At 42.1% G+C, this 57,671-nt stretch carries 44 protein-coding genes (2 of these 44 running past the window's edge); 32 read left to right on the top strand and 12 right to left on the bottom strand.

All coding sequences use genetic code 11. The features are described 5' to 3' along the window. Positions 1–772, bottom strand: the start of a protein-coding gene (locus tag MHN79_RS06515) for an alanine/glycine:cation symporter family protein (RefSeq protein WP_239172187.1). The gene continues 869 nt to the left of window position 1, outside the view; 772 of the gene's 1,641 nt are visible here — the first part of the coding sequence; its start codon is at positions 770–772; the stop codon falls past the left edge of the window. 169 nt (positions 773–941) lie between these two features. Between MHN79_RS06515 and MHN79_RS06510 the strand changes: the two genes are divergently transcribed. Then, entirely contained in the window at positions 942–2,390 is a 1,449-nt protein-coding gene (locus MHN79_RS06510) for a PLP-dependent aminotransferase family protein (protein WP_239172186.1), read from the top strand. Here the strand turns inward: MHN79_RS06510 and MHN79_RS06505 are convergent. Further along, complete coding sequence (locus tag MHN79_RS06505; RefSeq protein ID WP_239172185.1) at positions 2,374–3,759, bottom strand: aminotransferase; 1,386 nt, start codon at positions 3,757–3,759, stop codon at positions 2,374–2,376. The two genes, MHN79_RS06510 and MHN79_RS06505, sit on opposite strands and share 17 nt — an antisense overlap. A 214-nt stretch (positions 3,760–3,973) precedes the next feature. Here MHN79_RS06505 and MHN79_RS06500 point away from each other — a divergent pair, with 214 nt between their 5' ends. The 3 genes from MHN79_RS06500 to MHN79_RS06490 all read left to right on the top strand — a co-directional run bounded on the left by MHN79_RS06500 (position 3,974) and on the right by MHN79_RS06490 (position 7,452). After that, positions 3,974–4,786 carry a sulfite exporter TauE/SafE family protein gene (locus MHN79_RS06500; RefSeq protein WP_239172184.1) on the top strand — a complete coding sequence of 271 codons (813 nt, stop codon included), beginning with the start codon at positions 3,974–3,976 and terminating at the stop codon, positions 4,784–4,786. Positions 4,787–4,803: 17 nt separating this feature from the next. Further along, positions 4,804–6,174, top strand: a complete 1,371-nt coding sequence (locus MHN79_RS06495; RefSeq protein ID WP_239172183.1) for an aldehyde dehydrogenase family protein — start codon at positions 4,804–4,806, stop codon at positions 6,172–6,174. A 600-nt stretch (positions 6,175–6,774) separates the two neighbouring features. Continuing rightward, positions 6,775–7,452, top strand: a complete 678-nt coding sequence (locus MHN79_RS06490) for a hypothetical protein (RefSeq protein ID WP_239172182.1) — start codon at positions 6,775–6,777, stop codon at positions 7,450–7,452. Positions 7,453–7,518: 66 nt separating this feature from the next. On the opposite strand, the gene MHN79_RS06485 is transcribed toward MHN79_RS06490, so the two are convergent. Next, entirely contained in the window at positions 7,519–8,181 is a 663-nt protein-coding gene (locus MHN79_RS06485; RefSeq protein WP_239172216.1) for a DUF4360 domain-containing protein, read from the bottom strand. A gap of 232 nt (positions 8,182–8,413) precedes the next feature. Continuing rightward, the gene (locus tag MHN79_RS06480) at positions 8,414–9,697 is read right to left on the bottom strand and encodes a sphingomyelin phosphodiesterase (RefSeq protein WP_239172181.1); all 1,284 of its coding nucleotides are present in this window, start codon (positions 9,695–9,697) and stop codon (positions 8,414–8,416) included. Between the two features lie 585 nt (positions 9,698–10,282). Here MHN79_RS06480 and MHN79_RS06475 point away from each other — a divergent pair. Continuing rightward, positions 10,283–12,097 carry a ricin-type beta-trefoil lectin domain protein gene (locus MHN79_RS06475; RefSeq protein ID WP_239172180.1) on the top strand — a complete coding sequence of 605 codons (1,815 nt, stop codon included), beginning with the start codon at positions 10,283–10,285 and terminating at the stop codon, positions 12,095–12,097. A gap of 54 nt (positions 12,098–12,151) precedes the next feature. On the opposite strand, the gene MHN79_RS06470 is transcribed toward MHN79_RS06475, so the two are convergent. Continuing rightward, the gene (locus tag MHN79_RS06470; RefSeq protein WP_239172179.1) at positions 12,152–14,203 is read right to left on the bottom strand and encodes a M4 family metallopeptidase; all 2,052 of its coding nucleotides are present in this window, start codon (positions 14,201–14,203) and stop codon (positions 12,152–12,154) included. 425 nt (positions 14,204–14,628) lie between these two features. Between MHN79_RS06470 and MHN79_RS06465 the strand changes: the two genes are divergently transcribed. Genes MHN79_RS06465 through MHN79_RS06445 form a run of 5 tightly spaced genes read left to right on the top strand, consistent with a single transcriptional unit; the run spans position 14,629 to position 20,248 of the window. Beyond that, positions 14,629–15,762 carry an efflux RND transporter periplasmic adaptor subunit gene (locus MHN79_RS06465; protein WP_239172178.1) on the top strand — a complete coding sequence of 378 codons (1,134 nt, stop codon included), beginning with the start codon at positions 14,629–14,631 and terminating at the stop codon, positions 15,760–15,762. Continuing rightward, positions 15,755–17,023 carry a TolC family protein gene (locus tag MHN79_RS06460; RefSeq protein WP_239172177.1) on the top strand — a complete coding sequence of 423 codons (1,269 nt, stop codon included), beginning with the start codon at positions 15,755–15,757 and terminating at the stop codon, positions 17,021–17,023. Before MHN79_RS06465 ends, MHN79_RS06460 begins: the two co-directional genes overlap by 8 nt. After that, positions 17,023–18,237: an ABC transporter permease gene (locus MHN79_RS06455; RefSeq protein ID WP_239172176.1), complete on the top strand. Its 1,215-nt coding sequence runs from the start codon at positions 17,023–17,025 to the stop codon at positions 18,235–18,237. Before MHN79_RS06460 ends, MHN79_RS06455 begins: the two co-directional genes overlap by 1 nt. A gap of 3 nt (positions 18,238–18,240) precedes the next feature. Continuing rightward, positions 18,241–19,524, top strand: coding sequence for an ABC transporter permease (locus MHN79_RS06450; protein WP_239172175.1), 1,284 nt, complete (start codon positions 18,241–18,243; stop codon positions 19,522–19,524). Between the two features lie 19 nt (positions 19,525–19,543). Beyond that, positions 19,544–20,248: an ABC transporter ATP-binding protein gene (locus MHN79_RS06445; protein WP_239172215.1), complete on the top strand. Its 705-nt coding sequence runs from the start codon at positions 19,544–19,546 to the stop codon at positions 20,246–20,248. Positions 20,249–20,304: 56 nt separating this feature from the next. Here the strand turns inward: MHN79_RS06445 and MHN79_RS06440 are convergent, their stop codons facing one another. Beyond that, positions 20,305–21,330 (bottom strand): lytic polysaccharide monooxygenase, encoded by a 1,026-nt coding sequence (locus MHN79_RS06440; protein ID WP_239172174.1) that lies wholly within the window; start codon positions 21,328–21,330, stop codon positions 20,305–20,307. Positions 21,331–21,642: 312 nt separating this feature from the next. Between MHN79_RS06440 and MHN79_RS06435 the strand changes: the two genes are divergently transcribed. The 12 genes from MHN79_RS06435 (at position 21,643) to MHN79_RS06380 (ending at position 39,110) form a co-directional block, all read left to right on the top strand. Continuing rightward, complete coding sequence (locus MHN79_RS06435) at positions 21,643–23,526, top strand: methyl-accepting chemotaxis protein (RefSeq protein ID WP_239172173.1); 1,884 nt, start codon at positions 21,643–21,645, stop codon at positions 23,524–23,526. Positions 23,527–23,704: 178 nt separating this feature from the next. Next, positions 23,705–25,141: a serine protease gene (locus MHN79_RS06430; RefSeq protein WP_239172172.1), complete on the top strand. Its 1,437-nt coding sequence runs from the start codon at positions 23,705–23,707 to the stop codon at positions 25,139–25,141. Positions 25,142–25,299: 158 nt separating this feature from the next. Further along, complete coding sequence (locus MHN79_RS06425) at positions 25,300–26,814, top strand: M20/M25/M40 family metallo-hydrolase (protein WP_239172171.1); 1,515 nt, start codon at positions 25,300–25,302, stop codon at positions 26,812–26,814. A gap of 317 nt (positions 26,815–27,131) precedes the next feature. Then, entirely contained in the window at positions 27,132–29,027 is a 1,896-nt protein-coding gene (locus MHN79_RS06420; RefSeq protein WP_239172170.1) for a methyl-accepting chemotaxis protein, read from the top strand. A gap of 249 nt (positions 29,028–29,276) precedes the next feature. After that, positions 29,277–30,947: a pyridoxal-dependent decarboxylase gene (locus MHN79_RS06415; RefSeq protein WP_239172169.1), complete on the top strand. Its 1,671-nt coding sequence runs from the start codon at positions 29,277–29,279 to the stop codon at positions 30,945–30,947. An 83-nt stretch (positions 30,948–31,030) separates the two neighbouring features. Then, positions 31,031–31,966, top strand: a complete 936-nt coding sequence (locus MHN79_RS06410) for an ABC transporter substrate-binding protein (RefSeq protein WP_239172168.1) — start codon at positions 31,031–31,033, stop codon at positions 31,964–31,966. 511 nt (positions 31,967–32,477) lie between these two features. Further along, positions 32,478–34,103: an ABC transporter substrate-binding protein gene (locus MHN79_RS06405; RefSeq protein WP_239172167.1), complete on the top strand. Its 1,626-nt coding sequence runs from the start codon at positions 32,478–32,480 to the stop codon at positions 34,101–34,103. A gap of 86 nt (positions 34,104–34,189) precedes the next feature. Next, positions 34,190–35,110, top strand: coding sequence for an oligopeptide ABC transporter permease OppB (gene oppB, locus MHN79_RS06400; protein ID WP_152430748.1), 921 nt, complete (start codon positions 34,190–34,192; stop codon positions 35,108–35,110). Between the two features lie 16 nt (positions 35,111–35,126). After that, complete coding sequence (gene oppC / locus MHN79_RS06395; RefSeq protein ID WP_239172166.1) at positions 35,127–36,029, top strand: oligopeptide ABC transporter permease OppC; 903 nt, start codon at positions 35,127–35,129, stop codon at positions 36,027–36,029. Between the two features lie 47 nt (positions 36,030–36,076). Beyond that, complete coding sequence (locus MHN79_RS06390; RefSeq protein WP_239172214.1) at positions 36,077–37,048, top strand: ABC transporter ATP-binding protein; 972 nt, start codon at positions 36,077–36,079, stop codon at positions 37,046–37,048. Next, positions 37,045–38,037: a murein tripeptide/oligopeptide ABC transporter ATP binding protein OppF gene (gene oppF, locus MHN79_RS06385; RefSeq protein ID WP_275436125.1), complete on the top strand. Its 993-nt coding sequence runs from the start codon at positions 37,045–37,047 to the stop codon at positions 38,035–38,037. Before MHN79_RS06390 ends, oppF begins: the two co-directional genes overlap by 4 nt. A gap of 128 nt (positions 38,038–38,165) precedes the next feature. Next, positions 38,166–39,110: a glutathione S-transferase family protein gene (locus tag MHN79_RS06380; protein WP_239172165.1), complete on the top strand. Its 945-nt coding sequence runs from the start codon at positions 38,166–38,168 to the stop codon at positions 39,108–39,110. A 68-nt stretch (positions 39,111–39,178) separates the two neighbouring features. Here the strand turns inward: MHN79_RS06380 and pta are convergent, their stop codons facing one another. Both pta and MHN79_RS06370 read right to left on the bottom strand, forming a co-directional pair. Then, positions 39,179–41,323: a phosphate acetyltransferase gene (pta, locus tag MHN79_RS06375; RefSeq protein WP_160931330.1), complete on the bottom strand. Its 2,145-nt coding sequence runs from the start codon at positions 41,321–41,323 to the stop codon at positions 39,179–39,181. A 113-nt stretch (positions 41,324–41,436) separates the two neighbouring features. Then, the gene (locus MHN79_RS06370; protein WP_239172164.1) at positions 41,437–42,633 is read right to left on the bottom strand and encodes an acetate kinase; all 1,197 of its coding nucleotides are present in this window, start codon (positions 42,631–42,633) and stop codon (positions 41,437–41,439) included. Positions 42,634–42,979: 346 nt separating this feature from the next. Between MHN79_RS06370 and yfbV the strand changes: the two genes are divergently transcribed. Then, positions 42,980–43,432 carry a terminus macrodomain insulation protein YfbV gene (gene yfbV, locus MHN79_RS06365; RefSeq protein WP_114784428.1) on the top strand — a complete coding sequence of 151 codons (453 nt, stop codon included), beginning with the start codon at positions 42,980–42,982 and terminating at the stop codon, positions 43,430–43,432. A 78-nt stretch (positions 43,433–43,510) separates the two neighbouring features. Here yfbV and ald read toward each other — a convergent pair whose 3' ends face one another. Further along, positions 43,511–44,635: an alanine dehydrogenase gene (ald, locus tag MHN79_RS06360; RefSeq protein WP_160931326.1), complete on the bottom strand. Its 1,125-nt coding sequence runs from the start codon at positions 44,633–44,635 to the stop codon at positions 43,511–43,513. A 174-nt stretch (positions 44,636–44,809) separates the two neighbouring features. Between ald and lrp the strand changes: the two genes are divergently transcribed. Together lrp and MHN79_RS06350 are read left to right on the top strand one after the other, a co-directional pair. Next, the gene (lrp, locus tag MHN79_RS06355) at positions 44,810–45,304 is read left to right on the top strand and encodes a leucine-responsive transcriptional regulator Lrp (protein WP_114784432.1); all 495 of its coding nucleotides are present in this window, start codon (positions 44,810–44,812) and stop codon (positions 45,302–45,304) included. Positions 45,305–45,495: 191 nt separating this feature from the next. Then, on the top strand, positions 45,496–48,321 hold the full coding sequence (locus MHN79_RS06350; RefSeq protein WP_239172163.1) for a DNA translocase FtsK 4TM domain-containing protein: 2,826 nt from the start codon (positions 45,496–45,498) through the stop codon (positions 48,319–48,321). 81 nt (positions 48,322–48,402) lie between these two features. Here the strand turns inward: MHN79_RS06350 and dsbB are convergent, their stop codons facing one another. Next, a complete protein-coding gene (gene dsbB, locus MHN79_RS06345) occupies positions 48,403–48,921 on the bottom strand; it encodes a disulfide bond formation protein DsbB (protein ID WP_239172162.1) in 519 nt (172 codons plus the stop codon). A 120-nt stretch (positions 48,922–49,041) separates the two neighbouring features. Next, positions 49,042–50,631, bottom strand: a complete 1,590-nt coding sequence (gene nhaB / locus MHN79_RS06340) for a Na(+)/H(+) antiporter NhaB (RefSeq protein WP_239172161.1) — start codon at positions 50,629–50,631, stop codon at positions 49,042–49,044. Positions 50,632–51,321: 690 nt separating this feature from the next. On the opposite strand from nhaB, the gene fadR reads away from it, so the two are divergent. Beyond that, the gene (fadR, locus tag MHN79_RS06335; protein WP_239172160.1) at positions 51,322–52,161 is read left to right on the top strand and encodes a fatty acid metabolism transcriptional regulator FadR; all 840 of its coding nucleotides are present in this window, start codon (positions 51,322–51,324) and stop codon (positions 52,159–52,161) included. A 50-nt stretch (positions 52,162–52,211) separates the two neighbouring features. Here the strand turns inward: fadR and MHN79_RS06330 are convergent, their stop codons facing one another. Beyond that, on the bottom strand, positions 52,212–53,381 hold the full coding sequence (locus MHN79_RS06330) for a DUF1887 family protein (protein ID WP_239172159.1): 1,170 nt from the start codon (positions 53,379–53,381) through the stop codon (positions 52,212–52,214). Between the two features lie 403 nt (positions 53,382–53,784). On the opposite strand from MHN79_RS06330, the gene hinT reads away from it, so the two are divergent. The 6 genes from hinT to ycfP form a co-directional block, all read left to right on the top strand. Then, complete coding sequence (gene hinT / locus MHN79_RS06325) at positions 53,785–54,135, top strand: purine nucleoside phosphoramidase (RefSeq protein WP_239172158.1); 351 nt, start codon at positions 53,785–53,787, stop codon at positions 54,133–54,135. A 102-nt stretch (positions 54,136–54,237) separates the two neighbouring features. Next, positions 54,238–55,632 carry a hypothetical protein gene (locus MHN79_RS06320; protein WP_239172157.1) on the top strand — a complete coding sequence of 465 codons (1,395 nt, stop codon included), beginning with the start codon at positions 54,238–54,240 and terminating at the stop codon, positions 55,630–55,632. Beyond that, positions 55,629–56,018 (top strand): YcfL family protein, encoded by a 390-nt coding sequence (locus MHN79_RS06315; protein ID WP_239172156.1) that lies wholly within the window; start codon positions 55,629–55,631, stop codon positions 56,016–56,018. Before MHN79_RS06320 ends, MHN79_RS06315 begins: the two co-directional genes overlap by 4 nt. Before the next feature lie 69 nt (positions 56,019–56,087). Continuing rightward, entirely contained in the window at positions 56,088–56,678 is a 591-nt protein-coding gene (gene lpoB / locus MHN79_RS06310; protein WP_114784451.1) for a penicillin-binding protein activator LpoB, read from the top strand. Between the two features lie 17 nt (positions 56,679–56,695). Further along, positions 56,696–57,565: a phosphotransferase gene (locus MHN79_RS06305; RefSeq protein WP_239172155.1), complete on the top strand. Its 870-nt coding sequence runs from the start codon at positions 56,696–56,698 to the stop codon at positions 57,563–57,565. An 82-nt stretch (positions 57,566–57,647) separates the two neighbouring features. Then, positions 57,648–57,671, top strand: partial view of an alpha/beta hydrolase YcfP gene (gene ycfP / locus MHN79_RS06300; RefSeq protein ID WP_239172154.1) — the beginning only. The gene runs 522 nt beyond the window's last position; 24 of the gene's 546 nt are visible here — the first part of the coding sequence; it begins with the start codon at positions 57,648–57,650; its stop codon lies off the right edge, out of view.

Raw genomic sequence — 57,671 nt, 5'->3', positions numbered from 1 at the left:
CGACCAATACAGCCATAATCACGCCAAAGAGCCATCCTTTATCAGCAAAGAAGCTTTGGCTTTCCCCTGTTACAACTAAAAGCTGAGCATAGGCTTGATTAGATTGGAACATATTGCCAATTCCCAAGCATCCAATAACCAGAGCGAGTGCATAAAAACCGCCTAAACATTTACCCAACCTTGGGTAGTTGCGACTTTTTAAGTAGTGCTCAAGGTAATACATGGGACCACCGGAAATACTACCATCTGGATTCACTTTTCGATATTTAACACCCAAAGTGCATTCAACCAGCTTGGTCGACATGCTAAGAAAGCCAGCCATGATGAGCCAGAAGGTTGCACCTGGTCCACCTATGGTAATCGCAACGGCAACACCACCGATATTACCAATCCCTACAGTCCCTGATATCGCGGTAGCAACGGCTTGAAAGTGAGAAATTTCTCCGGTCGCTTTTGGATTGGTGTAGTCACCTCGAATTAAGCGAAATGCCGTCCCTAAACCGCGTAAATTAACAAAGTTTAAGTAAAAGGTGAAAAAAACAGCGGCCATGCTTAGCCATAAAACAATGATGGGCACGGAATAACCGAACAAGCTAATTTCGTAGAAAACAATCGAAGACAGTTGTTGTGCAATAGGAGAAATGAAGGAATTGACCTTCTGGTCGAAGTTAAGCGCTTGGTTTGGTTCTGTGGCGAAAGAGGGAAAAGATAAAGTGGATAGTATAAACCAAAGTAGTACCCGAAGGGGTGAATTAGGCGGATGTAGATGCATGGAATAAAGTCCTGCGTTATTAACGGCATAGGACTCATCATAGATAAAAGGTCGGATTACTCTTAGAGCCAGAAGTGTGTTAAAAATGGGGCCAACTAGTTAATAAATTGTTGATAATAATAACAAAATGAAGCATCTATTTTACATTAAGTTCGGCAAGGGTGCCAGTTTGCAAACCCAGATTAAGAACATGATCAGTACGAGTATCCTCGATGGTCACATTCGTTGCGGCGAACCGCTCCCCTCATGTCGAGAACTGGCAAAAACGCTAGGAGTTTCCCGCAATACTGTGGTTCTAGCTTATGAAAAGCTGATTGAGGAAGGGTATGTGATTGCCAAAGAGAGAAAGGGATTCTTTGTTCATTTTACCTATGACGAGAATCTAGTGGCAAGCCACTCTTCTTTACCCCCAAGGGAAGCATGTGTTAATTGGGATAACAAACTAAGACTTGTACCGTCTCGGCAACAACATTTGCATAAACCAGATGCTTGGCGGCAGTGTGAATACCCATTTATTTATGGGCAACCTGATCCTGAATTTTTTCCTGTTAGGGAGTGGCGGGAGTGTACCCAACGAGCAGCGCAGACTCTGCAAGCAAAAGAGTGGTTGCAAGACCGCATCGATGAAGATGACCCCTTATTAATCGATCAGCTTAGGACTCGCATTCTTGCGCGCCGAGGGGTTCGCTGTAACCAAAATGAGATCTTGCTTACAGTAGGTACTCAGCATTCACTTTACCTGTTGAGCCAATTGCTTGGAGGTCTTGGCACTTGCCTCGGACTAGAAACTCCTGGTTATCCCGATGTCCGCCACATTTTTGATCTTAACCAGACAAAACTTCGTGAGTTGGACGTAGACAAAGACGGATTGGTTGTGAACCAAAAGATCGATGATTGTGACTATGTATTTGTAACGCCTAGCCATCAATCACCCAGCACGGTCACCATGCCGTTAGAGCGTCGCCTTAAGCTTTTACAGAAAGCTGTTGACCATGACTTTGTGCTCATTGAAGATGATTATGAGAGCGAGCTTAACTTCTATTCAACGCCAACCCCGGCACTAAAGAGTTTAGATAACGAAGGCAGAGTGATTTATGTCGGTAGTTTGTCGAAAACACTAGCTCCGGGTTTGAGAGTTGGTTACTTGGTTGGACCAGAGCATCTAATACGAGAAGCACGTGCGTTGAGGCGATTAATGATGCGCCACACGCCGGCCAATAACCAACGCGCGTTGGCGCTTTTCCTAGCCGGTGGTTACCACGATACCTTGGTACATAGGCTGAAACTTAGATATGCTGAGCGTTATGAATTGCTGAAAACAGCATTGCAAGAGTTCATGCCTAGTGTTGAAATGGCACCATCATTGGGTGGAAGTGCGATATGGCTTAAAGGACCTCAAGGTTTAGATTGTGTCCGTTTACAAAGAGAAGCACTAAAACATGGCGTTTATATCGAGACTGGAATCCAACACTTCCATCAGCTCTCTAACGTCAAATATGAGGCAAGTCGATATTTCCGGTTGGGGTTTTCTCTGATAAAGACGGACCGCATCCAAGATGGGGTCCGCTTATTATCTCATGCTATTGAGCAAGTACTTTCGCCTACAAAGCTGGTGTAAGTAATTTCTCTTCGACTTCGGTCAGTGCCTTGTCGATTGCCTGTGCGATCAGATCTATTTCATATTGCTGAGTGACAAGCGCAGGACTTAAACACAGGGTGTTATTGAGTGTCTGGAACGAGCGGTTCGTTCTGCCAATAATAACGCCGTGTTTTACGCAATGAGCTGCTACTGCAACGCTTACACTCTCGTCAACAGGCTGCTTGGTTGCTTTGTCTTGCACAAGCTCAAGGCCAACAAAGAGTCCTTTGCCACGCACATCGCCAACAATGGGATGCTTTTTCTTCAACTCAAGCATCTTTTCTTTCAGGTATTCACCTTGTATACGTGCATTTTCAACCAAGTTCTCTCTTTCTATAATCTCTAGGTTAGCAAGCGCTGCGACAGGTCCTGCGGTGCAGCCTCCAAACGTAGAGATGTCGCGGAAGAAGTCCATACGATTGGTTGTATCTTGGTCATGGATCAGTTGATAAACGCGTTCTGTCGTCACTGTACATGAGATAGCGGCATAACCTGATGCCACACCTTTGGCCATAGTGACGATATCTGGTTGTATTCCGTAGTGTTGATAACCAAACCACTTACCAGTTCGTCCTAGGCCACATACTACTTCATCGATATGTAATAGAACATCATACTGGCGACATATTTCTTGTACACGTTGCCAATAGCCAGCTGGTGGCTCGATAACGCCGCCTCCTGCTGTTATAGGCTCAAGACAAATGGCACCAACTGTATCAGGCCCTTCTCTAAGTATTACTTTTTCAATTTCATTAGCTGCTTTAAGACCATAATCTTCCGTCTCGCCCCATTGAGAACGATACTCACAACAATGAGGGACACTGACAAATCCAGGGGTAAATGGACCGTATTGATCGCGTCTTTCTTCTTGACCTGTCGCGCTTAAGCAAGCGATGGTTGTGCCGTGGTAGTCACGCTCGCGATAAAGTATCTTGTGCTTTTTGCCACCATATTTTTTGGCTGCAATTTGTCTGACAAGCTTAAATGCTTTCTCGTTGGCCTCAGAACCAGAATTAGAGTAATAAACACGGCTAAGTCCAGGCATTTTCTCCAGAAGCTTTTCTGCAAAGCGCGTGGCAGGAAGGTTGCCGGCTGTTTGAGCAAAGTAGTTCATCGTCACTAGTTGGTCTCTAACCGCATTGGCGATTTCTTCGCGACCATAGCCAACATTGACACACCATACGCCCCCTGAGACTGCATCTAAGTATTGTTTACCGTGAACATCCCAGACATACATGCCTTGGCCTTTTTCGATCATCATAGGCGTAGCTTGGTGCGGTTTCATATGGTGCCAGACGTGTTCATTATTGCTGTCAACCAGTGATTGAATATCCATGTCGTTCATCATCAGCTCCTTAAGATTACTACTTTTTATAACGGCTTAACTCTGATGTTCGATGAATGAACCATTAGTTCAGGCTAACTCACCGCTTGCTTAGTTAAGGTGTTGTGTATGTAGATAAAGTTTACAGACCTATGAGATGAGGTGAATAGAGCCAGATTTAGACAGATTTTAAGTCCAGTACTGGTACCAAAAAAACTGGTTGTTGGCTCTACGAACAATGGTTTATGTCACCTACATTAATGGTTCTATTTATGACTGGGTAGTAAAACAAGCAATGGACGTTATTTCTCTGTCAACCACAACCTTAGCCTTATCTACCTTGGTGGTGGTTTTGGCTTCCGTGCTATCCAGCTTGACAGGGAGTGCTGGTGGAATTTTGATGTTCACTGGCATGAGTATATTCATTCCAGTAAGGCCATTAATTGCAATTCACGCATCCATTCAGATTGTGGGAAATGGAATTCGGGCTTGGCTACTGCGCCGTGACGTCTCCTTCAAAATGTGCATACCATTTTGTTTTGGTGCTTTGATAGGTGCTGCATTGACGACTCGGTTGCTTGTGGAGCTAGTCAGTGATTTATTTGCTTTATATCTTTTACTCTTGCTTATTGCCTATACACTGTTTAGACCTAAAAAATTGCCGATGTTGAAGATTAAGGATAAAAATTTTTTTTGGGTAGGACTGGCTGCAGGTAGTTTAGGAATTATTGCAGGTGCGGTTGATCCCTTGCTCACGGCATTTTTCATGCGTGATGACTTATCAAAGGAAAGTATTGTTGCCAACAAGTCTATCATGCAGCTTTTTGTCCACTTGACTAAAATACCTGCGTTTCTCTATCTGGGCTTTTCATTTTCCGATAATGCAGGTTTGATTATAATTTTTGCTGTGGCAGCTTTTTTAGCAACAAAGTTGGGAGTATTCTTGCTGACTAAAGTAAATACAGCCTTATTTTTACGTTTGATGTGGTGGGCACTGTTTATTTCTGGCGGGCAGTTAACCTATCAAATTATCACCTTACACCTTCAATAGAATAATAGGAATGACTTATGACGTTGGCTTATCAGGTAAAAAATCCTTATACACAAGAGAGTATTGGTGAATTTCACTTTAGTTCAAAAGAAGAAATTGGAAACTGTCTTGAAACTCTTAAGAAAGGGCGTGAAGTACAGTCTAATCTGAGGGCTTTTCAGCGTTCTGATATCTTGCGCAAACTAGCGGGTTTATTAGAAACACATGCTGAATCTTTAGCAGTGATGATAACTCAAGAAACCGGCAAAACGATTGCAGATAGCCGAGTCGAGTTAACACGTGCGATTAATACCACCATTGCTTGCAGTGAAGAAGCACGTCAAATCCAGGGGGAAGTGCTGGACTCAGATGCTTATGCACCTGCGAGAGGAAGAACGGGTGTCGTTCGTTACACCCCCATTGGAACCGTTTTATGTATTACACCTTTTAATTTCCCTATCAATATAGCAATGCACAAAATAGGTCCTGCTTTTGCTGCAGGAAATCGCATTATACTGAAGCCAGCACCGATTAATCATGGTTCAGCAGCAAAGTTGGTCGAACTTTGCTACGAAGCAGGTATTGCAGAAGAAGTGCTGCAACTTGTTGTGCCTGATATTGATCAAATGGCTGGCTTAGTGAGTCATCCTGATGTCAACGCGGTTAACTTTACTGGGGGACATCCGGCAGCTGAAGCTATCGCTGCGCATGCTGGCTACAAGAAAATGCTGTTTGAATTAGGAGGCAGTGATCCACTTATTGTCATGCCTGATGCAGATCTTAACGCAGCTGTTAATGCCGCTATTCAACAGCGTTTCGCTACTGCTGGCCAGCGTTGCACAGCTGCTAAACGTCTGTTTGTCCATCAAGATGTCTATAAAGAGTTCCGCGATATACTGGTTAAGGCCAGCAGTGAACTTGTTGTCGGTGATCCTTCTAAAGAAGAGACGTTTGTCGGGCCGCTAGTCAACGAACAATCCGCTATTCAAATAAAAGACGTGATTGATCAAAGTGTAAAAATGGGTGCTACTATTGCTCTTGGCGGACAAAGAGAAGGCAATATTGTATTTCCAACCATACTGGAGAATGTGCCAGATGATAGCCCAGTGATGTCAGAGGAAGTTTTTGGTCCGGTTATCCCATTGCGTGAGTTTGCGTCCATCGATGAAATTATTCCTGTCATTAATAGCAGCGATTATGGTCTTCAAGCAGGTGTCTTCACCCACGATTTGAGAACAATACATAGATTGTTCGATGAACTGGATGTGGGGACTCTAGCGACCAATGATGGCCCTGGCTTTAGAGCTGAACATTTTCCTTTTGGAGGCGTTAAGCACAGCGGTATCGGCCGAGAAGGTATAAAGTATGCAATAAGAGAAATGTCGGTCACTAAGACGCTAGTACTATAAACTCATCCCCTGTGGTGTGACAGTGCAGTTTGAAACTGTCGCACCATCTTTTTCTGTTCACACCAATTAGGATCTTGTTGCCTTTTCTAAGAGTCTTTCGTCCTTTGTACTATATTGTTTACTTTAAATTATAACCCTATATCTAAAAGTACCACCGTTATTACCGATCAATTTCACTCATCATATCTCTGTCAAGGTTTCATTTTCTCTTAATAAAACTTAAATGATATGTACATGTAAAATGATGTTATGGTTCTGGAAAATAACTCAATTGTTGATATAAAAGAAGATGTTATTAGAGAAAATGTTTAGAGATAAAATACTTTTATAAAGTTCCAATGATACTGTGATTATGACATGATTGTAACAAGAGGTTTCTTCCATATTTTTTTTCATTTAAATATAAAAATATAATTTTAACGTCGATTTTAGTATTTGGAGTTAACTTGTTTAAATTGTGTTTTTAATTATATTTCTTTATGTAGAATTTCTATTTTTAATAAAAAAAATCATTTTTGTTTTATATCACAAAAATAAATATGACCTCTGTAGAGTATGTGTTTTGTGAGGTAACTTGTCGGCGGTTTATAAGAGGAAATAATGATGAAAACAAAAATAGCAACCGCTTGCTTCGTTACTTGTTTAGCTGCCCAAGTACAAGCGGAAACCCCTCAGACTGAAGCCCCTCAAGTGTTTACAGATACAACACCAGAGGGAGTATTCAATAAGTTCGAAGCTGCGCACCAAACTCGTGAAAGTATGGTTGAAAATGGCTTTACTCTGCACCGCTGCGGCGTTCAATCGATACGCCAAGGCGGGCCTATGCAGCAGCAGATAGATATTCCGCATAGTCAATTTCAGTGTTTATACTCCAAACCGGGTGAGCTTCCAAGTGATGAATCTGAGCTTGTGTATTGGCACCTGAATGTACTTTACAGTCATGATACGGGCTTATATAAGTCAGGGAATGTGTATACCGATGAATATCAAGTTAATGTTTACACGCTTAAACCTGCTTACTTACTTGATGTAGCGCCGCATTATTATAAGCAGAGAGCTCGTTTACAATCACAAGGTATGACGGTTGGAGAGTGTAATCTTCAGCAAATTTACTATTTTATGAAACCACAAGAAGCCACCTACCTTTCTCATGTAGCGACATGTCCAGTTTATGGCTCTGAAGGTGATATTTCGGGTAACATACAGGTTGATATAAACCATACCCCTGCGAATATGGGTTACAGCGAAAGACAAGTTACGTACAACGCGACCCAATAAAATATTTGAAGATCTATAAATAAGAATGGGGGCTTGTGCCCCCATTGTTATGTTTTATGTGCTGGTTTAGATTCTTTCACCTGTTGGGCTTACATCACCACATTTTCTAAACATTAGACCATAGCTATGAGTCAGTTTACCATCAATGGTATCTAGTGTGATGAGACCGCTATTGTCACGATTGCGGCGATTGTCCACTTTTATTTCTGACTTAATTACGACGGGTTCTGTAGCGTTACAAGAAGACCAAACTAAGCTTGATAGGCCAAGACGGTCACTGATTTGGTAGTTTTCTGAAATTGGTCCCGAAAATGCTGAGCTTAGTCGAGCTTCTTGACGTTCACCTGCGAAGAAATAAGTCGAGATTTGTTGTGCCATTACGTGTTCATCAAGGTCGGCGTACCCACGATAGTTAACGTCTGCGAATGTAAATGCGTATCCATTTGGAATCCCTAGTACTGCGGTGATCTGACAGTTTTTACGATTCTCGCGTCTTGAGATATCCGGTCCAGCTTCTGCTATATACTCGTCAAAGCCAAGTACAAAGGACTTACCATCAGGTGCGATAGTTGAAGAGACAGTACCAAAAGGACAGCCACTACCTGAGCTTTGAAGACTTTTGATGGTTACCTGAGAAGGATCAAGTTGGGCAAGTTCAACTTCAGCAAACGCATTAGTAGTTAATAGCGTGCTTGATGCTGCAAGTAGTGCAGGAATAGACAACTTCATTTTCAATTTAAACTCCTTTTTTACTGATAGTGTTATTGCTAAAATTCATTTTAATTCAATAACTTATGTTGGAGTCTTTAGACTAAATGAAAGTTGAAGAAAAGTCTTACCTTTGCCTTTTGTCGTTTTTCTTTTTTTATAAAATGAGGCTGCAAGCTCAGTTTGCAGCCAAGTAACTTATGTAACCAACTGATTACATGAAAGAACGATATTACTTCAATGAAGTTATAGTTTAGTCCGCTATTGTAAATTGAGCACTAACGGCAAAATGGTCGGATAAATCCCAAACTCCCCACATATCTTCTTGAAAATTGCGTGGTACAACAATCTGACTTGAGCTGTTCGAGATACTTCCATTGTTGCGATATAAGATATAGTCGAGACGCTCTCGGTCTGATTCCTCAGAATAACTCAGATGTTCATTGAGATACGGATCAAAACTGTATTCAAGTGAGCCCTCTAATGTAGGCTCTTCTATATCGAGCACTCTTTGCATTTGCTCAAAATCTAACGGAAATTTGTGCTTAGCAATATTGAAATCACCTCCAATGATCACGGGTTCATTGTTAGGCAAATCTAGCTGGTCAATAAAAGCAAATATTTCACCGACCTGCAGTGTTCTAATGTTTCGATAGGCTTGTGAGTTCCATGCGCCAAGGTGTAAGTTAAAAAGATGAAAAGGGGAGTCTCCTTTCATAATTTTTGTATAAAGTATCCCCTTATCTGCTGAACAGTCTGTACCCTTACAGTTTTGAAATACATGTTGAGCTTGTTGAACAATGGGATATTTACTGAATGTTAGCACACCACCATCATACGTATTACTGCCGCCACCATTTAATTTATTGCTCATGTGAGGAAAGTACTGTTGCATAGTCCAGATGATGTCTTGCTCATTTTCACGCCTAAATACCTCTTGCATAAAGACGACATCATAGTTGTGTATTGCATTGGCTATCAATTTGTCTCTTACGCTCATGTACCGACCGACATAGCTAAGCATCCATGTATTGTATGTGACTAAACTGAGAGTGTTAGGATTTCTAGGTTGTGGTGGTTTTATTTCATCGATGACGAGAGTAATTTTATCGTATCCACCCGTGTAACTCGCTTTAAAGTAGTATTGATAGTTTCCCTTAAATTGCGCATAAATACTTCGGTCGGTATAATATTCATCCAATTCAAGGGATTCCGGATCAGCGAAAGTATAAGAAATGTTTGACCCCCAAATGGTTCCTTCCAACTTTATAGCTAAAGACAGATGTGACTCACCTAAGAGTATATAAAAATCATATACTTCTCCTGCCTTTACACCAGAATAACGGCTAAGCTCTGCTGCATAGGTCTGTTTATAGGGCTGGAGTGGCTCTATGTGCTTTCTGTTTATTAAACTAGAAAGGCCGATAACATTAAAATCAATTTCATTCTCTGTGTTATTTAATATATATATACTAGTATCTGCATTTGCAGTGAATGTGAGTAATAGTAATATTATGATATTAGATAGTCTTTTCATTGCTGCCCAACTTTTTATTATTTTAGTTAAAGCATTTTACTAATTGCACCTTTGTTTATTTGCTTTATTATCCTATTTTTGCTAACTGTGACAAATTTGTAAAATTTTAAGGAGTTTTTAGTGAGAGATTCAAATACTAATGTTGACTTGTCTCAATATTCGTAACTCGACATTTGAGTTGATTAAATATGCAAAGTTGAACGCCTATTTATCCATATAGTTTAAATAATACATATAGATATACGATAACGTTATCGTAATAAAAAGTCATACTCAAATGTTGATATATATCCCTGAAATAGGTTCTATTATTAACTCAATTAAAACTTAATTGTTTTCCTCAATATAAATTAATATGCTCAATTGAAATGATTTCTTATTATAAATCAATGATTTGTAAGGAAATATTTAATACATAATCATTGGATTAATGAGAGTATTTTTTGCTAGTTTTACTCACGTTTTAAGTAATTCATGCTAGTTTGTTATTGATTTGCTGAATGTATATCTTCAATCTACCCGCTGGCAAAGTTGGAATGTCTATACAACTTTTTTGTGCTAAATCTGACGGAGTAGAGTTTTAAAATGAAAAAAATAATTACATTGTTGTCTGTTGCTGTGCCGTTTGCTGCGCTTGCTGATGACACGCAAATTGAACAGTTCATGAAAGCATTTCATGAAAACCCTCAAGAAGTTATGGATAGGTTACCGGTGAAAGAGGGTGACGACTATCAGACAATGAGTGCTGAAGATATTGAACGAGTTCGGACCGAAATGCGTGATACTGTTATGGATAGAGCAGAACCTATGCTTGCCCCTCGCTTTGCACCGAATTTGGGTAATGATAACCCAGCTCGATTAGTCGATGTTGGCAATGCCCTTATCCGTAACTTAACAGAATTGGATAACGCAGCACCAGACTCGAAACGTCTGTCGGTTCAACCTTGGTCTGATACGTATTGGCCACTCTATTCTGGCGCAGCCGCATGGCGGTTTGCCGACAGAGAACTCAACGCATCAAATTGGCAAGAGTATTATGACTTCTCGCATACTATAAAACCTCTTGATAGCTACTCAATTGAAAACCGCCATCTATTGTCACCAGCAGAAAAATACGATCTATTAGTCGGGGACAATAACTTTACCCTCACTAAGCGTTCTTGGGATTCCGGCAAAGGCTACTATGAGTCTCAAGGTAGAGTAGAACGTTGGATGGGACTTTGCCATGGCTGGGCAGCAGCAGCTTATATGCTTCCTCGACCTGAGAAATCAATCAATGTACCCGATGCTAATGGTGAGATGATCAAATTCTATCCTTCTGATATCAAGGCGTTAGGCACTTTACTTTGGTCTGAAGCACCGTTTAATACCCGATTTATTGGCGGCCGTTGTAACATTAAAGATCCAGCGAAAGATGAGAACGGACGAGTTATCGAACCAGATTGTGTCGATAACAACCCAGCGAGCTGGCACTTATCAGTACTTAACCAGATTGGTATTACAGGCCGCAGCATGATCATGGATGCGACTTATGATTACCAAGTATGGAACCAACCAATTTTGGGCTACCGAGTGAAGTACTTTAACCCAGAAACCAATCGTGCATCGAATGATCCGGCAGAAGTGACGATTGCCATGGACGACTATAAACAAGATAAGTTTACCAAGTATCGTTCATCACGCGCGGTTTCAGTAGTTGGAGTAGAAATGGTCGTTGACTACATGGTGGAAACTAACCCGACACATAGAAATTATGATAAGCCTCAGTTAGATGGTGTATCACGTGTAAGATACTACTATGACTTAGAGTTGGATGCATCGGGGAATGTGATTGGTGGTGAGTGGTACCAAAATCGTCACCCTGATTTCTTGTGGACTCCGACACCTCAAGCTGTTGCCAAATCATACTATGATGGCAGAGGAAGCTGGGATGTAACTCAATCTGTACCCACTAGCTGGCAATCTCAAGCACCAAGAGCGTCTCGTCATACTCAACCTATGACGTCGATTGTGACGACTCTGTTTGAAGCATCTTCAAGCGATGAGAAACCTGCACAGGAATGGAAGCAACTGTTAACACATCGCAATCAGTGTTTAGATGTTGAGTATAGTTCTGGTTCAGCAGGTGCTAAGGTGTTTGGTTGGAGTTGTCATACAGGCGACAACCAACATTGGCAGCTAACCTCAGCTGGCAAGTTAATTAGCAAAGCAGCACCAGGCATGTGTCTTGATCAAAACAGTCGTAACATAACCATGGAAGAGTGTAGCGATCGTCCTAACCAAAAATGGCGTTTCGAAAATGGCCAGCTCAAAAATGCTTTGGATAACGCTCTAAGATGGAACGAAAACACTTGGCTTGTAGAAGCTGATGTGAATGGCAGTCAATGGGCTTGGAAATAAAGTCTGTTAGCTGAATGAACAATGGAGCTCGATAACGAGCTCCATTTTTTATGTTTACTGATAACAACTCCCTTCAAATACCCAATACCAATAATGGTCATATGGATCTGAGTAGCTGTATGGGTCTAATCCCCAACTATCTTGAATGGCGGTAAACCTATTGCCATAATATTGGACTTGAGTACCTTGCGGATAATAGTCATTGGCTGACCACTCATTGAGTGCAGAGCAAAGATCCTGCGGTTGTGGCTTTGGCTGTGGTTGCGGAGCAGGTTCTTGCTCGTCTAAATAAGCACTGACACCCACGTAAGCATCCGATGAGCCTGTTGCGCCTGTAACCATAACATATATATCGGTTTGGCCGACGCCACTAAAACCACAATATTCACCATTGTCAGCGTTTGTGGATGCACAATCATTGTCTGTTAGAGAGGCGGGTCGATTAATTGCAACATACATGTCAACGTTACCGTAACCATTATAGGTTTGAACCCAAATGTCCTGACTTGGTGCATTTTTCAACACGAAGTGTTGCTCGTCATTGCCATTGGCGTCGACAGGTGTAGGTACATTGATTTCCAATTCACTTATACCAGGAGTTGGTGTTGGTTTAGGATTGGGGTTCGGCTGGGTTGAGGTGCAATTTGTTACTTGAACTCCGACTTGTGCAAAAGCGCTGTGAACTGCTGAGCTTTCATAGCCAAGTTTTTCAGCTGCTTTACAGACTCCCTCTGCACCTTGTTGAAAGTTAGAGTTCGCACGCCAGTATAATTGGTTAGCGGTTGCGTAGGCAATGAAAGCTTTTTTGATATCCCAACCAGGACTTGTTGCTAGGTGATAGAAGGCTTTATTGAAGATACCTGAGCTATTATGGACATCAATTCCGTTGTAATATTGGTTGACATGATCGATGGAGCTGCCATCTTTGCTCGGTTGAATGAAGTATCGCATCGCATCGGAATACTTCATTACGTGCTCACCCATTTTCCAATTAAAACTTCCATTTACGTATTGGCTAAGTGCGGCGGCCGAAACATCAGAGAAAGACTCATTCATACCTCCAGACATACCCCGATACTCAAGACCAGAGTTCTGCTCGGTAAAACCATGGCTGACTTCGTGAGCAATGACATCCCATGTGGCAAGTGGGTACATGGACTGGTTGCCATCACCGAATGTCATTTGCCGTCCATCCCAAAATGCGTTGCCATAGTTCGTGCCGTAATGCACACGCATGGTTAGCTTTTGTTGTAATGGTTTAGTGTTTAGCCAATCCATATACATATCAAATACGCGTTGCCCAAAATATTGCGCGTCATTCATCGGAGCATATGCCCCATTGACTGCTCGGTTGCTGTTTGTGTTACAGCTAAATTGATGTACTTGGCCACCATACTGTTGATTCTTCATATCAATAGTTTTGACATTTTGGCTGTCCATTTGACAGTACTGATTCACTTCAAAACCACCAAAATGTGTCGTGGGACTGAAATAATATTTACCGCTTTTTTGGTTACCACCAGGGCCCTCTGCTTCGATAAATGCGATACCTTCCCATTGATCAAGAATCTCCCCATTTTTGGCATCGACTAATGTAATTGGTCTTGATGGCGACATGCCTTTCATTTCAACAAGATCAACTTTATATACAAGGTGAGCCACTTGTTGCTTGTCTTGCCAGATCATTAGATTGGCCCTTGGCTCACCAATCGGGCGAGATGCAAAGCCTGTATTGGCGCCTTTTACAAGGTCTATGGCTTGGTCGGCGTTAAACATAGGCATGGTAGAGCCAATGTCTGAGCTAATACCTGTGAGCACTTGTCCATCAAGAGGGGTTATATCACCCTGATTGGAAACTTGTGCAACAATAGACTGACCGTATACAGGAACACCAAAATGTAATTGCTGCTTGCGCAGTAGAGTGTTGCTTCCTGCTTGTACATGATTAATTTCTCGATATGCCAGCGGTTGGTTAGATGGTGAATAATTCTTGGACGCTGTCTGACTAAGTATATGAGAGAGGTCGATCTGCGAGTGATCAACTATGGTTGCCGCTTGCGAGCCAAATGTTATTGGTAGCAAGAGAAGTAAATGAACATTACGCATACTTCACCTTTGTAATTATTTCAGTTAGTTGGGGTAAAAATTGCGCTTCCAGAGTAGTGATCATTTCCAACAAAAATAACTGCAATTAATTTTATATGAGTGGCTGGTTCAAAATGTTTAATTTATTGTTATTTCGAATGAGATCTTGGTTCTAAGATAGATATTTATAATTTTAATTTTATTATTAATAATTCTTTAACTTATTGTTGTTTTTTATTTTATTCTTAAGTTTTTGTTTCGCACAGGTAGCGAAAAAATGGATGAATTATGGTGTCGATTGCTGAGTCTTAAAAAATCGGTCAAGTTAAAAATATGTAAAAAATACTCATTACTATGCCTATGCAACGCGTTAATGGTTATCATGGTGGAACTTATAAATAACTAAGTAGTCACAGGGCTACATAAATAATTAATGGAACAAACGCATGGCTAAATCTTGGCTGATATCAACTGCATGCATTGTATTTATAGGCAGCGGTATCTGGGTCTATTTACATTCTTCAACTAGTACAGATCCGTTTCCTACCTTAAATGTCGAAAAAGGAACGATTGAAAAACAGGCAATGGCAGTGGGTAAGATAGTGCCATCACATGCTATTTCGATTAAGTCTCCCATCGAAGGAATTGTTGGCGAAATATATGTTCAAGTAGGACAAGATGTTAAACAAGGCCAACCTTTGGTCAAAGTAAGTCCGAATCCTACGCCTCAAGCACTTACGGATGCCTCTACTGAGTTGATGCGCAGTGAAGCGGAGTTGGAGTCCGCCAAACAAAAGCTGTCAAATTTGGCTGAGTTGCTAAAACAAGGTGTTATTCCCAGTAATTATGATGAGTATGTGAGCGCTCGCTCTGAGGTGAAGTCTGCCAATGCGACGGTATTACAAAAACGGCAAAACTTAGAGTTGATTCAAAGTGGTGAAGCTTTAATTGGTGATGAACATTTGACTTCTACCATTTTGGCACCAATCAGTGGTACGGTTTTGAATCGTAAAGTTGAGGTTGGGGAGCCGATTATATCAACAGCGTCTAGTCAAGCGGCAACAGAAATTATGTCTCTGGCTGATATGAATAGCATGATATTCAAAGGTAGTGTCAGTGAACATGATGCGGCTCAGCTGATTACAGGAATGCCGGTTTCTTTATCGGTTGCACCTTATCCCGATATAGAAATTAAGGGTGTTATTACCAAGGTTGCTATTCAATCTGAAAAACTTAATTCGCCAGATGATACGGACACTTCCAAGAGCTTTGACAATGGCTTTGAAATAGAAGTTGGTCAACTTAACATTCCAGACAATGTGACGTTACGATCAGGCTTTTCATCGACGGCGAAAATCACACTTAAAAAGTCTCAAGATGTCTTAACGCTACCTGAACGAGCGTTGAAATTTGAAGGTTCTAAACCCAATGTTTTAATTGCAGATAATTCAGAACAAGGTTTTCACCAACAGGAAGTGGTTTTGGGTTTATCGGATGGCATCAGGGTCGAAGTGCTTGAAGGTGTGAGTTTGGGAGAAGAAGTCATTGATAATAGTATGATGGGAAGTGATCATGGCTAGTCAACGTCTTTTTAGCATAACGAGTTTGTTTTTGGCGATAACGTCAAGCGCTTCCTGCTTTTCTTTAACCATTGACCAAGCGTGGCAACTGGCAAAAAAACATGATCCTGATTATGAAATGGCTCAAATAGATCTCCAAATAGAGGAAACGGATGTTTCAGTAAACCGAAGCGCTTTACTTCCATCACTTGATGCCAAGGCTTCATCGAGTTGGAACCAAGATAGCGATAATACCAACTCATATAATGTGGGCTTATCTCAAACAATTTGGGATAGCAGCTTGTGGTCAAACCTTGATCAAGCACAGGCCAACTATCTCAAAACCGAGCTTGAATTGGCGAAAGCACGAGATGATTTGGCGCAAAAAGTACTCGCGGCTTATTTAAATGTTGCCAGTGCTCAAAGTCAATTATTATTGGCGGAGAAGAAGTTTGCCGAGGGCCATAAACTTCTCAAAATAATAGAGAAGCGTTATCGCGCTGGTCGAGTAACCTCTGTAGACGTTGAAGAGATAAAAGCGACTCAGATCGCCGAAAAATCAAGTATTCTTGAAGCGAAAGCCAATCTAAATTCTCAGATGGCGCAGTTGGCTGCTCTTGTTAATCAAACTCCAGAACATGTAGAACAGATTAAGACGGATTCTCTTGTAGAGCCGAAGATGCTGGTTAAATCTGAATCTCAATGGCTTAAATTGTCCATGGATAAGAGTCCAGAGTTGTTGGCAGCGGTACAAAGTGTGAAATCAAGTGAGTTTGCTCGCCAGTCAGCCCAGGGCGGCTATTATCCTACCGTCTCTGGTAATTTAGGTTATAGCGATGATGATACCAATTCAGATGGAGAGTTTAACGCTGGGCTAACCTTGAATCTTCCCATTGACCTCAACGGATCGACGAAAGCCAAAGTCGAGACGGCATCACTTAATGTACTGAAAGCAAAGCAATACAAGCGTAAGATAGAAATCGATATTGAGAAAAGAATTAGGCAGCAATACAACCAAGTAAGCATTGATTGGGAGCGAGTATTGATGGCGAGCTCTCTGGTTGATTCTAATGCTAGAGTGCTCAAAAGTAAGCAGACTCTTTATGACGCTGGTAAATCTGAAGCTTCTGATGTGATTGAAGCTCACAATCGCTTATATGAGGCCAAGGTTGGTTTGGAGACGAACCTATACAACTACTGGCAAGAAAGAATTGATCTGTTACATACATCTGGTCAGCTTGATGATGGAACGATTCTGACCATTTCAAAGGCCTTTCATTAATGAAAACCTTATTGTTACAAACATGGGTGACCATAATGGCTCATCGTACTAAAAGTATTTTGGCAGTGGTGGCTATTTCTTGGGGTATGATATCCGTGGTTACTTTAATGGCGTTAGGTGAGGGCTTTTACCGTAAGCAGAGTCAGTCATTTGCCTTTATGATCAATGATACTCAAATCATTTTCCCTTCAAGAACGAGTAAGCCGTGGCAAGGAATGCCAACGCGACGAGAAATTAGCTTATCACAAGACAATGTGGACCAGCTTAAACACGCTGATTTTGTTGCTGATGCTTCTGCGGTTTATGCAAAATGGGATGCTAACGTGTCTAGTATGATGGGACAGCAACTTGCAACAGGTGTTGGAGGTGTTGACTCGGCTTACTTCCCTTTGATGAAACGTAAACTCAGGTTGGGATCTAGGAATATCTCTCCAAGTGACATTAAAAATCACACCAGAGTAGCAATTATTGGTGATCAGCTTGCACAAATGGGTGGATTGAGTGTCGGTGATGATGTGAAAGTCAATGGGATTCCTTTTCGGGTGATTGGTATTTTGGATGATGAAAGCAGTGGTATTTCATTTGGTGACAGTCGGAGAGTCTTCATCCCTCAAACCACTTACCGTGACCTATGGAATGACAAAATTTGGATGATCTTAGCCAAGTCTGCTTATGATGCAGAAACGACTTATTTTAGGAAAAATATCATCACATTTTATGCCCAGCTACTTCATTTTGATCCAATGGACCGAGACGCCTTGTCGTTTTTAGATATGAGTGATAGGTCTGATGTAATCATCAATATTTTGAGGGGCATTCAGATATTTCTTGCTGCCAGTGGTGTGATGACCATGGCGGTAGGAGCGCTTGGTGTGGCGAATATTCTGTTTTTGTCCGTAACAGAGAGGACAAGAGAAATTGGTGTTCGACTTGCAGTGGGGTCGACCCCAAACACAATTCTCAGCCAGTTTATTTTTGAAGGGTTAATTCTTGTCGCTATAGGAACCGCGGTAGGACTGGGTCTTTCACTGGGCTTAGTAGGAGTCTTGTCTGTGGTGCCCCTACCAGAATGGATAGGTGAGCCTGCTGTTACTCCACAGGCAATTTTAGTCGCTTTGCTGGTGACTTTCTGTCTTGCGTTTCTTGCCTCTTATTTTCCAGCAAGAAGGGCATCGCGTTTGACTCCCGTTGTTGCTTTAAGTGCAAAGGCTTAAATCATGTTGTTGCCAATAAGACAAATTTTTCAAGAAATGGCGTCAGAGAAAATTCGATTTGTTTTGACGGTTCTAGCGGTTGCGTGGGCAACCTTATGTATTGCAGGCATGCTGGCTGTGGGTGAAGGGATCCGCCTTGGTGTAATGAAAACCGCCCAAAATGGTAATGGCAATCTCATTTATCTGACGGGAGGCATTGCTACTATCGACTTTGGCCGTTTTTATATGGGCAAGCCTTTGGACCTAAAACTCGATGACTCCGAGATTGTAAAGTCTCTCCCAGAGGTAAAGTCAGTAGCTCCAACTGCAATGTGGGAAGAGGACATCACCGTTGGGGATAAATATACATGGCGTCAGCCTTTGGCTGTTAGCAATGAATTTCAGTCTATGACTAATCTTAAACTTCTCAACAGCGGCCGCTGGTTTAATGTGATTGATCAGCGAGAGCAACGTAAAGTGGTTGTACTAGGGTATTCAATAGCGGCCCATTTTTTTAACCCAGAGGGGCGTGAGAGCTGGTTTGATACTGTGACGCTCGAAGTAAACCCTGTGGGTAAAAAAGTTAAAATTGGCGATGAGGAATTTACAGTAATTGGGGTTTTGAAAAAAAATAGTGCCGATATAGAGCAGGGCTACCCTATCGACTATTCAAGTTTTGTCCCTCTTGGAACATGGAAACGTTATCACCTTGATGGTGATATTTCTGCAATCAATGTTGAGCCCCATCAATGGGTGGATCGCATTAGGCTTGCAGATACTATACGTCAAGTTTTGGCTCGTAAGCATGGCGCAAGCGTCGAAGACCGACAGATTGTTCAGGTGGAAGATAGGTTCCTTGACCAAAAAAGCATGCGTCAGTTTCTTGTAGGTTTGCAGAGCTTTTTAGGCATTATTGGATTTGTTACTCTGGCGGTTGCTGGAGTAGGAATCGCTAATGTTATGTATGCAACTGTAAAACGTTCTACCCGAGATATCGGTGTACGTATGGCTGTAGGTGCAACGCCGACAGCGATTCGCTTGCACTATTTAGTTCAGTCGTTGGCCACTATGTTGATTGGAGGAGGGCTCGGGCTCATCACCACTTACTTACTCGTATGGACTATTGCCGCGATTGATCTCGAAGGCAACATGCTTTACGAACATCTTGGTAATCCAATCCCACAACTGTCTTGGCTAGTGGTAGCAATTGTGGTTTGCACTTTGGTCGTAACAGGTGTTTTGTCGGCTTGGTTACCGGCTAGCAGAGCAGCTAAAGTTACGCCAATGGAGGCCTTGCAGAGTGAATAACTCAGAGAGTAATACAGATATGGCTCAAAATTTACTGGTTAAACTCAATGACATATGTAAATACTATTCCAGTGGAGATACAGAAGTTAGAGCGTTGGACAAAGTGAGTCTAACTATTGATCAAGGAGAGTTTTTATCCATATTAGGACCATCAGGTTCGGGTAAGTCGACATTAATGAACATTTTGGGTTGCTTGGATAAACCTACCCAAGGGAGTTACGAGCTTGATGGTCAAAATGTTGCTTCCTTGACGAGTAACCAGTTGGCGGAAATTCGTAATCAGAAAGTGGGTTTTGTGTTTCAAAGCTTTAATCTTCTCGAATACGCGACGGCGTTAGATAATGTTGCTCTTCCCTTGGTCTATTCAGGTATCTCAGCTAAAGAGCGTAAGCGTCGTGCTGGTGAGCTACTTAAGCAGGTAGGTTTGGGCGAGCGTATGGAGCATAAGCCAAACCAATTGTCTGGTGGCCAGAAGCAAAGGGTGGCAATTGCTCGAGCCCTAGTTAACGACCCGCAAATTATATTGGCTGATGAACCTACGGGTGCTCTGGATTCAAAGTCTGGCGCAGAAATCGAAGCTTTATTCAATCAATTACATTCACAGGGCCGGACTTTGATCATAGTGACTCATGATCACTCCCTAGCCGAGCGTACCAAACGTGTTATCACTATTAAAGACGGTAAACTTGTGTCTGATAGAAAACCTGTTGCCGTGGAAATATAAATCAATATGCGCTGATTCATCTGATGAATCGGCGCGTGTCATCAACGCTTGCAAGACTATCGGCCTTTAATCAGAGATAGTTGATAGTTAAACTTGGCGGATGGACCATGAACCTGATTGGCATATAAGTTACGAGAATCAAACATATAATGATTCATTCCTTTGTGCCAAATGCCGATATACCACTCTGGATTGTTACGACTATTAAACTTGGCTGCAAGCTCTGCTGGCCAAGTGCCGTGCTGAATATGTTGGTCGGTAATCACTAGAGAGATATCGTGTTGTTCTTGGCCTTCTAAATTGAATATACGCAAACGTATTGTGTCTCCAACTTCTGCAGGGCCGAAGTTAAAGGGAATGAAGTAATTGAGCACGGAGAGCGTATTATCTAGTTCATTAGCCAGTGAATGTGGTTCAGGGCTGCTCTTATTAGAGGTAAACGAAATATCACTGCAGTTATAAAAGCCTTCTCCTGCCGGATCTTCACGTTGCCATCGGGTAAACAGAATCGCGTCTCCACTTCTATTGGTTGGCAGGGCAATGGTGATTTCATAATTGCTGTTTGAATCGACAGCAATATTTCCTGCTGTATCGACTAATTCCAAATCTGACCATGTTAGTGGATAGGTAGCGTCATAATCGGGTTTACTCAGGTAGAACTCCCAATATGAAGGATTATGAGGGGCTGTTGCATGAAATATGAGTTTGAATTGATGGTTTGAATCAAGTGTTATTTGCGTCTTTTGCCAGTCGGGTGATGTGATATTGAGTCCTGATTTGGCAAGGTCACCTGCACTGCACAAACTTCCATCTGGTATTGATGTTTTTACTTGTTCAATATCCCAATATTGACTGACGTTTATCGCAATTTCGTTACGTTGTACGAATTGAAAAGCTCCAGATTGATCGAATGCAGCTTGACATGCTGCGTTTGGGATGCGGTCCTCCCAAAATCCCCCATCAAGGTAACAAATATTTTGTCGAGCGTTCGGATATTCTACCCAGCCATGGGCGTGTACGGTTAACGAACAGAAGGTTAATAGGCTTGTAATCGTTAGATAGGTCGTTATGCAGGGTTTCATAATATCTCCTTGCAAATATTATTATTGCCTGAAAGCACAATGTATGTGTACCCAACGATCTCACCCTAGCAGTAATGCCATGATTATCTCGGTAAAACTCTATTAATATCTTTTTACTCTGTTAATTTGGAAGCCTGTACTCAGAGATATGGAAATGTTTGTTGAAATATTCAATCACATTCGAGTCACTTCAAATTCAAATTATCTTATCGAATAAAGGCATTAAACAATTGCCGCTCATTGCAATTGATTAGACTAACAGCTAAAGCTTAATAGGTATGCAGGTTAAAAGTAGCTAATTAAGGTAGTGTTATGTTTAAAAACTTGTCGTTAAAGAAAAAATTAGCGATGTCTGCAAGTGCGGCCATTATTGTAGGGGGGATGCTGGTAGAGCTTCTATCCTTTAGGGCCTCTCTGCAAAGGCTAGATATTGAAGTCACACAACGGTTAGAAAGCTCTACAGCTTCTTATAATCAATACGTTGCTGACTGGATAGAATCGAAGGAACGAGCGCTTACATCAATCACGCCAGACGCGAACATGGATTTTATTGTCAGTAACCTCAAGCAGGTTAAAAACTCTGCTGGCCTTGATAATGTTTTCCTTGCTTTCCCCGATGGCTCACAAAAAAATGCTAATGGCGTCGTTTTACCACCAGGTAACGATGATCCTCGGAAATGGGGTTGGTATATCAATGCGATGAAGGTACCTGACAGGGTCTTCATGGACAACCCTACCGTTGCCGCAGCTACGGGAGCAAATGTCGTTTCTCTAGGTAGCGTGGTGACCCTAGGTGGCGGTAAAGTAGTTTTAGGCGCTGATGTAGAAATTACCGATATCATCTCGGGCCTGAATAAAGTTATATTGCCTGGCGAAGGTTATATGTTTATTGCCAATGAACAAGGCAACGTATTTACACACAGCAATACTAAGTTACTTAACCAATCAGTTGAGCAGCTCGGCTTGAACTTTGATGATATTAAGCGTGCGATGAACTCAGGTAACGATATATACACAGAGGTTAATGGAGAATTAAGCGTCGTTTATGCCTCTCAAATAAAAGGAACCTCATTAATCACGGTGACAGTGCTTAATCGTCAATCGCTAGTATCCCCTTTGTATAGCGCGATGTGGGGTCAGATTTTGGTCACAATATTGGTCGTTATTGTGTGTACTTTCCTCTTTAACATGTTGTGTGGAATACTATTTAGGCCGTTGACAAGGGTGTCTCATGCATTGGAGCAGATTGCTCAAGGTAGTGGTGATCTTACCCAAAGACTCGATATCTATAGTAACGATGAGGTAGGCCAACTTGCCAACAACTTCAATACGTTCGTCGGCAGCATGCAGAATTTGATCGGACATATCCGTGAGCAATCTGATCACCTAACCAAACAGTCAGATATTAGTAACCAGCGGGCAAACCGAAATGTCGATGAGATTAACCAACAGCAAGAAGAGATTACCATGGTAGCGACCGCTGTGACTCAAATGGCCTCAGCGACAGCAGAGATTGCTTCTCATGCAGAGCAGACTGCACAGTCAGCTCAAGATTCTGCAAAGAACACTGAAAATGGTAGAACTGTGGTACTGGAGAACAAGAATTCTATTCATCGCTTAGCTGAAGAGTTAGACGAAGCAAGTAATGTTGTTGGAGAACTCAATCGTCATTCCCAAGAGATATCTACTGTATTAGCGACCATTCAGGGGATTGCCGAGCAGACCAATTTGCTTGCGCTTAATGCTGCGATTGAGGCGGCGAGAGCAGGAGAGCAGGGTCGAGGCTTCGCTGTTGTGGCTGATGAAGTGCGAGTACTTTCTCAACGAACTCATGATTCGACCGAGGAAATTAAAGCAACGATTGACACACTGCAGGCAACAACCTCTAATGCCGTAAAATTGATGGAGAATAGCTCTAAACTCGCAACACATTCTGTTGAAGATGCTGACAAAGCGAGTATTGCTCTTGAAGAGATTAACAATTCAGTGAAAAACATCAGCGATATGGCTACTCAAATCGCGACTGCAGCAGAACAGCAAACTCATGTCACGAACGAGATAACGCAGAATGTCACACTTATTAAAGAAGTTTCCGATCAATTGGTTAATAGCGCTCAGGAAAGTTCACAAGAAGCGGGTTCGGTTAAGGAGTTATCAGGCGAATTGATGACAAAAGTGTCAACCTTTAAGCTCTGATTTTAAATATATTTTAATCAATCAAGGCACTCTCTGAGTGCTTTTTTATTCATGGCCGACAAGTTACCCGTATGTTAAAGTTTACAAAATGGCTTGTATAAAATTTGTTGCATAATGTATTTTTGAGCATAAGTTTGAATTTGGGAATATAAAAATAAACCAAAAAAAGGACTTATCGATGAAGATGAACTTATGCAGCGTCGCGTTGGCTTTGGCGTTTTTATCTACACCTACACTTGGAGTTGCCGACACAAGCTTACCTGTTATCGCAGATGAGATTAAATACTCTTTAACACAGAATGAGCTTAAAGCGGTAGATGGGGTTAAATCGACTCAACTTATCGAACACAAGGGGGCTACATTTGTAAAGCTCCACTTTAAAGAGCTTATTTTACCCAAAGGTGCCTCGATAAGAATCCAATCTCCCACATCAGGAGAAACGGTTGAGTACGATAAAAGTCAAAGTAACTGGTATGCTCAATCGATTTCAGGTGAATCTCTGACTATCGAGTTAGTTGCAAATTCGAATGGAGAGTATGGGCGATTTGAATTGGACCATTATATGGCAGGCCGGGAAGTCATAGGGGAAGAGTCAACTTGCGGTGTCAACGAACGTCGTGATGTTGCTTGCTGGGAAGACTCCCACCCAGATAAAGTTGCTTGGAGTACGCCTGTAGCGCGTTTATTGATCAACGGTAGAAGTCTATGTACTGCTTGGCGTGTCGGACCAAATAATCATATGTTCACCAATAACCATTGTGTGGAAAGTGCGTCTGAATTAAAAAATACTGAAGTTTGGTTTAACTACCAGCGAACCAGTTGTAATGGCTCCATGGCAACAACCGTCAAAGTAATGGGTAATGAAATACTCAGCACAGATTATACCTTAGATTACACCTTATTTACTGTCGATGATTTTGCTAAAATATCATCGTTTGGTTATCTTGGGTTAGATGCATCTGAGCCCGTTTATGGTGATGGTATTTATATTCCTCAGCATGGTGCAGGTAACCCTAAAGAGCTTTCAATTGAGAGTGATAAAAATGGCTCAGGAATGTGCCAAATCGATCTGGCTTCCGCAAATGGGCGTGGTTCCAATACAGATACGGGTTACTTTTGTGACACCATCGGGGGCTCTTCGGGATCACCAGTATTAACAACGGCGAACAACAAGGCGATCGCGCTGCATCACTTCGGTGGATGTGAGAACCAAGGTGTGAAAATCAGTAAGATTTGGCCGAAAGTTTCCAGTTATTTTAACGGTGTTTTACCTGACGGTTCTGTGGGACAGCCTCCAGGTGACGGTGCTACTGAACTAAGTTTGGATACGCCACTTTCAAACCTGTCCATGACTAAGGGTGAAGAAAAAATGTTTGTTCTTCGTGCGGCAAATCGGACGTCTGATGTAACCGTTTCGATCGTGTCTGGCACAGGCGATGCGGACTTGTATGTACGAACAGGACAACCACCAACAACCAGTACCTATGACTGCAGACCGTATCGCTCGGGAAGCACGGAGTCCTGTGACGCTGTGAATGCGAGCGAAGACCTTTACGTGATGCTTCGAGCATACAGCGGTTTCTCTGGAGTGACACTTTCGGTCTCTAAAAAATAGATTAATGGTTAGGGGTGCTTTGGCACCCTTTTTTTTATTTGTCTAATGATATAAATGTGACAATTTTATCTGACACCCCGCTGTAAATGGAATAATTCTCAAAATATAAATAATTATCCTAAGTTTTGAATGTTTTCTAAAGTCCCGTGGAGGCGATAATGAAATACTCAAAAACGTGCTTGGGGATAGCGCTTTCTTTTACCTCGATGTGCGCAATCTCGGCAGATAAAGTATGGGTATCTATAGGTTCAGATGCAGCGGAGACCATTACGGCAGTTGGAGCAACATCTGTATTACCCGCCTCTTTGGCTAGTAATGGTCATGCTTGGGTGGGGCAACTGGATGAAACTCAGTTAGCGGGTCTATCGCATGATATGCATGAAAAGCACCATCGCTGTGGTGGTTACATGGTTCACCCATCACTACAAAGTGCGATGTTGGCAAGCGCTATGCCTGTAACTTTGGATAGCTTTACCATCCCAACCTTATCTCAACAGGCGCTTGTCTTACCTTGGCTTTCGCAGGTAAGCTCGGCTGAAATTACCCAAACCATTCGCTCTTTGATGAGCTTTAACAATAGGTTTTACACCACCACATCTGGTGCGCAAGCATCTGATTGGATTGCGAATGAATGGAGAACCTTAACGCCTGGACTTGCAAATTCGAATGTCACTCAGTTCTCTCACCGTGGATATAACCAGAAATCGGTAATTTTAACTATTGAGGGAACAGAATATCCGGATGAGTGGGTGGTCATGGGAGGCCATCTAGATTCCACCATTGGCCCTAGAACCAATGAAAACTCAATTGCGCCAGGTGCAGATGACGATGCATCGGGTATCGCAAGTGTCACTGAGATTATACGAGTATTGTCAGAAAATAATTTTGCTCCAAAGCGTTCTATGGCATTTATGGCTTATGCGGCGGAAGAAGTCGGTTTAAGGGGCTCGCAAGATATTGCTAATACCTATCGTTCGCAAGGCAAAAATGTGGTATCTGTATTGCAGCTAGACATGACTAACCACAAAGGCTCTGCACAGGACATTGTTTTCATCACGGATTATACCGATAGCAGTTTAACTCAGTTACTTACCAATTTGCTTGATGAGTATTTGCCATCTCTAAGCTATGGCTATGATCGCTGTGGATATGCATGTTCGGACCATGCCTCATGGCATAATGCGGGCTACTCAGCTGCTATGCCGTTTGAATCAAAGTTTAGTGATTCTAATCGACATATTCATACCTACAGAGATACTCTTGAGAACTCAGACCCTACAGGTGCCCATGCGACCAAGTTTACCAAATTGGGTTTAGCATATGCAGTTGAGATGGGTAATGCTAACGGTGGTAACCCTCCTACAGATAAGGTGTTAAAAGACGGTGTGCCGGTCACAGGATTAACAGGCGCTACAGGAAGTGAAAGTTTGTACACCTTCGAGCTGGACTCTGTTAGAACTCTAGATATCAAAACATCTGGTGGATCTGGCGACATGGATCTGTATGTAAAGTTTGGTTCTAAAGCCAGCAAGCAAAACTGGGATTGTCGTCCATATCGATACGGTAATAATGAAACTTGCACCTTTACGAATGCGTCTCCAGGGACATATTACGTGTTGTTGAATGGTTATTCGTCATTTTCCGGTATGACATTAGAGGCATCGACTCGATAGTTTTGATGTGTGGGTGGCTTTAGGTTGTGCCATCCCACCAATTTAAGTGTCTTTTTAGTCAAACTAGTAAGTTTTCCTTTCCTTGAACCTTTCCTAACTATTTATTCTCACAGCGAAAAATAAAACAGTATAATATTTGTTGCATATAATTGTGATATAAAGCTAAGGTTATAGTGTTGGCTGGGTGTATTGATGGTTTGACTATGAGCTTAGACTCAAGTATTCACTGAACAAAAGTGAATAGCCTACAAATAATAACAGACCTGATCGCATCCTTACGTTGTTTTGTTCGCTCGTACATATAGTGAGGAAGCGTAATGAATATTGGTTTTAAAACTCGTATCTATCTCGGGGTGGGGTTACTTGTCACTCTATCTCTAACCGTTCTTGGTACTTTGAACATACTCTCCATGAAAGAAAAGATGATCACTGGATTGGTGAGTGAAACTCAAAACAAGCTTAATTTTCATGTTATCGAACTTGAGCAGATGATGAAGTTTCGCATCGATGCAATTGCTTCAGGTGCAGAGCAGTTCGGTACGAAGTTAACAAGAGAAGAAAATCAGAAATTGGTCACTTTACTGGCTCAAAGTGCAGGTTTCGCAAATGTGATTGTCACTTACGAAGATGGTCGCAATTATATGTCGATTGAAAACGCCAGTCGCTTTGATTTTCGAACTAGGAGTTGGTACAAAGCAGCGACGAAGGCATCATCTGCTGCCCTAACAGATATATATCAGGATAAAGTGACAGGAGACCAGGTTGTTAGTGTGACCATGCCGATAAAACAAGATGATATTGTCGTCGGGGTGCTTCTCGGTGATATTCAACTTGGAGAAATTATTGATAGGGTAAGCAATATGCGTTTTGCAGGTGGCGCTGCAACTCTGACCGATAGGAATGCGGTCTTTTTTGCTAGTGATGATCCAAATGATATAGGAAAAACACCGTCACAGGTCAGTGCTAATTTCTCTCAGATGGAACAGATGTTCGCCAATCAGCAAAGTGGACACCTGAGCTTTCCATACCTCGGCATACAATTTGACGGCTATTTTCAAAGGGTCAATTTAGCTGATGATATGTACTGGACCTTAATGGTGTTTGTAGATAAGGCAACGGCGCTCGCTGAAGTCGATAAAGCTGAGCGTGAAGCGATTGTTATGGGGACTGCGTTATTTATTATAAGCTTTGGAGCTATTTTTATAATTATCCACTATGCATACAAACCTTTACTCATACTAAAAGCAGCGGTTCTTGACCTCTCTGAAGGAAATGGAGATCTTACTCAGCGTCTTGAAGTTACCAGCAGGGATGATTTAGGGCAGATTAGTCAGGGATTTAACAAGTTTGTACAAAGCCTGCAAAACATGATGCTCAATATCTCTCAAGCGAGCGAAAATATATCCACCAATGTCAGTGAACTCAGAGATACTGCGCGAGATAATGAGGCTAAGCTTCTTAACCATTCGAGCGAAACGGAACAAGTCGTGACTGCTATTACTCAAATGAGTGAAAGTGCGAGAACAGTAGCGGAGAGTGTTCAACAGTCAAATAAAATCACTGATGCAGCCAGTTCAGAAGCACAATCTTCATTAAGTATTGTCAACAACGCTGTTTCAACGGTGAGTACCTTGGTTACTGAAGTTGAGGATATGGCTGGTCGTATAGGAAGTATGAAGAAAGATGCCAATCGTATTAGCGACGTACTGACGGTGATTGGTGAGATTTCCGAACAAACCAATTTACTCGCTCTAAATGCAGCCATTGAAGCTGCTAGGGCGGGAGAGCAAGGTCGAGGGTTTGCCGTTGTCGCCGATGAAGTCAGGGCTCTAGCTGCAAGAACACAAAATAGCACTTCTGAGATCTCGGATATGTTGAGCCAATTGCTTGATGGAACTGATCGAGTAGTGAGTGCAATGGAAGCCACTAAAGGGCAATGTCAGTCAACCGCTGAAAAAACTTCTGAGGTATCGGAAAGCTTGGGTGTTATGACGGTTTCAGTCAAAGAGATTGATGATGTTAGTACACAAATCGCGGCAGCAACAGAGCAGCAGAGCACGGTTGCAGAAGAATTGAGTCGTAACATGTTATCTATTCGTGAAATCGTCGATTCTCTGGTAAGTAGTGGGCAACAAACTGTATCAGCCACAGAATCTTTGGGCGATTCAAACCACGAACTTGAAAGGTTAGTAGCCAACTTCAAACTGAAATAATCTTATGCCTCAAGAATAAACCCTTGAGGTAAGAACATGCTCGGCAAACTGTGCTTTACGCCAGAAGATGGTGGCCCACATTATTGAAGACAGGGCCTTTTAGCATAGTCGTTGCCGAGTCCTAATGGCTCAAGTTAGGGCCTAAATCTCATATTGCATTGCTTTACGCTGCTTGGATGCGGCTGACTTATTTTGCTTTGCGTATGTAAATGATAAATGGATCACTATCGATGAAAAAGGAGAATAAGCATGGTTTATGTTTCTACATTCCCCAAAAATCCTGTAGATGAAAATACCTTGTCCAGAGGTTTCATCGATAAATACCATCAGGTGATGCAATGCTTCTTTAGTCGCGATAAACGACTATGGCCCCTGTTTTCTTCTCCCGATATTGAAATGTTGGTTAGTGGTCAGAGTCCTTTTTCTACTGAAAAATGCCGACACCTTAATAAGGCATTAAAACAACGTAAAGAGATACCAGATGAAATGCAGACCCAGATCAATGCTTTTGATCCCCTTGCGTTATTCGTCGCTCACCATTGCAAGGATTGGCAGGATCCAAAATCGGTTGAAAATGTCATTTCAACCCCCTGTGATCCCGCAATACATGGTGCTATGTTAGCCACGGTTAAAAATCCCAATTTAGTTTACAGTGAATACTCGGGTATGGCCGTTGAGTTGGAAAACATGGTCATTCGTCAGATAGCTTCTCTTGCTGGTTATGATCCATTACATGCTGGAGGATTGTTCACTCAGGGAGGAACATTTTGTAACCTTTACGGTTATTTGTTTGGATTACGCAAGACGTTTCCAACGTCGAAATTTGAGGGTATTACGGGTCGAAGTTTTTGTATGTTCAATACTGAATCGGGTCATTACTCAAACATGACTAATTTGGCTTTGATGGGAATCGATATTGGCAATCAAGTCACTCGGATTCGTATCAATAGAAACAACCAAATTTGTCTCGATGACTTCGAGCGTCAATTGGATGCATACTTTAAGAAAGGGGTTATGGTTCCGACGATAATGTTAACATGTGGCACTACAGATACTTTTGCTATCGATGATATTAGCTCGGTGCGCCGAACTACTGAACGTTTATGTCGTAAATATCATATTCTCCGTTCTCCTCACATTCATGTCGATGCGGCGGTGGGATGGAGTTTACTCTTCTTTCTTGATTATGATGTTGGCACTAACCCGTTGGCGATTAACCCTGCCACGTTAAAGAGCTTGTCGTATTTGAAGAGCATGATGAAAGGGTTAAAAGAAGCCGATTCCTTTACGGTCGATTTTCAAAAGTGGGGATATGCGCCCTATACATCCAGCCTGCTTATGGTAAGGGATCGCCAAGATTTTGAGGCATTACGTCAGCAATCAAGCTATTTTTCTTACTTTGAAGATAAGCTCAAGAGCAAAACATATCTTCAGTCAACGATCGAATGTTCCCGAGGAGCAGCTGGAGTATTTTCTGCCTATTCAGCTTTACAATTTCTCGGTAAAGAAGGTTATCAGACTATCTTGGCTCATGGGTTACAAAATGCCAATTACATGCGCGCGCAACTCGAAAAGATAGATGGCTGTAAAGTGGTGTGTCCCTCGAATCATGGTCCGTCGGTAGCTTTTCGGTTATATCCAGAACTGAACGGACCGATATCAGAGATGTATTTAAACGAAATCGGGCTGAAAGCTAATCAGGTTGATGAGGATAAAATTAACCAAGTATCTTGCTATCATCGTCAACATTTCACTCATAGAAGAGGAAAAGGTCTTAAAACAAATTGGGTAAATTCTATTACTCACACAGACTATAATCACGCTGGTAATTGTTTGGCTATACCGGGTGAAAAGGCGGTTTTTCTCAACCCTTATACCTCAAGAACTAATATTGATGAATTCTGTCGTTTGTTTTACTGATGGTATATAACAGCGGTTACTTTAGCCCCCATAGGAAGTTACTTTGGCCTATTCTATAAGTAGGGTAGAGCTTGGAGCTTTTTATGATTCAGAATGTACGTCTAGGTTGGTCCGTTGCCATCTTGAGTTTTTCTTGCTCGACATATGCCGAGACGGTCAAACTGTTAGAGCTAGATTGGTCAAGTCAACGCGTTCTCACCCATGTTCTTGCAGACATTTTAGAATCGAAAAATGTGAAAACAGAAATTATTGCGATACCTTCAACGCCACAATGGATGTATTTGAGTACAGGAAAAGCAGATATTCAGGTTGAAGTATGGGAAGGGTCTATGGGGCCACAGTACCAATCTTTGCTAGATAAGGCGCTTATAGAGGAGGGGGGAACTCACAAAGCAAAAACGAGAGAAGAATGGTGGTACCCTGATTATGTAGAGGCTCTTTGTCCGGGTTTACCAGATTGGAAAGCGTTGGAAAAATGTCATGCGATATTCGCGGAACCAGGTGAGCAATTTGGCACTTTCTACACAGGTCCTTGGGAAAAGCCTGATAACGCGAGAATAAGAGCCTTACAGCTTAATTTCAAAGTCGTGGTCCTCCCTGATGGCGACTCAATCAATCAAAAAATACATCAGTATGTTTCAAAAAAGAAACCACTGCTCATTTTTAACTGGACTCCAAACTGGGTCGAGTCTACCTACCCGGGTAGTTTTGTCGAATTTCCTCCCTATAGTGCAGAGTGTGAGAAAGATCCTAAATGGGGCATGAATGACAAATACCCTTGGGATTGTGGTAATCCAACAGGAGGTTGGTTAAAAATTGCTGTCTCTACTGGGCTTAAAGACCGTTCACACTGTGCTTACAAGGCGGTGCAAAAGTTTCAATTGACCAATAGTGATGTTGCTCTCGCGGCGGCGTTAGTTGACATAAATAAATTGGATGTGCCAACTGCCGCTAAAGAGTGGATGGTGCAAAGAAACGATTACGTTCGTCAGGTTCAACAAGATATTGACTGTCGCTAAAAGACACCAACCCCTAACATAGAGCCTCCAGAAACATGAATTGAATTCGGTTACCATGCTTTTTATGTAATTAGAACGCAATATTATTGAATATGGATATCCGCTGGTTTTAATTTACAAAGATATATAAAAGTTATAACTCTTGGGGCTTTGTGTTTTTTTATTGTTATTTTTATTGGTCTCTATTTGGGCAATTGGTGTGGAATGGAGACACTTTACTATACATGTTGATGCTGTGATTTTCGTCTAAATAATAAAGTCTCGTAATGAGTCAGCTTTTATATCTTTTGTAATATTTTTTTCAAAATGTTGCATTGATCGGAGAATTAAGCGGTTTTTTGCTACATTTTTATGGCAAATCGAATCGAGGGTTGATAATGTGTGCTGCAATCTTCGTAAGGTTTTGGTGTTTTGTGCTTAATTATTACACTAAACAATGCTAAATCACTATTTCTTACAAGTAGACTTACGAAGACGTCATGGATGCAAATTAAAAATTCGGAGTTTACGCATGTACAAGAATAAGATAACTCAAGCCCTTCTTCTTGGGGCGACTATTACCGTTGCCGCCACCTCAACTTTCGCAGCAGATGTGCCAGCGGGCACTACATTAGCAAAGAAGCAAGAATTAGTTATTGGCAATGGTGCTGAGGTTGAATCTTTGGATCCTCAGAAGGTATCAGGCGTACCAGAAAGTAATGTTATTCGAGATTTGCTTGAAGGCTTAGTGATTCAGGATGGAAATGGTAACACTATCCCAGGTGTCGCGAAGAGCTGGGAGACATCTGATAACAAAACATGGGTTTTTCATCTTAGAGAGAAAGCTAAGTGGTCAAATGGAGATCCCGTAAAAGCAAGTGATTTTGTCTATTCTTGGAGGCGTCTTGTAGACCCATCTGTTGGCTCGCCTTATGCTTCGTATCTCGAAATGACAACGATGCACAATGCTGCCGATATCATATCTGGATCTAAAAGGCCCGAAAGTTTAGGAGTTGTTGCAGTCGATGATTATACACTTAAAGTGACGCTAGATAAGCCTCTTCCATACTTTGTTACTATGACTGGTCACACATCTATGAAGCCGGTAAATCAGGCTGTAATTGAAAAGCTGGGTGACTCATGGACAAGTCCAGAAAACTATGTAAGCAATGGTGCATATAAGCTAAGTAAGTGGGTTGTAAATGAGCGTATTGTGCTAACAAAAAACCCAAATTACTGGGATGCTGATAATACAGTAATTAAAAAAGTATCATTCTTACCCATTGAAAGCTATGTTGCTGAAATGAATCGCTTTTTGGCTGGCGAGATAGACTTGACATATGAAATGCCGAATGAGCATTTTAAGCGCATCAAGAAGGACTATCCTGAAAGCTTAAAAGTAACACCATATTTATGTTCATACTATTACGAATTTAATACAAAGAAAAAGCCTTTCGATGATATTAAGGTAAGGAAAGCTCTATCCTTCGCCATTGATAGGAAAATAATTTCCGATCTGGTAGTCGGTAAAGGTGAAACACCTGCGTATAACTTTACGCCGTTAGCTACTAATGGGTTAAGTATAGAAATGCCTGAGTATGCAGGTTGGACTCAAAGTGATCGCGTGAAGAAGGCAAAACAACTTTTAAAGGAAGCAGGTTATGGTGAGGACAATCCTCTAACCTTCAATTTATTATACAATACGAATGATAACCATAAGAAAATTGCAGTAGCAATATCATCTATGTGGAAGAAAACTCTGGGCGTAAACGCGGTATTAGAAAACCAAGAATGGAAAACATACTTGGATAATAAACGACAAGGTAATTTTGAGGTTTCGCGAGCAGGATGGTGTGGGGACTATAATGAGGCCTCAACTTTCTTGTCCATAATGAAGTCAGGACATTCACAAAACTATCCTAATTATTCCAGTGTCTCATACGATCGTGAAATCGATAATGCACTCTTGGCTACATCAGAGGAAGAACGTTCCAAAGATTACAAAAATGCAGAAGCTTTATTAGCTCAGGATATGCCTATTATGCCGATATATCATTATGTTAATGCGCGCTTGGTTAATCCTTCTCTTGGTGGTTACCCTATGAAAAACCCTGAAAATAATGTTTTTTCAAAAGATTTATATTTTGTAGAGAAATAGAAACAAGTCGTGAAGTATTTTAAAGGGATAGGTGTAACCTAATCCCTTTTTATTTCTTGAACAATCTATATAACAAGAGAAAAACTATGATAAAGTTTATTGCCAAAAGAGTACTGGAAGCAATACCGACAATGTTAGTGTTGATTACTGTCTCTTTCTTCCTTGTTCGTTTTGCACCGGGGAATCCATTTTCTAGTGAGCGTCCTTTGCCTCCGGAAGTAATGGCCAATATTAATGCCAAATATGGCCTAGATAAGCCTGTATTCGAACAGTATACCACTTATTTATCCAATATAATCGTCGGTGATTTCGGCCCTTCATTTAAGTATAAAGATTATACGGTGAACGAGTTAATTAGTGAGTCTCTTCCTGTATCAGCAAAAATTGGATTATTTGCATTCATATTTACTGTTATATCAGGGGTGACTATTGGAACTCTTGCTGCTTTAAAACAAAATACTTGGCTTGATTTTTTGCTTATGGCAAGTGCTATGTTAGGGGTAGTTCTACCATCATTTGTTTTAGCTCCTCTACTTATATATATATTTTCAATAAAGCTACAGGTATTGCCTGCTGGTGGATGGCTTGACGGTTCTTTGAAGTATATGCTTTTACCTATTGTTGGTATGTCTTTACTTTATGTGGCAACTTTTGCTCGGATTACAAGAGGTTCAATGATCGAGACTTTGAACAGTAACTTTATCCGCACTGCAAGAGCAAAAGGTTTAAGCTATAGATACATCATCATCAAACATGCATTGAAACCTGCGCTTCTTCCTGTTGTGTCCTACATGGGGCCCGCTTTTGTCGGCATTATTACAGGTTCTGTAGTGATTGAAACCATATTTGGTTTACCTGGAATCGGTAAACTGTTTGTCAATGCCGCTTTCAACCGAGACTATTCGCTGGTGATGGGAATAACGATTTTAATCGGTTTCCTTTTCATTTTATTCAATGCAATAGTCGATGTTTTTCTAGCGATGATAGATCCAAAAATTCGCTACTAACAAGGAAGTTGGAAGTATGTTAACAAAAAAAGAAAACCTAGAAGCGATAGAGAAATTTTCTGAAGAACTAGAAATTCAAGGTCGCAGTCTTTGGCAGGATGCACGTATTCGTTTTATGCGAAATCGTGCAGCAATGATAAGCATGTTTATCTTAATTATTATGACTCTGGCCGTTATTTTCTTGCCTATGGTAGCGCCTTATACCTTCGATGACACTGACTGGTATGCGATGCATGTTGGACCAAGTGCTGAGCACTGGTTTGGCACAGATAGTTTAGGTCGAGACCTTTATGTAAGAACATTAATCGGTGGTCGAATCTCACTCATGGTTGGTGTCATGGGGGCATTTGTCGCTGTATTAATTGGTACCTTATATGGGGCAACATCAGGTTTTATCGGCGGCAGAACTGACCGCGTTATGATGCGTGTATTAGAGATTTTATACGCTGTACCATTTATGTTCTTGGTCATTGTCCTAGTCACCTTTTTTGGCCGAAACATTATTTTAATTTTCGTTGCTATCGGTGCCATTGCTTGGTTAGATATGGCTCGTATTGTGCGCGGTCAAACCTTGAGTTTACGTAGCAAAGAATTTATTGAAGCTGCATACGTATCTGGTGTGAGCAAATGGAAAATTATTACGCGCCATATTGTACCCAACGTACTTGGTATTGTTGCGGTTTACTCTACCTTACTCATCCCAAGCATGATTTTAACTGAGTCGTTCCTCTCTTTCTTAGGATTGGGCGTACAGGAACCAATGACGAGTTGGGGAGCTTTGCTCCAAGAGGGTTCCCAAACAATGGAAGTTGCCATTTGGCAGCTTATATTCCCTGCGGCATTCATGGTCGTAACACTGTTTTGTTTTAACTATGTTGGTGATGGTTTGCGTGATGCGCTCGATCCAAAAGACAGATAATTAAAAAGCAATAAATTATAAAATCTATAAAGATTAAGGAAGCAATGATGAGCTTATTAGATGTCAAAGATCTGCGTGTTCAATTCTCCACTCAAGATGGCATTGTTACTGCAGTTAATGATTTGAACTTTTCTCTTAATCAGGGAGAAACTCTGGGTATTGTTGGCGAGTCAGGTTCAGGGAAATCTCAAACCGTATTCGCTATCATGGGCCTTTTAGCGAAAAATGGCATTATTTCAGGTAGCGCTTTATTCGAAGGTAAAGAAATCCTTAATTTGCCAGAAAAAGAACTCAATAGGGTGCGAGCTGAACAAATTGCAATGATTTTTCAAGACCCTATGACGTCCCTTAACCCATACATGAAAGTGAGTGATCAATTAATGGAAGTATTGATGCTACACAAAGGGATGGGAAAAGCAGAAGCGTTTGAAGAATCGGTGCGCATGTTAGAAGCGGTTAAAATTCCAGAAGCACGTAAACGTATTACTATGTTTCCGCATGAGTTTTCTGGAGGTATGCGGCAGCGCGTTATGATAGCAATGGCTCTGCTCTGCCGGCCAAAGCTTTTAATTGCTGACGAGCCCACAACAGCACTGGACGTGACGGTTCAAGCTCAAATTATGGACTTGCTAAACGAGCTTAAGCACGAGTTCAATACGGCAATCATCATGATTACTCACGACTTAGGTGTTGTCGCGGGCTCATGTGATAAAGTCTTGGTGATGTATGCAGGTCGAACCATGGAGTACGGCACGGTCGATGAAATCTTCTATCAACCGAGTCACCCCTATGCAGAGGGGCTGCTCAAAGCGATCCCTCGCCTAGATACTGAAGGTGATATCCTACCTACTATTCCGGGGAATCCACCCAATCTCCTTAACCTGCCCGCTGGTTGTCCTTATCAAGAGCGTTGCCATCGAGTGATGAATCGTTGTAAGACAGAAGCTCCTGTCCTGACAGCTTTTGAAAATGGTCGTCAAAGAGCATGTTTTTCAGAATGGGAGGCTTGGAAAAGATGAGTACAGACAAGAAGGTAATTTTAGACGTTTCTGATTTAAAAGTTCATTTTAGTATTGCAGCCAAGTCAGCTTGGCCATGGGCAAAACCCGCTAATTTAAAAGCAGTTGACGGTGTAAATGTTCGGCTATACGAAGGAGAGACTCTTGGTGTAGTCGGAGAATCTGGTTGCGGTAAATCGACGTTTGCCCGGGCGATTATAGGTTTAGTTGAAGCGACCGATGGTGAAGTGGTTTGGCTAGGGCAAGATCTCACCAAGATGCAGGAAGTTCAGCGCCGCGAAACACGCAAAGAAATTCAGATGATTTTCCAAGATCCCTTGGCATCGTTGAACCCACGTATGACTATAGGCGATATTATTGCTGAGCCACTAGAGACTTTTTATCCTGAACTTTCAAAACAAGAAGTGAAAGATCAAGTCAAGCAAATGATGGCAAAAGTAGGCTTACTGCCTAACGTGATCAATCGCTACCCACACGAATTTTCGGGTGGTCAATGCCAGCGAATTGGTATAGCTCGTGCTCTAATTCTAAAGCCTAAAATGATCATCTGTGACGAGCCAGTCTCTGCTTTGGACGTATCGATCCAGGCACAGGTGGTTAACTTACTAAAAGAGTTACAGAAAGAGCTTGGTTTATCGTTAGTGTTCATCGCACATGATTTATCGGTTGTGAAGCATATATCTGATCGAGTCTTGGTGATGTATTTAGGTAATGCAGTTGAGCTTGGAGAGGCGGAAGCCTTGTTCGACAACCCTAAACATCCATATACACGTGCACTTATGTCAGCGGTTCCGATTCCTGATCCAAAACTTGAGCGCAGTAAGGAAATTGAAATGCTTGAAGGCGATTTACCTTCGCCAATAAATCCACCTTCTGGCTGTGTATTCCGTACTCGGTGTCCACAAGCTACTCAGGCTTGTGCTGAAAGAAAGCCATCAATTCAAGGAAATGATGTGCATGCTGTATCTTGTTTACACGAGAGTGTATGACACTGATCAACCGATAATCGTCTATTAAAGTTCAAATTATTCGAACAACAAAGCCAACTGATTCTGCTTTTGAATCGGTTGGCTTTTTTTATACTCAATCTAGTTAACATAAAAATGGACACTGAGTTATGGGAAAGTTAGTTGATGGTAAATGGTATGATGTATGGTATGACACGGCCAAAAGTGGTGGGCGTTTTGTTCGTGAAGATGCTGGGTTTAGAGACTGGGTTAAAAACGACTCGAGTGCAAAATTTCAAGCAGAATCTGGGCGCTATCACCTATATGTATCACTTGCTTGCCCGTGGGCGCACAGAGCGTTAATTTTTAGAAAACTGAAAAATTTGGAAAGTCATATTGAAGTCACTGTAGTTAGCCCAGATATGATGAGTGAAGGTTGGCTTTTTGCAACTCCTGAGCCCTTATATGGATATACCCGACTTCACCAAATTTATACCCATGCTAACAGTACCTACACGGGGCGTGTCACTGTGCCAGTGTTATGGGATAAGAAGCATCAAACCATTGTAAGTAATGAGTCTGCAGATATTATTCGTATGTTTAACCGCGAATTTAACGAGATTACGGGAAACCACCAAGACTATTACCCGAAAGAACAAGCATTGGCCATTGATGAATGGAATGCTGATATCTATGTGAATATCAACAATGGGGTTTATCGATGTGGTTTCGCCACTACTCAAGACGCTTATGAAGAGGCGTTTGAACAGCTGTTCAATGCTTTAGACCGCCTAGACCAGCACTTAGCAAACCATAGGTATCTTGTTGGACAGGTTTTGACAGAGGCAGATTGGAGACTTTTCACAACGTTAATTCGTTTTGATGCCGTTTACGTTGGACACTTTAAATGCAACAAACAACGCATTGCTGATTACGTTAATATTTATGGTTACATGAAAGAACTTTATCAAATGAACGGCGTGGCTGAAACCGTGGATTTTTACCATATAAAACGTCACTACTACTTTAGCCATACGGGTATCAATCCGACTCAAGTTGTTCCTAGAGGCCCAAGTTTAGATCTAGACTCTTCTCATTGTAGGGGTAGTATATAGTGTAAACCGATGATAGTAGATAATAAAAAAGCAGCTAAAAATAGCTGCTTTGAATATTAGTGGGTAAATTAGTTGTGCTCTTGATCAGCTTGTATCGCAGTTAGCGCAATTGTGTAGACAATATCGTCGACCAATGCACCACGTGAAAGGTCATTGACTGGTTTACGCATACCTTGCAGCATTGGGCCGATAGACACAAGATCGGCACTACGTTGTACTGCTTTGTAGGTCGTATTACCTGTGTTGAGGTCTGGGAAGACAAATACAGTGGCTTTACCTGCAACTGGAGAATTAGGTGCTTTAGAAGCCGCTACGTTTTCCATAATTGCCGCGTCGTACTGAAGAGGTCCATCGATAACTAAGTCAGGACGTTTCTTCTTAGCAAGCTTGGTTGCTTCGCGAACCTTATCGACATCTGCTCCTTTACCCGATTCACCAGTGGAGTAAGAAATCATTGCAACGCGAGGTTCAATTCCAAATGCAGCGGCAGAATCAGCAGACTGAATAGCGATTTCTGCGAGTTGTTCAGCCGTAGGATCTGGGTTTATCGCACAGTCGCCATAAACCAGTACTTGGTCAGGAAGCAACATGAAGAATACCGACGAGACAATAGAAGCGTTCGGCGCTGTCTTAATGATTTGGAATGGAGGTACTATTGTGTTCGCGGTGGTGTGCACTGCACCAGATACAAGCCCGTCAACTTCATCATTTTCGAGCATCATAGTGCCTAAGAATACCGAGTCTTGCAGCTTTTCTCTGGCAACGACTTCAGTCATGCCTTTTTTACCACGAAGTTCGACTAGTCGAGCGACGTAATTTTCTCGAATGGCATCGGCATCAATAATTTGTACGCCAGAGTTAAGCTCGACACCTTGTTGCTCGGCAACGCGCTTAATTTCTTTTGGATTACCAAGCAGAACACATTCAGCTATGCCACGCTCTGCACAAATCGCCGCTGCTTTGACTGTTCTTGGCTCATCACCCTCGGGAAGAACGATACGTTTTGCAGCCTTGCGTGCAAATTCCGTCAATTGATAGCGGAAAGCAGGAGGACTTAAACGACGAGACTTGTGTGTGCCTTCGGTAAGCGATTCAATCCAGTTACCGTCGATGTGTCCGGCAACATGCTCATTAATGAATTCGATACGCTCTTTATCATCTTCAGGTACTTCTAAGCTAAAGCTTTGAAGGTTTAGTGATGTTTGCCAAGTATTACCTTGAGCTTTAAATATTGGTAAACCTGTGTCAAATGCCGGCTTACAGAGATCAACAATTTCTTCAGGTATGTCGTAGCCACCTGTCAGTAACACAGCGCCAATATCGACACCATTCATGGCTGCTAGTGCGGCCGCTACAATAACATCGGGACGGTCTGCAGAAGTGACAAGTAGCGATCCTGGCTTGAAGTGCTCAATCATATTGGGTAATGAGCGAGCGCAGAAAGTAATGCTCTTTATGCGCCTAGTGTAGATATCACCTTGATTGACAATGTCGGCTTTTAGATGCTTGGCCATATCAATGGCACGAGTAGCGATAAGATCGATACTCCAAGGAACACAACCTAGCACGCGAATGGGTGATGTATTAAAAATTTCCATCACCTTCATTTCATTTTGTTGTGCACTGTCTGCATCATCAAATATTTCTGAAAGATCAGGGCGAGTACGTCCTGCTTCATCCACTGGTGCATTCAGCTTGTTAATGACCACACCCGAAATATTTTTGTTTTTAGTGCCACCAAAGTTTGAACAGGCAACTTCAATGCGCTCTTTAAGCTGAGCAGGGTTATCTGTACCGGGTGTCGCAACGAGAACAATTTCAGCGCCGAGTGTTGCCGCAATTTCTGCGTTGACTTGGTTTGCAAATGGATGCTTGCGCGTAGGGACTAATCCTTCGATTAAAGTTACATCAGAGTCTTTGTTAATTTGGTTATAACGTTCGACAACAGTTTCAAGCAGTTCATCCATGTTATCGTTGCCGATTAAATTTTCAGCGACGGACATGGCTAATGATTGGCCTATTTTCATGTCGCTATTGTGTGCGACTATCGTCGATGTTAGGTCAGGCTGGTCGCCACCTGAACGAGGCTGACAAATAGGCTTGTAGAAGGAAACTTTAACACCTTTACGTTCCATTGCACGCAAGATGCCCATGCTAACACTTGTTAGGCCAACACCAGCGCTGGCAGGGATAAGCATAATAGTACGAGACATTCTTAGAATACCTTTTTCTATTTATATAAGACTCGAGACCGTATTCCCTGATTGAAATAGGTGTTAAGTCTAGTAAAAAACCGGCTGACACTTATGCCAGCCGGTTACACTAATTAAAGGCCTGATAGGCGAGCTGTATCTTCAGCGATAATTAACTCTTCATTGGTAGAGATAACCATGGCCGGTATTCTGCTGTCAGCAGTTGTAATTGTACCTTCACCGCCGAAGCGAGCTTTAAGGTTTGCTTCTGAGTCGACTTCAATGCCAAATACTCCTAGACGGTTTAATACCATCTCACGAATTGGGCCTGAGTTCTCACCAATGCCACCTGTAAATACAATAGCATCTAATCGGCCGTCGAGTGTTGCTGTATAGCCTGCAACATATTTTGCTAGACGATGACAGAATACGTCCATCGCGCGTGTAGCTTCTTCTTTAGTTCCGTAGTTATCTTCGACGAAACGACAATCTGAGGTTACTTCCGTCAGGCCAGCTAAGCCTGACTCTTTAGTTAACATATTGTTGATTTCGTCTACCGAGTATCCAAGCGTATCATGCAGGTGGAAGATAATCGCTGGATCTAGGTCACCACAGCGAGTGCCCATTACCAAACCTTCAAGAGGAGTTAAGCCCATTGAAGTATCAACGGATTTACCGTTTTTAATCGCACACACTGATGCACCGTTGCCCAAGTGACAGTTGATGATATTCAGCTCAGATTCTGCTTTGCCTAGACGGTCTGCTGCTTCACGCGCAATGAAAAGGTGAGAAGTACCATGCATGCCATAACGGCGAATGCCATGCTCTTTGTATAGGCTATATGGAAGCGCATATAGGTATGCTTCTTCAGGCATAGACTGATGATAAGCTGTGTCAAATACGGCTGACATTGGTAGGTTAGGGAAGGCCTTTTGAGCCGCTTTAATACCAATAATTGCGGCAGGGTTGTGAAGTGGTGCCAATGTCGCACAATCTTCGATTCCCTTTAACACGTCATCATTAATCAATGCTGATTGAGTAAATTTCTCACCACCATGTACAACTCTATGACCAATGGCTTTGAGTTGTTCAGCAAGCTCTGGTTTGGAAACAAGGATAGTTTCAACGATGAATGAAAGGGCTTCATCGTGGGCTGCACCTTCTCCTAATTGAGCTTCGTGCTTACCATCAAGCTTCCATTTTATACGTGCTTCTGGAAGGTGAAGGCATTCAGCGAGACCTGTTAAGTGCTCGTTGCCGTTTTCGGCATCGACAACCGCAAACTTAAGGGAAGAACTACCGCAGTTTAAAACTAAAACCAGCTTAGACATGAGTGGCTACCTGTAATAATCAGTTAGGATAAAAATCAATCACAAGAATAGAAGAAGCTCGTTCAGCTGCATACTAATCTTGAGTAAAAAGTCAATTTCCGTATATAAAGACAGCAGTGCTGCCTGTCACTGCCCATGCACCCCTTGCAGATAGGCCTCAATAGTTGCTTAAATGCTAAATAACAGCAACAATGAGTATGTAGGCCTGCAATGGATGACGATAATAGTCAATGATAACAAAAAAATTTGAAAGAATATTAATTTTTGTCAACTTATTGCGATAAAATTTTAATCCTTAAAATTTTTTTTGGCTAGTGCAGGTAGGTTAGTGTAGTGAGAGAGCCCTATGAGTAACAAAGTCGGTTTAGTGCATAACCTTAGAGATGGACAAAAGTACATGGATACTTGGCCTATGCGCAAGGAACTTAATTTGCTATTCCCAGAACAGCGAATTATAAAAGCCACCAAATATGGGGTGAAAGTCATGCCAGCTATCGCAGCAATCAGCGTGCTCACGCAGATGGTATTTAGCAACTATCAGTCAATGCCCCAAGCGGTTATTATCGCTTTATTCGCAATTAGCTTGCCTATTCAAGGGATGTGGTGGCTAGGAAGTAGGGCGAATACACAACTTCCACCAGCCTTAGCGGGATGGTATAGAGAGATCCATGAGAAAATCGTAGAAAGCGGTCTTGCGTTGGAGCCGATGAAAAAGCAGCCTAGATATAAAGAACTGGCCCATATTCTAAATCGTGCATTTCGCCAGCTTGATAAAAGTGCACTTGAAAGATGGTTTTAAGTTAGCTTCTTTAAATGTATTTGATGTAAAAAAGCGCTCATTAGTTTGAGCGCTTTTTTTGTTCCTGTCTAATCTAAATTAGTTGAACATTGCAATCGCATCGGAAGGCTCTACATATTCAAGGTCGAAGCTTTCTGCAACTTCTTTACAGGTCACTTTACCGTGAATGACATTTAGCCCTTCTAAGAAACCTTTATCTTCTAGCAATGCTTCGCGATAGCCTTTGTTCGCCAACTTAACAATGTATGGTAGGGTAGCATTGTTGAGAGCGAATGTAGAAGTGCGAGCTACAGCGCCTGGCATATTCGCAACACAATAGTGCACAACATCATCCACAATGTAGGTTGGATCCGCATGTGTTGTGGCATGAGAAGTTTCGAAACAGCCACCTTGGTCAATCGCAACATCAACAACGGCTGCACCAGGTTTCATTTTCGCAATGTGCTCTTTAGTCACGAGTTTTGGAGCAGCCGCGCCTGGAATTAATACTGCGCCGACAACAAGATCTGCGTCTAATACATGTTTTTCGATGGCATCTTCAGTTGAGTAGACAACCTTAGCGCGACCCTGAAACTCTTCATCCAAACGGCGAAGTGTATCAACATTGCGGTCTAAGATAGTTACGTCTGCGCGTAAGCCAACAGCCATACGAGCCGCATTAGCGCCAACTACGCCACCACCAACTACAACGACTTTTGCTGGTTCAACACCGGGGACGCCACCAAGAAGTAGACCGCGTCCACCGTGAGATTTTTCTAAAGTTTGTGCGCCAGCTTGGATTGACATGCGGCCCGCTACCTCAGACATAGGTGCAAGTAGTGGTAAGCGACCCATATTATCTGTTACAGTCTCATACGCTATGCAGACAGCTTTGCTCTTGATTAGTTCTTCAGTTTGTGGAAAATCTGGTGCTAAGTGCAAATAGGTGAATAATATTTGCCCTTCACGGAGCATTGCACGTTCAACAGCTTGAGGCTCTTTAACTTTTACAATCATTTCTGCTTGCGCAAAAACGTCAGCAGCAGTAGGAAGAATGGATGCGCCTACAGCGATGTAATCATCGTCGGAAAAGCCAATGCCTGAACCGGCTTTGGTTTCGACAAAAACCTGATGGCCTTGCGATACTAGTTCACGAACGCTCGCTGGGATCATGCCAACACGGTACTCATGGTTTTTGATTTCCTTTGGTACGCCAATGATCATCCTGACTCCTCATTTTATATTGGTTGTTTTAACTATAATGGTTATATTAACTATGTGTAGGGGAATTCTATCGAATTAATATCTAGTATAGATATGATTGAATAAAATTTGATACTGAATATTAAAAAGTTGTAGTATATTTTTTTGCAAGGAAGTAATAAGGTGGAATAAAAAATGGCAGACAACAATAAGAAGCCGTCTAAGGATCTTGACCGTATTGATCGCAACATTCTTAACGAGTTGCAAAAAGACGGTCGTATTTCAAACGTTGAACTGTCCAAACGAGTTGGTCTTTCACCAACACCGTGTTTAGAACGTGTTCGTCGTTTGGAGCGTCAAGGGTACATCACAGGCTACACAGCCTTACTTAATCCGCAATTTCTTGATGCGTCACTATTGGTTTTTGTTGAGATTACATTGAACCGTGGAGCACCAGACGTGTTCGAGCAGTTCAATACAGCGGTACAAAAACTTGATGATATTCAAGAATGCCACTTAGTTTCAGGTGATTTTGATTACTTACTCAAAACTCGCGTATCGGATATGAGTGCCTACCGGAAATTGTTGGGCGATACACTTTTACGCCTTCCCGGAGTTAATGACACAAGAACTTATGTCGTTATGGAAGAAGTGAAGCAAACAAATCAGTTAGTGATTAAAACACGCTAAGCTTTAGGTATTGGCATATGCCTTTCGGTATTCTGACTTAAGGCAATTGGGTTTTAAGTCCTGATATGGTTAAATTAATAGTCCGAGGGGCGTGGCTTCTCGGACTATTTTTTTCTTATAGTGTTAACCAAATAGGTGGGTTTTATTGCTCATGATACCTAGGTTGGTACCAAGCATTTGATAAGTGGGTTATGTTCAAAGACAGCAAAAATAAAGTTGAAACCATCATTAAAACTGGGGATGAGTCACAAGTATCACGCCTCGATGGCCCCCAGCGTTTAAAAGAGTGCAGCTTCATTGTGACAGTATTGGCTTCAATTTTGTTGTCAGTGGCACTATTAACATTTAGCCCGGCTGACCCGTCTTGGTCGCAGACTGCATGGGGAGAAGATATTCACAATGCGGGAGGCATTGTGGGCGCATGGATTGCTGATACCCTATTTTTCACTTTTGGTTCCTTAGCATACACAATTCCCATTATTGCCGCAGCCACTGCTTGGATTGTCTTTAGTAAACGTGAAGAGAGCGAGCCGATTGATCTCTTGCTGTGGGGGACGCGATTGTTAGGGCTAACGGTTCTGGTCATGACCAGCTGTGGGCTTGCTGATATCAATTTCGATGATATTTGGTACTTTTCCTCAGGCGGCGTGGTAGGTGACGTGCTAACAAGCTTGTCGCTACCTATACTCAACATCCTTGGAACCACATTAGTATTCCTATTTCTATGGGGAGCGGGTTTTACCCTGCTCACAGGGATTTCATGGCTGACGATTGTTGACAGGCTCGGTGAGTGGACTATCTATCTCCTTACGGCAGTAGCTAATAAAGTGCGTGGGGAAAAAGATGAGCTTATTCAACCTGAACTGACAGAACCAGAAGAAAATAATGGTTTGTCTGCACAAGAATCTGAACTTAACACTGACTCTGTTCTCGAAACAGAACAGCAACAAGAAAGGCAATTTAACATCCATATACCTGATTCTGAGCCTGCTAAGTCAGAGGTTATTGAGTTAGAAGCTGCACCCGATGTACTTGATAACGACATTGAGCCTATGTTCGAGCGGACTAAGCAGCTTGATGCGACCATTGAAGAGCTAGATGCCGCCGCTCAACATGAGAATGATTATGCGCCTCAAGAAAGTGAAAATGTTAGTAATATTCCATCAGAGCATTATGATGTGGTTACTCAAGAACAATCACAAGTTGCGAAAGTAGAAAATGAGCAGCTTTCAGAACCGTTCAAAGATGACCTTAAAGATTATCCGACCATAGAATCCACAGAATTGGAACAGCTCGACATAGATGACAAATTAGAGATGATGGAGCCAAAAATCTCTACATTTGATGTAGCTGAAGAAGAAAACCTTGATGTTTTGGAGGCAGAGCCACTTTCATTGAATCAAAATGTTGACGATGACTCTGCCGCTTTTCAAGATATTGTCGCGGAAGCTCAAGCTAAGGTTGCCGCAAAGCAAAATCCTTTCCTTGTTCAGCAAGAGGTAAATCTACCAAAACCTGCAGAGCCTATGCCAACACTAGAGCTGCTGTATCATCCCGAAAAGCGTGAAAATTTTATAGATCGTCAAGCTCTAGAAAACATCGCGAGGCTTGTTGAATCTAAACTTGCGGATTACAAAATAAAAGCAGAGGTTGTGGGCATATTCCCAGGTCCAGTGATTACTCGATTCGAGCTAGATCTGGCGCCAGGTGTTAAAGTCAGTCGTATTTCAGGCTTATCGATGGACTTGGCACGTTCGCTGTCTGCAATGGCAGTTCGTGTTGTAGAGGTTATTCCCGGCAAACCTTATGTTGGACTAGAGCTGCCGAATATGAGTCGTCAGACGGTTTATTTTTCTGATGTTATCGCCAGTAATCAGTTTGCCGACGCTAAATCTCCGACAACGGTTGTGTTGGGGCAAGATATTGCAGGTGAAGCTGTCGTGGCAGATTTAGCTAAAATGCCGCACGTTCTTGTTGCTGGTACAACGGGTTCAGGTAAATCGGTTGGCGTGAATGTCATGATTCTAAGTATGCTTTATAAAGCGACACCAGAAGATGTGCGTTTTATTATGATCGACCCCAAAATGCTCGAACTGTCGGTCTATGAAGGCATACCTCACCTATTATCTGAAGTTGTCACGGATATGAAGGATGCTTCAAATGCACTTCGTTGGTGTGTTGGAGAGATGGAGCGTCGCTATAAACTGATGTCGGCACTCGGGGTTCGAAATATTAAAGGTTTTAATGATAAGTTGAAGCTGGCAGCGGAAGCGGGCCATCCAATCCATGATCCTCTATGGCAAGATGGCGATAGTATGGACGAGCTTCCTCCGTTATTAGAGAAGCTTCCTTATATCGTTGTTATTGTCGATGAATTTGCCGACTTGATGATGGTAGTTGGCAAAAAAGTTGAAGAACTTATTGCTAGATTAGCTCAAAAAGCTCGTGCTGCCGGTATTCACTTGATTCTAGCGACACAGCGCCCCTCCGTTGATGTTATTACCGGTTTGATCAAAGCGAATATTCCGACGCGGGTTGCCTTTACTGTTTCTACTAAAACTGACTCACGGACCATCTTGGATCAAGGAGGAGCCGAATCCCTTCTCGGAATGGGTGACATGCTTTATTTACCTCCAGGGTCTAGTCATACGGTACGAGTGCATGGTGCGTTTGCATCTGATGACGATGTACATGCTGTGGTGAGTAACTGGAAGGCCCGAGGTAAGCCGAATTACATTGAGGAGATCACCCATGGAGATCAAGGCCCAGAAGCATTGTTACCGGGTGAGAAACCTGAAGGTGAAGAAGAAATGGATCCGTTATTTGACCAAGTGGTTGAACATGTCGTTCAATCTCGCAGAGGCTCGGTATCTGGTGTTCAACGTCGGTTCAAGATAGGTTATAACCGAGCGGCTCGAATTGTGGAACAGTTAGAGTCTCACGGAATTGTTAGCGCACCAGGGCATAATGGTAACCGTGAAGTTTTGGCCCCTGCACCGGGGAGAGAAGTCAATTAGTTGGTGACGGATTAAGTTATGGCTTGGTAGAAAAAGCAAGAGTTGGAAACTCTTGCTTTTTCTTTTGCAAATCTGGTTGGGCTATTTTTCTTTCACAAATTGAGCAATAGTGATTAACGCCAGTGCAATGAGATTACCTGCAAAGATAACCGCTAACCATTGTGGCATAGATAGTCCCAACAATTGCCACACGACTTCACTGCAATCACCGTATGCTTCAAATAACCATGGCGCCCATTGATTAATTGGAGCCCACTCAGGAAATGTCACAAAGAGATCGCAAGTTGCAAAAGGAGAAGGGTTAAACTGATAATCCACATGTTCTAATGCCATCATTAGCCCCTTGTATGCACTCGCACCCCAAGCGATAAGCCCTAACCAGCGAACCCAAGTATTACTTGGCGCTATTAGGCCAATCAATGCAGCGCCGCCAACCGCAAACATTGCGACTCGTTCGTAAATACACATCACGCAAGGTGATAACAGCATAACATGTTGAAAAAATAGGGCACTGGCTTCAAAAAAAATGACCGAGACTAACAACAAAAACCAAGCAAGACGAGTTTTAGAAAAGGTATTGAGGATACGAAGGATGTTCACAGATCTGTCCTGTTATAAAAAAGCTCTGATTACTCAGAGCTTTTTACCTCGTAAAAGTTTCACGTTCAACTAAAACTTTTACACTCAGTGATTTGTACGCTTTATGCAACCATACTGTTTTTAGTGCCCACTTGGTATGATTTGAGTCGGGACTTCTGAATGTGGAACAATCCATCCTAATTCGTAGAACCAAGCTGTCATAGGTTCTACAAAGAAAACGATTCCAGCAAGGCCAACCAGTGTTAACACTACAGTATAAGGCAGCGCCATGATGACCATGCGCCCATATGAAAGTCTGATTAATGGCGCGAGTGCTGATGTCAGCAAAAATAGAAATGCGGCTTGGCCGTTTGGCGTGGCGACTGATGGAAGGTTTGTTCCTGTGTTGATGGCAACAGCAAGTAGGTCAAACTGATCACGTGTGATAATACCTTCCACTAAAGCAGTCTTAACTTCGTTAATATAAACTGTGCCCACAAAAACATTGTCTGAAACCATAGAAAGAAGACCATTGGCAATATAGAACAATGCTAATTGTGCTCCTTTATCTTCAACATGCAGTACAGTATCGATCACTGGTTTAAAAAGCTGCTGGTCAATAATGACAGCGACAATGGAAAAGAACACTGCAAGAAGGGCAGTAAAAGGAAGCGCTTCTTCAAATGCTTTACCTAGAGAGTGCTCTTCGATAATACCAGTAAATGATGTAGCTAGAATAATAACAGATAGGCCGATCAAGCCAACCGCTGCGAGGTGAAATGCCAGACCTAAAATTAACCAAACGGCAATGATGCCTTGAATCCAAAGTTTGGCAACATCTTGTTTTGTACGATTTTTTCGCTCTTGACGATCAAAGTCGACCAATATTTTGCGTACGTTATCAGGTAAACGGATACCGTATCCGCAGATTTTCAACTTTTCTACGAGAATGCTAGTCAAAAGACCAAATACAAATACAGGGGCGGTAATAGGCAGCATACGAATGATAAATTCACCAAACTGCCAGCTTGCTTGATCGGCTATGATTAAGTTTTGTGGCTCGCCAACCATGGTCATTACGCCCCCGAGAGCGGTACCAACACCAGCATGCATTAGCAGCGAACGTAGAAAAGCTCGGTAGTTCTCTAAATCGTCTCGAGTTAACTCACATAGATGATCATCCTTAGTATGGTCATGAGAAGCACTGGAGCGTATGCCAGAGGCAACTTTGTGGTAGATAGCATAGAAGCCGACAGCGACACTAATCACAACGGCAATCACGGTTAATGCATCCAAAAATGCTGACAAAAATGCAGAAGCGAAGCAGAAAGCAACAGAAAGTAGGCTCTTAGATCGAATACCGAGCAAGATCTTGGTAAAGATAAATAGCAACAACTGCTTCATGAAGTAAATGCCAGCCACCATAAAGATCAGCAAAAGCAAAACTTCAATATTTGCGACTAGTTCATGCTTAACTTGTTCAGGACTCGTCATTCCAATCGCAATCGCCTCTATAGCGAGCAGCCCTCCTGGCTGGAGTGGGTAGCACTTTAATGCCATGGCTAAGGTGAAAATGAATTCAGCTACCAGCAGCCATCCTGCTGCAAAAGGGTCAAAAAAGAAAAAAACAATAGGGTTGATTAACAGGAATAAAATAATGGCAACTTTATACCAATCTGGTGCTTTGCCTAAGAAGTTCTTAATGAAAGCATTGCCGAGCGACATTGGCATGATATTGATACTCTTAAATGTTGTGATGAATAGACACTGTGGGTGCTTATCACTCAGAGCCTGTAGAACATTGGTTCGTATTCGTCCCTAAAAAGGTAGGGTGTTGACAATATAAATGTTTCAACAGACATTACTCATCAGTTACTTAGCTCGAAAATGATGGTTTCTATCATTTGATTCCACTAAGCTATTTCCTGAGAAAAACAAGCACTCCTTACTTTGGTCGCAACTCTACTCCTCACGTTAATTTAGTCAATAATAAACACGCTAATGATAAAAATCATAGCGGACTTTTATCTAAAAACGGGATCCCAGTTACGTTAAAAAGGGCTAAGAGTTGTGAAAAAAAACAATTCATGTCAGCTATGTGACCAGAGGTCCAAATAACGCAGTCTTGATGGGTTACTCTGGCAGAGTTATGCGTAATAGATTGTAACTATGGCATCGAAGTTATATGATTTAATGCTATATAAATCAATGATTAATATTGGTTTCATGAAAAGTAAAATACCACTTAAGACGAGTTTAAATAAACAAGTAAACTTATAATTGCATAATTAACATTAGATTTTTTGCTCTATACGTATTTTTACACTTTCTTTGCGATTGTCCTGTTTCCGATACACAAAAACTAGTGGTATGATGAGTACTATTAGACCCTATAAATCAGAATATTGGACAGCTATATAAATGGTCATTAAGGCAAAGAGCCCAGCAGGCTTTGCAGAAAAATACATCATTGAGAGTATTTGGAAAGGGCGTTTCCCTCCGGGTTCTATTTTACCCGCTGAACGTGAGCTCTCCGAGCTGATTGGGGTGACTCGAACAACACTTCGCGAAGTGCTACAACGCCTTGCTCGCGATGGTTGGTTGACCATTCAGCATGGTAAGCCAACTAAAGTGAATCAATTTATGGAAACATCAGGGCTACATATCCTCGATACCTTGATGACTCTGGATGCGGATAACGCCACTTCCATCGTGGAAGACCTTCTTGCTGCACGGACTAATATTAGTCCTATCTTCATGCGTTATGCATTTAAAGCTAATAAAGAGAACTCCGAGCGTACGATAAGCAGCGTGATTGAGTCTTGTGAAAGCCTTCTCGCGTCTGAGTCTTGGGAAGATTTTATGGCTTCGTCACCCTATGCAGAGAAGATCCAACAATTTGTTAAAGATGATGGCGAGCGAGATGAAGCAAAACGTCATGCAACTCTCGTCGCGAAAACATTTAACTTCTATGATTATATGCTTTTTCAACGTTTGGCATTCCACTCTGGCAATCAGATTTATGGTTTGATTTTTAATGGTTTGAAGAAGCTATACGATCGCGTTGGCAGCTACTACTTCTCCAATCCAGAATCTAGAAGACTCGCATTGCAGTTTTATCGTGACCTCTTGGAGGTTTGCGAGACAGGTAACCGAGATCGCATCATTGTCGTTGTCCGACACTATGGTATGGAAAGTGCGCAGATTTGGAATGAGATGAAAAACTCACTACCTACTAATTTTACAGAAGATGACACTTGATAGTCTTTCCTGTTCAATAAAAAAAGGCCGCAAAAGCGGCCTTTTTTTATCTAGCCAATATCTGAGTCGTCATAGCCGCCGGCCTCTTTGTACCAAGAGGTTAAGTGCGTTTTTAAATCTTTGAGTTCTTCAGGGCCAATGAGAGCAAGCCCTAGATCTTCCGCTCTAGTGATGTCGTTGTATCGCAGAGGCCTAAAGCTGACTAGCATAGCACGCGCTTGTAATCCTCCCAGTAAGTCGCGCAAGGACTCGAGCTTGTACAAAGTATCATCACCATCGTCACGCATACCCTTGGTCTTACACTCGATGATGTGCAGCTTGTTGTTTGCGACAGAAGCAACATCCAACTCATTTCTTACTTCTCGGTCTCCAAGCTGACGATATACTTGAACATTGAGTGAGTGATCTTGAATAGTTGGAATATCTTTTTGAATGTCGCGTACTGTCCGATGAACAAGAGTTTCCAACCACTCACCATTTGAGAACCGGCGAGCGTCTTCATTAGCAAAGGTAAGGACACCATCTGAATAACTGGCAATTTTTGCTTCTACTAAATCACTAAGAAGCATATTCAGTTCGCGGTAGCCTTGCTGTTTCTCGGATAACTCGACATTCAGTTTTTGCTCTTTTCTACAGGTTGTTGCGAGATAATTGAGTGTCGCAAGACCTGGGCCTAGTTCTAGAGCATTACTTGCCCATTTTTCTCCCAGCTCATAGAGTTTTTGATCAAGCTGTGCAGGCAATTCTTGTTGGTTGAACTCACCCCGAGCGCCGAACACTGTTAGGTAGTCATCTATCGTAATGCGGTCTTCAAGTTGTGTATCCTCTTTACCATCCGGATATAGCCAACATAACCTATCGGTATTTGGTTCAACGACGAAGATTGGCCAATGGAATGTACGAAAAATTTCATAAACTGACAGGAGCTGATGTCTTAGCCCGCAGCTAGCATTGAGTTTGACTTCTTCTCCACGTGAGCTTAGATCGTCTGCTAAGATACCAACAGCACGCTTAATTCTTGATGTATTGGCTACATTAGGGATCTCAAAAAACTCGGCTGTGATATTTCTTTTGGCAAGAACATGCTCAAGTCTTTGGTACATAGCTATCTGACTTTTCACGCCAATAAAAACAATGTGATTACTGATAGTACGGTTATCCAATAGAGGAGTTACCAAACGAATCGGGTCTTGGTCAATGATGCCAACATGGACTGCCATATAGTCTCCTTATGGTTGGCTTGTAAAAATGTGAAATAGATCTGCGCACAAGCCTTAGTAACGATATAAAGATGCGGAGTCTAAAAAACAAGAGCCCAAGGGTAAATTGACCGCTACAAATGGATAATTTGCATAGTTCTGACAAAATGAGTGGTTTAAATGCGAGCAAGCAATTGAGTAGTATGACGAGCGTGTTCTGTCGACATGAGCTGGGGTTCGAACTAAAACGCTTCAGCTTCTCATATATACGGAAAGTATATGTTTCATATCCTAGTAATGTGGTTCTATCGATTGTTATCACATAGACAGAAGGTAGTGAACACCGTTTTTATTGTGATTTTTTTGCGTTTGGCGCATACTCCCAGACATTATTTCAAGCTAATTAAAAGTAATGGAGTGCTTCATGGCTGAAGAGACCATATTCAGTAAAATAATTCGTAAAGAGATACCTTCCGATGTGGTGTATCAAGATGAACTGGTGACCGCTTTTCGAGATATTAACCCTCGTGCACCGAGTCATATTCTGATCATTCCTAATAAGCTTATTCCCACTACCAACGATATCGAAGAGTCTGATGAACTTACTATGGGTAGAATGTTTACCGTAGCACGCAAATTGGCAAAGGAAGAGGGTATTGCTGAAGATGGCTATCGCCTGATTGTGAACTGTAATCCACATGGTGGTCAGGAAGTCTACCATATACATATGCACTTGTTAGGTGGAAGGCCACTTGGCCCTATTCTGGTTAGTTAAATTTGGTATTAGGCAAAAAATAATGGCAATCATGTAAACTTTTTATGATTGCCACTGTCGAAGCGACGATAACAAAAACTAATAACTCATTCGGAGCACCAAGTGCATAAACAGGTTCGAATCGCATTAGTGGTATTAGGCTCAACAGTTCTTACTGCCTGCGCTAATTTTTCAGCGGGCAATCTATTTAGCCACTATAGTGCGCAAAACAACGAGCTTTATCAGGCGGTTAAGCAAGGCCAGTATCAAGAAGCAGAACAAGCTTTACCTGAGCAAGTCGCTGGGGATATCTTGGACAATATGGAAAAAGGCCGTGTCTACCTGCTTAACCAACAATATAACGAGAGTAAATCTGCGTTTGAGCTTAGTGATCAAGCTGTGAGAGCCCAGCAAGACAAAGCGACTATCTCCATTACAGAGACGGCGACTAGTGTTGGTTCACTCGCGGTTAACGATAACTTGGATATTTACCGCCCAGCAGATTATGAACTTGGCTTTTTACATTTATACCTTGGCTTAAATTACCTTAAAAATAACGATCTTGAGGGCGCGATTATTGAAATGCGTCGCGCAAATCAGGTTCAAGAACAAGCGAGAAAAGAGAGAGAAAAGGAACTAGAATCTGCTCAAAAAGATATGCAATCCAAAGGTTTAACCCCAAACATTGGAAGCGTACTTTCTAATTATCCAGATGCAGGCAAAACACTCCAAGCGGTACAAAATGGCTATTTGCTTTATCTGTCTGCATTATTGTATGAGGCAGATAAGGCACTCAATGACTCTTATGTCGATTATCGACGCGCATTGGCTGTGATGCCTGATAATGCCGCCGTTATTGATGGGGCTAAGCGTGTCGCGAAACGATTAGGCATGAATGAAGACTTAGCCATGTTAGAAAAACGTTATGGTAAAGCGAGTTTCATTGAAAGTGACAAAGCAAGAGTCATCGTCATTGAAGAACAGGGGGTTGTGGATGCCCTACAGGGGTGGAAACAAACTCTTCCTTTGTTCGATAGCAGTGATAATCTAGCATTATATACTATCGCCCTGCCGCACTATGGGCGCCATGATACCCAGTATTTTTCCGCCACTAAGTTGAATCAGACCAAGCTCAATAGTGACTTGATGACGGACGTCAATGCTATGGCTCAATATGATCTATCTGAGAGAATGCCAGCAATCATTATTCGCCAAGCACTTCGCGTCTGGGCGAAAGATGAATTACGCAGAAATGCCACTAATGAAGACCAATTGGGTAGTGCATTAGTGAATATTTGGAATACCTTGACAGAACAGCCTGACACCCGAAGTTGGTTAACCCTTCCAGGACAAATCAAAAGCAGTAGCATGACAGTTGAACCTGGTCAGCAAACGGTGACGGTAAATGAGCAAGATTACCAATTTGAGTTAAAAGCAGGTCGAACTGCTTTGGTTTGGGTCTCTCGGCAGGGAGGTAATGCCATTATATGGCATAAACAGTTAGGAAACATTAGATGAAAAAATGGCTTATTGCAGCGTTGGCTGGTTTTATCATAGTAGGGTGTTCGAACAACACTGCGGGCTTGCGTATAGATGGAGCATCCCAAACGGTTTTATTTGGTGATAACGTGTTAGCTGGACGTCTGCACATTGACGACATATCGACCGCTCAGGTTGATGGGCGAGCGAGAGGCGTGGTGAGAGTCACTAGCCAATACAAAGGCGATCAGCACATTCAGTATCGCTTCTATTGGTACGATGATAGTGGGTTAGAGGTCAACACTAAGCTTGGCCCTTGGCGACAAACCGTTGTACGAGGAATGGAAACTATTTCTATCTCAGAAGTTTCAGTGAATCCGAATGGTACACAGTTCCGCATTCAGATTCGAGAAAGCGATAACTAAAGCCCAAGACTTCGGTATTCTACCTTTTAATCTACTTTCAAACTATTGAATGAAATTGAGGAACTAATAATGAAAAAAAGCGCTATAGCATTACTTGGCTTAGCTGTGTTACTAGGTGGCTGTTCTAATAAAGTTAGCTACGGGGATGCACAAGCTGTTGAAACCACAACGATTGATTTTGGCTCAACAGATTTGCAAAAGATTGCTGCAGAAATGGTTGATAGCATGATGATGTCCGGATCGGTTGCGGCCATTACCAATAACTCTCGCCCGATCGTTTTTGTCGAGAAGATTAAGAACAAGACGAGCGAGCATATCGATACTGAGTCTATCACTGATACTATCAGTACTAAAATGCTCAATTCGGGTAAATTCCGCTTTGTTGATATGGACAGAGTGGAAGCGGTTCGTGAACAACTTAACTTCCAAAATAATGATGAGTTAGTTAATCAGAGCACAGCGATTCAGTTTGGTCAGATGGTTGGCGCACAATATATGCTGTATGGAAACCTATCGAGCATAGCGAAAACCGGAGGTAGTGATAAAGATGTATACTATAAGATGACCATGCGTCTTATGGACTTAAAAACTGGTTTAATCGAATGGGCGGATGAAACAGAAATCCGTAAACAAGAGTCGAAAAGCTTCTTGGGGCTGTAATTCTATAGGAGTGATCAATGGCAATAATGGCCTGGCAGGAAGCCTGTCAGCTTGATACTTCACTGAGATCATTAGATCACTTCTTTTCGACTCCTCCGGAATATGCTCAGACGCTGACCGGAGGGCTGACAAATCGCTGCTGGAAAGTCAAAACTCACAGTAGCGATTGTTTTGTCTGGCGCCCCAGCACTCACATCACCAAAGCTTTGTCGATTTCTAGATTTCATGAACAACAAATCCTCTCTCTCATCAAAGATACTGGTATTGCTCCTAAGCCCATTTATCTTAACGAATACGGTTTGTTGGTGGAATGGATTGAAGGAGAGCCACTGACGGATGACATACCTTTTGACTCCTTATTGAAAACACTGGCCAAGATTCATAATTTCGATATCACCAAAGTGCCGACTGTTCCTTTTAACTATACTGCTCGGGTCGATCATTACTGGATGTTACTGCGCGAAGAGTTACAGTTAGACCAGTATCGAGACCTGTACCAACAATGGCGTAACGTACCGAGTTTAGATAACACTATCCACTCGCTTTGTCATTTTGATCTTGCCGGTTATAACATGGTTAAACACTCTGAAGGACATAAGGTGATTGACTGGGAATACGCCTGTGTGTCTGATCCTCGGCTCGATCTAGCGATAACGATAGGTGTGACAAATGAGAAACCACTAGAGTCGGTTTATCGATATTGTCAGTTTAGAGGTATCGAAAGTGTCGATGACTGGGTTAATGGGGTTATGGCTTGGAAACCAAGGGCTGAGGTGATGGCCATGCTATGGTATCTTTTAGCTTATCAGTTAAAGGGGCAAGAAAGGTATTTAACTGAAGCGCAAACGCTTGGTGATTTGCTGGTTTCACAATCTGACCAAGCTTAATCTCTCGGTATATTTTAGATTGAAGTCTCCTTATAACCTTACTTTTTGTGTTAGATTTGTTGGGTGAACAGAGGATCTTAGAATGATTATTTACTTACACGGTTTT

Origin of the sequence: Vibrio sp. Of14-4, from assembly GCF_022347625.1 — a bacterium.
Lineage (GTDB): Bacteria > Pseudomonadota > Gammaproteobacteria > Enterobacterales > Vibrionaceae > Vibrio > Vibrio pristinus.
This window is presented reverse-complemented; position numbering and strand designations above follow the sequence as displayed.

What these genes read in the sequence shown, in the direction of transcription:
- pta (WP_160931330.1), bottom strand. Translation starts at nt 41,323, where the DNA reads ATGTCTCGTACTATTATGCTTATCCCTGCCAGCGCTGGTGTTGGCCTA.
- MHN79_RS06460 (WP_239172177.1), top strand. Translation starts at nt 15,755, where the DNA reads ATGGCTAGTCAACGTCTTTTTAGCATAACGAGTTTGTTTTTGGCGATA.
- MHN79_RS06480 (WP_239172181.1), bottom strand. Translation starts at nt 9,697, where the DNA reads ATGAAAAGACTATCTAATATCATAATATTACTATTACTCACATTCACT.
- yfbV (WP_114784428.1), top strand. Translation starts at nt 42,980, where the DNA reads ATGAGTAACAAAGTCGGTTTAGTGCATAACCTTAGAGATGGACAAAAG.
- lrp (WP_114784432.1), top strand. Translation starts at nt 44,810, where the DNA reads ATGGCAGACAACAATAAGAAGCCGTCTAAGGATCTTGACCGTATTGAT.
- ald (WP_160931326.1), bottom strand. Translation starts at nt 44,635, where the DNA reads ATGATCATTGGCGTACCAAAGGAAATCAAAAACCATGAGTACCGTGTT.
- MHN79_RS06435 (WP_239172173.1), top strand. Translation starts at nt 21,643, where the DNA reads ATGTTTAAAAACTTGTCGTTAAAGAAAAAATTAGCGATGTCTGCAAGT.
- nhaB (WP_239172161.1), bottom strand. Translation starts at nt 50,631, where the DNA reads ATGCCAATGTCGCTCGGCAATGCTTTCATTAAGAACTTCTTAGGCAAA.
- MHN79_RS06330 (WP_239172159.1), bottom strand. Translation starts at nt 53,381, where the DNA reads ATGGCAGTCCATGTTGGCATCATTGACCAAGACCCGATTCGTTTGGTA.
- MHN79_RS06390 (WP_239172214.1), top strand. Translation starts at nt 36,077, where the DNA reads ATGAGCTTATTAGATGTCAAAGATCTGCGTGTTCAATTCTCCACTCAA.
- MHN79_RS06495 (WP_239172183.1), top strand. Translation starts at nt 4,804, where the DNA reads ATGACGTTGGCTTATCAGGTAAAAAATCCTTATACACAAGAGAGTATT.
- MHN79_RS06430 (WP_239172172.1), top strand. Translation starts at nt 23,705, where the DNA reads ATGAAGATGAACTTATGCAGCGTCGCGTTGGCTTTGGCGTTTTTATCT.
- MHN79_RS06440 (WP_239172174.1), bottom strand. Translation starts at nt 21,330, where the DNA reads ATGAAACCCTGCATAACGACCTATCTAACGATTACAAGCCTATTAACC.
- oppB (WP_152430748.1), top strand. Translation starts at nt 34,190, where the DNA reads ATGATAAAGTTTATTGCCAAAAGAGTACTGGAAGCAATACCGACAATG.
- MHN79_RS06455 (WP_239172176.1), top strand. Translation starts at nt 17,023, where the DNA reads ATGAAAACCTTATTGTTACAAACATGGGTGACCATAATGGCTCATCGT.
- MHN79_RS06450 (WP_239172175.1), top strand. Translation starts at nt 18,241, where the DNA reads ATGTTGTTGCCAATAAGACAAATTTTTCAAGAAATGGCGTCAGAGAAA.
- oppF (WP_275436125.1), top strand. Translation starts at nt 37,045, where the DNA reads ATGAGTACAGACAAGAAGGTAATTTTAGACGTTTCTGATTTAAAAGTT.
- MHN79_RS06505 (WP_239172185.1), bottom strand. Translation starts at nt 3,759, where the DNA reads ATGATGAACGACATGGATATTCAATCACTGGTTGACAGCAATAATGAA.
- MHN79_RS06405 (WP_239172167.1), top strand. Translation starts at nt 32,478, where the DNA reads ATGTACAAGAATAAGATAACTCAAGCCCTTCTTCTTGGGGCGACTATT.
- MHN79_RS06485 (WP_239172216.1), bottom strand. Translation starts at nt 8,181, where the DNA reads ATGAAGTTGTCTATTCCTGCACTACTTGCAGCATCAAGCACGCTATTA.
- MHN79_RS06415 (WP_239172169.1), top strand. Translation starts at nt 29,277, where the DNA reads ATGGTTTATGTTTCTACATTCCCCAAAAATCCTGTAGATGAAAATACC.
- MHN79_RS06490 (WP_239172182.1), top strand. Translation starts at nt 6,775, where the DNA reads ATGATGAAAACAAAAATAGCAACCGCTTGCTTCGTTACTTGTTTAGCT.
- MHN79_RS06420 (WP_239172170.1), top strand. Translation starts at nt 27,132, where the DNA reads ATGAATATTGGTTTTAAAACTCGTATCTATCTCGGGGTGGGGTTACTT.
- MHN79_RS06470 (WP_239172179.1), bottom strand. Translation starts at nt 14,203, where the DNA reads ATGCGTAATGTTCATTTACTTCTCTTGCTACCAATAACATTTGGCTCG.
- MHN79_RS06315 (WP_239172156.1), top strand. Translation starts at nt 55,629, where the DNA reads ATGAAAAAATGGCTTATTGCAGCGTTGGCTGGTTTTATCATAGTAGGG.
- MHN79_RS06500 (WP_239172184.1), top strand. Translation starts at nt 3,974, where the DNA reads ATGGTTTATGTCACCTACATTAATGGTTCTATTTATGACTGGGTAGTA.
- MHN79_RS06370 (WP_239172164.1), bottom strand. Translation starts at nt 42,633, where the DNA reads ATGTCTAAGCTGGTTTTAGTTTTAAACTGCGGTAGTTCTTCCCTTAAG.
- oppC (WP_239172166.1), top strand. Translation starts at nt 35,127, where the DNA reads ATGTTAACAAAAAAAGAAAACCTAGAAGCGATAGAGAAATTTTCTGAA.
- MHN79_RS06410 (WP_239172168.1), top strand. Translation starts at nt 31,031, where the DNA reads ATGATTCAGAATGTACGTCTAGGTTGGTCCGTTGCCATCTTGAGTTTT.
- hinT (WP_239172158.1), top strand. Translation starts at nt 53,785, where the DNA reads ATGGCTGAAGAGACCATATTCAGTAAAATAATTCGTAAAGAGATACCT.
- MHN79_RS06305 (WP_239172155.1), top strand. Translation starts at nt 56,696, where the DNA reads ATGGCAATAATGGCCTGGCAGGAAGCCTGTCAGCTTGATACTTCACTG.
- MHN79_RS06425 (WP_239172171.1), top strand. Translation starts at nt 25,300, where the DNA reads ATGAAATACTCAAAAACGTGCTTGGGGATAGCGCTTTCTTTTACCTCG.
- MHN79_RS06465 (WP_239172178.1), top strand. Translation starts at nt 14,629, where the DNA reads ATGGCTAAATCTTGGCTGATATCAACTGCATGCATTGTATTTATAGGC.
- fadR (WP_239172160.1), top strand. Translation starts at nt 51,322, where the DNA reads ATGGTCATTAAGGCAAAGAGCCCAGCAGGCTTTGCAGAAAAATACATC.
- MHN79_RS06475 (WP_239172180.1), top strand. Translation starts at nt 10,283, where the DNA reads ATGAAAAAAATAATTACATTGTTGTCTGTTGCTGTGCCGTTTGCTGCG.
- lpoB (WP_114784451.1), top strand. Translation starts at nt 56,088, where the DNA reads ATGAAAAAAAGCGCTATAGCATTACTTGGCTTAGCTGTGTTACTAGGT.
- MHN79_RS06350 (WP_239172163.1), top strand. Translation starts at nt 45,496, where the DNA reads ATGTTCAAAGACAGCAAAAATAAAGTTGAAACCATCATTAAAACTGGG.
- MHN79_RS06380 (WP_239172165.1), top strand. Translation starts at nt 38,166, where the DNA reads ATGGGAAAGTTAGTTGATGGTAAATGGTATGATGTATGGTATGACACG.
- MHN79_RS06445 (WP_239172215.1), top strand. Translation starts at nt 19,544, where the DNA reads ATGGCTCAAAATTTACTGGTTAAACTCAATGACATATGTAAATACTAT.